General features: G+C 66.8%; 36 protein-coding genes and 1 pseudogene. 14 read left to right on the forward strand and 23 right to left on the reverse strand.

Annotation, left to right across the window (positions count from 1 at the left end):
• Positions 1 to 596: 596 nt before the first annotated feature.
• Positions 597 to 6,038 (reverse strand): polymorphic toxin-type HINT domain-containing protein, encoded by a 5,442-nt coding sequence (locus tag E1263_RS20240; RefSeq protein ID WP_165956690.1) that lies wholly within the window; start codon positions 6,036 to 6,038, stop codon positions 597 to 599.
• 196 nt (positions 6,039 to 6,234) lie between these two features.
• Here E1263_RS20240 and E1263_RS42795 point away from each other — a divergent pair, with 196 nt between their 5' ends.
• On the forward strand, positions 6,235 to 6,474 hold the full coding sequence (locus E1263_RS42795; RefSeq protein ID WP_165956691.1) for a hypothetical protein: 240 nt from the start codon (positions 6,235 to 6,237) through the stop codon (positions 6,472 to 6,474).
• Positions 6,475 to 7,421: 947 nt separating this feature from the next.
• On the opposite strand, the gene E1263_RS20245 is transcribed toward E1263_RS42795, so the two are convergent.
• The 4 genes from E1263_RS20245 to E1263_RS20260 form a co-directional block, all read right to left on the reverse strand.
• Positions 7,422 to 8,852 (reverse strand): LamG domain-containing protein, encoded by a 1,431-nt coding sequence (locus E1263_RS20245; protein WP_165956692.1) that lies wholly within the window; start codon positions 8,850 to 8,852, stop codon positions 7,422 to 7,424.
• A gap of 152 nt (positions 8,853 to 9,004) precedes the next feature.
• The gene (locus tag E1263_RS20250; RefSeq protein WP_132169630.1) at positions 9,005 to 10,876 is read right to left on the reverse strand and encodes a DNRLRE domain-containing protein; all 1,872 of its coding nucleotides are present in this window, start codon (positions 10,874 to 10,876) and stop codon (positions 9,005 to 9,007) included.
• A 329-nt stretch (positions 10,877 to 11,205) separates the two neighbouring features.
• Positions 11,206 to 11,784 carry a hypothetical protein gene (locus tag E1263_RS20255; protein WP_132169632.1) on the reverse strand — a complete coding sequence of 193 codons (579 nt, stop codon included), beginning with the start codon at positions 11,782 to 11,784 and terminating at the stop codon, positions 11,206 to 11,208.
• A 20-nt stretch (positions 11,785 to 11,804) separates the two neighbouring features.
• The gene (locus tag E1263_RS20260; RefSeq protein WP_165956693.1) at positions 11,805 to 13,586 is read right to left on the reverse strand and encodes a LamG domain-containing protein; all 1,782 of its coding nucleotides are present in this window, start codon (positions 13,584 to 13,586) and stop codon (positions 11,805 to 11,807) included.
• 128 nt (positions 13,587 to 13,714) lie between these two features.
• On the opposite strand from E1263_RS20260, the gene E1263_RS20265 reads away from it, so the two are divergent.
• Positions 13,715 to 14,212, forward strand: coding sequence for a ribonuclease FAU-1 family protein (locus E1263_RS20265; RefSeq protein ID WP_132169636.1), 498 nt, complete (start codon positions 13,715 to 13,717; stop codon positions 14,210 to 14,212).
• Here E1263_RS20265 and E1263_RS20270 read toward each other — a convergent pair.
• On the reverse strand, positions 14,191 to 15,717 hold the full coding sequence (locus tag E1263_RS20270; RefSeq protein ID WP_132169638.1) for a CocE/NonD family hydrolase: 1,527 nt from the start codon (positions 15,715 to 15,717) through the stop codon (positions 14,191 to 14,193). The two genes, E1263_RS20265 and E1263_RS20270, sit on opposite strands and share 22 nt — an antisense overlap.
• Before the next feature lie 116 nt (positions 15,718 to 15,833).
• Between E1263_RS20270 and E1263_RS20275 the strand changes: the two genes are divergently transcribed.
• Complete coding sequence (locus E1263_RS20275; protein ID WP_132169640.1) at positions 15,834 to 17,741, forward strand: Na+/H+ antiporter; 1,908 nt, start codon at positions 15,834 to 15,836, stop codon at positions 17,739 to 17,741.
• Positions 17,741 to 18,151, forward strand: a complete 411-nt coding sequence (locus E1263_RS20280; protein ID WP_132169642.1) for an HIT family protein — start codon at positions 17,741 to 17,743, stop codon at positions 18,149 to 18,151. Before E1263_RS20275 ends, E1263_RS20280 begins: the two co-directional genes overlap by 1 nt.
• Here the strand turns inward: E1263_RS20280 and E1263_RS20285 are convergent.
• Positions 18,148 to 19,773 (reverse strand): alkaline phosphatase D family protein, encoded by a 1,626-nt coding sequence (locus E1263_RS20285; protein ID WP_132169644.1) that lies wholly within the window; start codon positions 19,771 to 19,773, stop codon positions 18,148 to 18,150. The two genes, E1263_RS20280 and E1263_RS20285, sit on opposite strands and share 4 nt — an antisense overlap.
• A gap of 473 nt (positions 19,774 to 20,246) precedes the next feature.
• On the opposite strand from E1263_RS20285, the gene E1263_RS20290 reads away from it, so the two are divergent.
• The gene (locus tag E1263_RS20290; protein WP_132169646.1) at positions 20,247 to 23,141 is read left to right on the forward strand and encodes a S8 family serine peptidase; all 2,895 of its coding nucleotides are present in this window, start codon (positions 20,247 to 20,249) and stop codon (positions 23,139 to 23,141) included.
• Here E1263_RS20290 and E1263_RS20295 read toward each other — a convergent pair.
• Together E1263_RS20295 and E1263_RS20300 are read right to left on the reverse strand one after the other, a co-directional pair.
• Positions 23,138 to 23,584, reverse strand: coding sequence for a HEAT repeat domain-containing protein (locus tag E1263_RS20295; RefSeq protein ID WP_132169648.1), 447 nt, complete (start codon positions 23,582 to 23,584; stop codon positions 23,138 to 23,140). The two genes, E1263_RS20290 and E1263_RS20295, sit on opposite strands and share 4 nt — an antisense overlap.
• Positions 23,585 to 23,596: 12 nt before the next feature.
• On the reverse strand, positions 23,597 to 24,628 hold the full coding sequence (locus tag E1263_RS20300; RefSeq protein WP_165956694.1) for an aminoglycoside phosphotransferase/kinase family protein: 1,032 nt from the start codon (positions 24,626 to 24,628) through the stop codon (positions 23,597 to 23,599).
• Between the two features lie 98 nt (positions 24,629 to 24,726).
• Between E1263_RS20300 and E1263_RS20305 the strand changes: the two genes are divergently transcribed.
• On the forward strand, positions 24,727 to 25,293 hold the full coding sequence (locus E1263_RS20305) for an RNA polymerase sigma factor (RefSeq protein ID WP_132169652.1): 567 nt from the start codon (positions 24,727 to 24,729) through the stop codon (positions 25,291 to 25,293).
• The gene (locus E1263_RS20310) at positions 25,290 to 26,363 is read left to right on the forward strand and encodes a hypothetical protein (protein ID WP_132169654.1); all 1,074 of its coding nucleotides are present in this window, start codon (positions 25,290 to 25,292) and stop codon (positions 26,361 to 26,363) included. The genes E1263_RS20305 and E1263_RS20310 overlap by 4 nt, the downstream gene beginning before the upstream one ends.
• 55 nt (positions 26,364 to 26,418) lie before the next feature.
• On the opposite strand, the gene acnA is transcribed toward E1263_RS20310, so the two are convergent.
• The 5 genes from acnA to E1263_RS20335 form a co-directional block, all read right to left on the reverse strand.
• Complete coding sequence (gene acnA, locus E1263_RS20315; RefSeq protein WP_132169656.1) at positions 26,419 to 29,193, reverse strand: aconitate hydratase AcnA; 2,775 nt, start codon at positions 29,191 to 29,193, stop codon at positions 26,419 to 26,421.
• Between the two features lie 148 nt (positions 29,194 to 29,341).
• A complete protein-coding gene (locus E1263_RS20320) occupies positions 29,342 to 30,274 on the reverse strand; it encodes an LLM class F420-dependent oxidoreductase (RefSeq protein ID WP_132169658.1) in 933 nt (310 codons plus the stop codon).
• A gap of 9 nt (positions 30,275 to 30,283) precedes the next feature.
• Positions 30,284 to 33,991: a hypothetical protein gene (locus tag E1263_RS44065; protein WP_132169660.1), complete on the reverse strand. Its 3,708-nt coding sequence runs from the start codon at positions 33,989 to 33,991 to the stop codon at positions 30,284 to 30,286.
• Positions 33,992 to 34,056: 65 nt separating this feature from the next.
• Positions 34,057 to 35,238, reverse strand: coding sequence for a class I SAM-dependent RNA methyltransferase (locus E1263_RS20330; protein ID WP_132169662.1), 1,182 nt, complete (start codon positions 35,236 to 35,238; stop codon positions 34,057 to 34,059).
• Entirely contained in the window at positions 35,235 to 37,265 is a 2,031-nt protein-coding gene (locus E1263_RS20335) for an APC family permease (RefSeq protein WP_132169664.1), read from the reverse strand. The genes E1263_RS20330 and E1263_RS20335 overlap by 4 nt, the downstream gene beginning before the upstream one ends.
• A gap of 93 nt (positions 37,266 to 37,358) precedes the next feature.
• Between E1263_RS20335 and E1263_RS20340 the strand changes: the two genes are divergently transcribed.
• Both E1263_RS20340 and E1263_RS20345 read left to right on the forward strand, forming a co-directional pair.
• On the forward strand, positions 37,359 to 38,021 hold the full coding sequence (locus E1263_RS20340) for a potassium channel family protein (protein WP_132169666.1): 663 nt from the start codon (positions 37,359 to 37,361) through the stop codon (positions 38,019 to 38,021).
• On the forward strand, positions 38,021 to 38,722 hold the full coding sequence (locus E1263_RS20345) for a potassium channel family protein (RefSeq protein WP_132169668.1): 702 nt from the start codon (positions 38,021 to 38,023) through the stop codon (positions 38,720 to 38,722). Before E1263_RS20340 ends, E1263_RS20345 begins: the two co-directional genes overlap by 1 nt.
• A gap of 35 nt (positions 38,723 to 38,757) precedes the next feature.
• On the opposite strand, the gene E1263_RS20350 is transcribed toward E1263_RS20345, so the two are convergent.
• From E1263_RS20350 to dut, 4 genes are all read right to left on the reverse strand, one after another.
• Positions 38,758 to 39,480, reverse strand: coding sequence for a DUF3159 domain-containing protein (locus E1263_RS20350; RefSeq protein WP_132169670.1), 723 nt, complete (start codon positions 39,478 to 39,480; stop codon positions 38,758 to 38,760).
• Positions 39,473 to 39,862: an OB-fold nucleic acid binding domain-containing protein gene (locus E1263_RS20355; protein ID WP_132169673.1), complete on the reverse strand. Its 390-nt coding sequence runs from the start codon at positions 39,860 to 39,862 to the stop codon at positions 39,473 to 39,475. Before E1263_RS20355 ends, E1263_RS20350 begins: the two co-directional genes overlap by 8 nt.
• A gap of 19 nt (positions 39,863 to 39,881) precedes the next feature.
• Entirely contained in the window at positions 39,882 to 40,526 is a 645-nt protein-coding gene (locus tag E1263_RS20360) for a DUF3710 domain-containing protein (protein WP_132169675.1), read from the reverse strand.
• A gap of 78 nt (positions 40,527 to 40,604) precedes the next feature.
• Entirely contained in the window at positions 40,605 to 41,057 is a 453-nt protein-coding gene (dut, locus tag E1263_RS20365) for a dUTP diphosphatase (protein WP_132169677.1), read from the reverse strand.
• 52 nt (positions 41,058 to 41,109) lie between these two features.
• Between dut and E1263_RS20370 the strand changes: the two genes are divergently transcribed.
• Positions 41,110 to 41,565, forward strand: coding sequence for a DUF3093 domain-containing protein (locus tag E1263_RS20370; protein ID WP_238161347.1), 456 nt, complete (start codon positions 41,110 to 41,112; stop codon positions 41,563 to 41,565).
• Between the two features lie 31 nt (positions 41,566 to 41,596).
• Entirely contained in the window at positions 41,597 to 41,911 is a 315-nt protein-coding gene (locus tag E1263_RS20375) for a DUF4235 domain-containing protein (protein WP_132169681.1), read from the forward strand.
• 93 nt (positions 41,912 to 42,004) lie between these two features.
• Here E1263_RS20375 and E1263_RS20380 read toward each other — a convergent pair whose 3' ends face one another.
• The 3 genes from E1263_RS20380 to E1263_RS20390 form a co-directional block, all read right to left on the reverse strand.
• Complete coding sequence (locus tag E1263_RS20380) at positions 42,005 to 42,304, reverse strand: DUF4193 domain-containing protein (protein ID WP_132169683.1); 300 nt, start codon at positions 42,302 to 42,304, stop codon at positions 42,005 to 42,007.
• Positions 42,305 to 42,600: 296 nt separating this feature from the next.
• Entirely contained in the window at positions 42,601 to 43,392 is a 792-nt protein-coding gene (locus tag E1263_RS20385) for an inositol monophosphatase family protein (protein WP_132169685.1), read from the reverse strand.
• Positions 43,389 to 44,468 carry a ferrochelatase gene (locus E1263_RS20390; protein WP_132169687.1) on the reverse strand — a complete coding sequence of 360 codons (1,080 nt, stop codon included), beginning with the start codon at positions 44,466 to 44,468 and terminating at the stop codon, positions 43,389 to 43,391. The genes E1263_RS20385 and E1263_RS20390 overlap by 4 nt, the downstream gene beginning before the upstream one ends.
• A 93-nt stretch (positions 44,469 to 44,561) precedes the next feature.
• Here E1263_RS20390 and E1263_RS20395 point away from each other — a divergent pair, with 93 nt between their 5' ends.
• Positions 44,562 to 45,761 carry an MFS transporter gene (locus E1263_RS20395; protein ID WP_132169689.1) on the forward strand — a complete coding sequence of 400 codons (1,200 nt, stop codon included), beginning with the start codon at positions 44,562 to 44,564 and terminating at the stop codon, positions 45,759 to 45,761.
• A gap of 41 nt (positions 45,762 to 45,802) precedes the next feature.
• Positions 45,803 to 46,678 (forward strand): MerR family transcriptional regulator, encoded by an 876-nt coding sequence (locus tag E1263_RS20400; RefSeq protein ID WP_132169691.1) that lies wholly within the window; start codon positions 45,803 to 45,805, stop codon positions 46,676 to 46,678.
• On the opposite strand, the gene E1263_RS20405 is transcribed toward E1263_RS20400, so the two are convergent.
• Complete coding sequence (locus E1263_RS20405) at positions 46,675 to 47,280, reverse strand: trimeric intracellular cation channel family protein (RefSeq protein WP_238161348.1); 606 nt, start codon at positions 47,278 to 47,280, stop codon at positions 46,675 to 46,677. The two genes, E1263_RS20400 and E1263_RS20405, sit on opposite strands and share 4 nt — an antisense overlap.
• A 70-nt stretch (positions 47,281 to 47,350) precedes the next feature.
• Positions 47,351 to 47,806, reverse strand: coding sequence for a hypothetical protein (locus E1263_RS20410; protein WP_132169693.1), 456 nt, complete (start codon positions 47,804 to 47,806; stop codon positions 47,351 to 47,353).
• A 165-nt stretch (positions 47,807 to 47,971) separates the two neighbouring features.
• Between E1263_RS20410 and E1263_RS20415 the strand changes: the two are divergent.
• A pseudogene (locus tag E1263_RS20415) lies at positions 47,972 to 48,337 on the forward strand (aminoglycoside phosphotransferase); the annotation flags it as partial.

A 48,337-nucleotide genomic window follows, 5' to 3' on the forward strand; every position in this document is an offset into this window, starting at 1 on the left:
GTACCCCAAGGACCCGGAACCCGCCCACCCGACGCGCCAGTCAGGCCCAACTCACACACAAACCGTCAAAACCGCCCAAACAAGACATCGGAAGACGCGCCGGGACCCCATTAAAAAGTAGCGCTTTTCATTACAACGACTCAGACAACTGGTCGAGATCCCTACGTACGGGTCCAGAAATTGGAATGCGTGACCACCACCATCCACGTATCTCAGATTCATCGCCACTGAGCCCGATAACGACGCGGTCCTTATCTTCTTCTGTATATGAAAGAAATTTTGAATCTACCTCACTGAGTGCAATTAGAAAATTCTTCGCCTCACCCTCAGGGACCAACTCAAGTCCCCGGGCGACGAAATCCCGAAGGAAGTCGGCAGCAACCAAGTCATGCGCACCCCAGACAGACCTGTCCGAATCGGGAAGTTCGAACTCCTTCTCGATCCGAGTCACATGCTCGTACCATCCAAGCAGTAGCGTGACCAGATCCAACATTTGCGCTGGCGCGACGCTGACAACAGTTCGCCCAAGGCGGTCCGCTTCAGCCGCGCCCAGGTGGCGACATAACCAATTACGCGATTCAACGTGTGACATTACCTCATCTTTCCGGGTAGTAGGCTGTCGATTTCCATGGCTTATCCCAGTTGACAATGACACGAACGCCACCATGGTCAAATCGAGATGAATTCTGCCCTGGCAACTGATGCGGTCCAGCTTGCCTCAACGTGGTCTCCACCTGCGCCGGCGAAGGCCTTCCCATTGCCGGGTTTCCCCCACCCGTGTGCCCGTGCACAAATTGAGTGATCTCATCCAAGGAATAGTCGCTATCGTGGAAGATTTGCCCGCCAAGCTGATCACCATTCGTACCGCCATGCGGAACCTTGCAATTCGGTCCCGTGTTGTGGACGAGTACCGGCGCGGTTCCTGCCAGCACATGATACGTGTGGATATCGGCTACCGTCAGGTTATAGGCGGGCGCCCGATGAGCCGTTCTCGCCACGAGCCCGGCGACCAGGACAGCGCGCCCGGTGACGCTGAGGAGCTTTTCGCCGGACGATAGTTCGTCGGCGCGTTCGTAGCGGCCATCGGTTACTGACCAGAAGGGGTGGTCTTCGGTTGTGGTGACCTTGCCGCCGGCGACCACAAGGTCTGTCAGGGTGTCGTCGTGTACCCACACCTGCAGGACTGTCTTGCCTGCTTGTTCGCCCGATTCGGGGTCGGTCGCGAGGACTTTGTCTCCAGGTCTGATCTGCTCGATGGGTTTGCGGGTTCCATCGGCCATTAGGACTGCGGTTGCGCCTGCAAAGCTACATCCAACTCCTCTGAATTTGGCCCACGCGGACGTGAACTTGGCTCCGAGACCAGTACCTCCGTGACCGGCTGTATTTCTAGCGGCTGCGGCAAGGGTGGAGGCTAGCTTGCCGCCACCCTTGGTGCCGACTAAGGCTTCACTGAGCATAAAGGAGACTCGACCGGTTGCTCTGGACTTTTCACCTGCCGCCCAGTCTTGTTTGACCGGGTCCACCATGGCATCCCAGAGAGACTTGGGGTCACGCACGACCGTTTTCACGATGTTGACCTGTGCGGAGCAGTCGAGCAGCGCGTAGCACTGGAAGCTCATCTGGCTGCTTGCAACAAAGCCTTTTACCGTGTCGAGGCCCTGTGCGCCCATGCCTGCCTGGTAGTCGAGGAAGGCGTTCTTGCCGCGGTCGAGGTTGTGGGCAACCTTGCCGACGAAGCCACGGAAGCCGGTAGCGTGGTGGTTGTCGTTGCCACCGCCTCCGTTGCTGCCGCCGTTGTCGCCGCCGCTATCACCGTCGTTGGTACCACCATCATCGTCGGGCTCGGTGGTGGTAGGGGCAGGGCCGGTGGGGCACGGACCTGAGCAGCTGGTGCCGCCGCCTGTTTCCTCGCGTTCCTGAAGGCCAGTGGGGTCGGACACCGTCGCAGGATTGTTGGACCCATACGTGTAGCCGAGCATTTGGTGCGGATCGGTTGTATCCATCAAGGCGTCGACGCTGATGAAGCGGCCGATACCGGGGTCGTACTCGCGGGCGCCGATGTGGGTCAGGCCGGTGAGTTTGTCTTCGGGTTTGCCCAGGAATCCATGCTCGTTGGGCCACGTGACTGGTTCGGGGCCGCGGCGTACTCCGAAAGGGTTGGTGTAGCGCTTGGTGACGGCCAAGGTCTTGGAGTCGACCGCGACGCTGGAGGTGCCGTGGTGATCGGGAACGAGCCACTTGAGGTCGGTCGCACTCGATCGGACGGCGACCACCTGATTGTTGATCGAGTACTCGCGCTTCGATGTGACCGTCTTCGTGGCCTTGTCGAGAGTCAACTCCAAAGAGCCGACATAGAGGATCGTTTCACTCGGGCTCTTACGCAGGACGAGTCCGCCGTCGGCGTCGTAGATGTACGAAGTGTCGCCTGCCACGTTCTCGAGCTTCTGCAGCTTGTTCTCGGCGTTCCATGTCAATGCCTGAACGCCGCTGTCCGGGTCTGGCCGCTGTGTAGTGTTTCCACCCGCGTCATAGGCATAGCTAGCGATCGGTCGCGGCGCCGCACCGGTCGTGGTGATGGACTTCAGCGAATGCGGCTGCGCCGTGTTGTAGGCATAGGTCGCCGTCGTGTTGCCTGCAGAAGTGTGGTCGGTCTCGGTCTGCCGGAGACCGTTGGGAGTGAAGGTCCACGACTGCCAGTACGGCGCTGGTCCACCAAGCCCGGCGACGGACGGCGCTGCGGCGCAATCCGCGTTCCTGGGCGACCAGGCCTCGGTCAACCGGGCGTGGCCGTCGTACTTGTAGCACTGGGCGTCGCCGTCGACCTTGTTGTCGTCCTTCAACAGATTGCCGGCCTGGTCGTAGGCGTAGTGATGATTGGAGAACGTCGCGACATCGCCCGACTCACTCGACAGAAGCCGGCGTGTCCCTTGCTCGAACTCGTTGAGGATGTCCATGTTCTCCGCAGTGCCGAGCTCATAGCGTTGCGGGTCACCGAGATCGGTGTACTGGACTTCGTTCGTATAGGTCGCGTCGCCACTCTTCATCGAGATCGGCTGCCCGAGCTCGTTGTACGTGTAGTACAGCTTCTCGTTGCTCAGCGTGCCGCGGCCAGGGACAGCCGTGAAGTCGATCGTCTCCGCATCGGGCCGGTAACCGGTCGCCGTCGTGTAGGTCCCGGCGAGTTCCTTCCCTTCGGACTCCGGGATGACCAGGTGGGTCTCCTTCGGCTTGTAGAGCTGGTTCCGATCGACGATCCGGGACCTGTACACCGGACCTGCCTTGCCTACCGTGTATCGACTGCTCTGATAGAGCTGGCCGAGATTGCCGGACAGGTCGTAGTCCCAGCTCAGTCGCAGGTTCGCGTCTGTCTTCGCCCCCTCGTGAACGCTGACCTTACGATCGAGATTGTCGTAGCTGGTGATGAGCTTCTTCTGGTTTGCATTGGTCAGCGCGATGAGCCGGTCAGCGTTGTCGTACTCGTAGGCGGTCGTACCGGAATCAGGGTCGGTCGAGCTGATCTTGCGGCCGACAAGGTCATAGTCATAGGTCCAGGTCGCTCCTGCGGTGGTGAACTTCGCGACCTTGCCGCTCGTGTCGTAGGTGTACTTGCTCGCAATGTAGTCCGCTGTCACCGCCGAGCCGTTGTACTCACGCCGCTCGATCACGCGACCGCGTGAGTCCTTGATCTCCGATGTGGCCGGAGCCCCCTTTGGCGGCAGGGTCGTAACGATGTCGCCGCCGTAGATGGTTCGCGTCGACCACTGGGGAACGGCTGCCGATGCATAGGTGGATTCCGTCGGGCGCCCGGCACCGTCATAGGTCAGCAGGGTCTGATTCGGAACTGCGGTGTCGAGAACAACAGCGAGGTTGCCCGAGGGCGCGGCAGAGTTCCAGAGGTCGTTGTTGTGCAAGACCGGCAGACCACGAGTGTTGTACTTCGTTTCGCTGATCAGGCGGCCGCCGTTGGGAGCGACCGATTGCACCTGCCGGCTGCGCAGGAGTGAATCGTAGATGGCGTAGCCGGACAGATAGCCGTCGGCGGAGGTATTCAGGTCGTCAGTGCGCACGTACGACGGAGCCGTTGCTGACAGGTTGTACGCGTAGCGCATATTGGGAAGCTTGTTCTCAGCCTTGGGCTGGTTCGGCAGCCAAACGGCCGTCAGCCGCCCAAGCGCGTCGTACTCCAGGTCAGTGATCTTCTTGTTCGGATCTGTCTCTTGAGCCTTACTGCCCCATTCCGGGCGGTAGGTGGTCTTGGTCTCGAGTTTGGGGCTGTTGGGATTGGCCGGATTGATCGGCGGCGACCAAGTCGTCGTCTCCTGCAGAGGACCGCTACCGGCCGGCACGTAAGCCGTCCGGGAAGTGCGTTCCAAGGAGTCAGTTACCGCAGTCGGCCTGCCAAGGGCGTCATACGTCGTTGTGGCAATGGTCTGGTAGCTCGGTGCCCCGCCCGAGGTGTAGCCGGTCGCCCGCTCAACCGTGCGTAGCTCACCCTTGGTCGGAGCTTGACCGAATGAACCCTCGTCGTAAATTTTTCGCAGGTCCGAGATGAATCTGCTCTGTGGCGGGTTGGCGGACTCCTCGTCACAGCGGCCCTTCGAGACCACGGCCCGCGAAACCAGGTTTCGCAGTCCGGTCGTCGCGTTCTTTGCGTAGGAGGTGACGGTGCAGAACGGGTCAGACTTGCCCGGCTCGCCGAGGTCCTCGGACGTGGCTGGGAGACCGGTGTCGGTGTCGTACGTCGTCGTTGCCTTGTTCAGCAGAACCGGACGGCCGCCGTCACGGGGTATCCGAGCTGTCACGGTGGACGGCTTGACGAGGTTCGCGCGCCTGATGATTCTCTTCGCGACCGGGACAGTGGTCGGGTCGACCGTCTGTTCTGCGGTCTCGTGGACCCAGTAGTCGGTCACTGAGCCGGAGATCTGGGTGTTGCTGTCGATGGCCGCATAGGTGATCGCCTCCCGGACGAGGCCCGCAAGCTCTGGCGCGTCGACCGCCGAGCCTTCTTGGGTGTCGGGAATCGACACCGACTTGCGATCGCCGTTGGCATTTGACCAGTCGCCATTCATCCCGCGGAAGTATGAAGTCACTGTTCTCGACTTCGGGCCTTCGGCCGCCGGGTCTCCAGAGCTGGTCGTGACAGTCCGGAAGCCGCGCCATTCGGACCAGGTACGTTCCTTCGGGGGAACCAATGGGTTCTCCGAGTAGTGCCACGCACCGCCACCGCCGTAGGTGTAGTTGGTCACGACCGGATCGGCGCCTCCGGTCACGTCGTTGACCCTGATCTGGGTGACGACATTCCGGTGGAACCAGTCGTCCATCTCCGCCGACTGCGGCGGTTGCCAGCGCACGGGATAACAGCGCAACGCATTGCTGGCCGCAGATGCCGGCATCTTGCCTGGATCGGAGTTGGTCTTGGCGCGGCACTCCGGCTGCGCGTAATTCACGGTGATCTGAGCACCTGTCTCGGTCCAGATCGTACCGACCCGGAGTTTCCGGAGCGGTGAGATGCCGTCGTTGACCGAGTCGACCCGGTTCGAGAGGCCGAACTCCTTGAACGTAACGGTTAAGGGGGACGCAGCGGCTCCCTGAGCTCGTCCCGTATGGGTTACCGATTTCAACCACAGGGCGCTGCCCGACACCTCGTCGCCGGAAGCCAGGAAGTCTTGGGTCAACTTCCAGTGATCGACGTCATGCGTGAAGACCCCCGTCAGCACCTTGGTGGTGACCTCCTCAAGTCGACGACGCGAGAAGAACGACGGTCCCACCTTTGTGCAGGTTGCACCGGCAGCACAGATCTGGTCGAAGGGCACGTCCGGCCAGCGATGCTTCGTGGCACTCGTCAATGACGCACAGTCCTGCAGGCACCGCTCCTGGGTGCCGAACACAACCTGCATCGGCGCGTTCGAGGACATGGAATCTTTGTGCTGGCCGTACAGAATCTTCGTCGGATACCCACCCCGCACATACGGCTTCGAAGCCTTCGTGTCACCGTTCTTTGCGTAGTAGTTGATCTCTTTGTCGTACCACAGCGTCATCGTGTTGCCGTGTGTGTCCTCGACGTAGTCCAGATTCCAGCGCCAGGCCTGGTTGTCGCAGAATGAACTGGCGAAGCCCGCTGCGGAGTTGCATGGTTCGCCGCTACCGTTCCCTGCAACCGGAACCGTCCAGACCGAGTTGGTCGCCGGGACGTCCTTTCCCGGCAGAACGTCGTCACGGCCGAAGTGGTACTTGGTGCCGTCGGCGGTGGTGACCACCCACGACTCGTTGTCGTTGTCGCCGTTGCCGGTCGGATTGACGACCTTGTCGATCCTCGATCCGTCGTCGTTCTTGAGCCGCCAGCCGTTGGCGCCCTTGACCAGTTCACCGCCCTGGCCGTTGAGCGCAAGGGTCGCGTTCTCGTACTTCCAGCAGAAGTCGTACTTACCCGCCTGGCCATCGTCGTTGCACGACACGTACTTGCGTTCGATGTAGGACTGACTCAGATCGAATCCTTCACCGATCCAGGACGGCTGGCTGTTCGATGCCGCGGTACGGCCGTCGACGGACTGCGCCGAATAGTCGATCGAGAGGCTCGGAGCAGGGCCGGCCGGAGCCGGCGGGACACGCAGCGGGTAGTTCCAGGTGAAGTCACCACTGTTCCGTCCAGCCGACCACGACGCGGAAGGCGACAGGGCGGTCGCCCCATAGTCGCCGCTGCTCGATTCGGACGCCGCGGTCACGGCCATTACTCGCTCGTCGGCTCCGAGCGAGACCGGCGCGCTGAGCGTCTTCTGCTGTTGGTGGTTGACCGAGCCGGTGACGGGACTCGGAGTCGAACACCCAGCTTTTGCCGGTGTCGTCAGAACACATCTGGGGAGTGATACCAGCTGAAGTCGCGATGCCCAGTCACCGCCGCCGGCCTGCGCGAAAGCCGAGTAGTCGACCGTCAACTCGGCCTGCGATTCCCCCGATCGCCCATCCGCACGGGCAACGGTGAGCAGAAACCCGGAGACGTCTGCGGCGTCCGCCTTCGAACGGTCGAGGACCTTAAGGCGCGCAGCGCCGGGCGCGAGAGCGCCAACCTTTGCCCGATCGGCCCGAGCACTCAAACGAACCGCGCCAGTGGACCCGGGCGCCTTCAGAACGCCCGAGGCTCCAGACAGTTGGACAGTACGATCGCTTGCCTCGGGCCAGGTTGGCGGCTGTGGAGCCGGACCGGCGCGCATCGCCGATGCTCGCTCGTCCTCGGACTTCTTAGCCGCAGCCGTGTCCATCGGGTGGACCTTTGCGTCCTTCCGATCCGCCAGCGCAGGCGGCGCGGAACCTTGTGTATCGGCTCGCGCGCTGGTGTCCTGGGCCGTCAGCACCGTTGTTAGCAGCGCGGCCGCCGAGACCACGAAGACAACACCTCTGAGTCGTTTCGACATCTCGATCTCCTATCAGCCGGCCGGCGTCGAGCAGCCGTTGCCGCTGAGCTCGGGGAATTCTCTGCAGACTGCGCTGTCGGTCAGCGGTCCGACGTACATCCGAAGTTCGTCGATGAGACCTGCGAATTCGGTTGCAGCGGCACGCCCCTTGCCGACAACCGTGTTGCCCAGGCGGTAGGGCGACGTGTGGTCCCGATCTCCGTCGGCTTTCACCTGGTTGTTCGCAGTGAGGGTGATCCGGCCCAGCCGATCCTGGTTCGCCCAACCTGGTCGGTTCGCGTCGTACGTTGCGACGAGAAGCTGCCACTCGGTCGACACGACCTCATGGAGGGCCTTGGCGGTTGCCGGTGGATCTTCACCTGCTCCGTCGGCACGCGCCCGGGTGAACTTCCACTCTCCTTGGAAGCCGTCGTCACCCGGATCCCATTCCAGCCGCCAGGCATCCCGGTCGACGCCTGCCTGACGTGCGATCACCGCGGGCTTCGACGGATCGGAGAGCTTGACCCAGACGGCAACCGAGAATGTCGTCCCAGCGTCAACAAGAGGGCGCGGCAGCGAAAGCGCCTCGCCGGGCGCACCGCTGAATCGAAGTACTCGTCCGCGATCATCGTCTTCGACGAACGCCGTGGATTGATCGCTGCTCGCACCAAATCCGGACATCACCATGTTGGCGCCGTAGACCGACTCTTCGGTACGCCACACCTGATCTGCGCCTTGGGAGGCGCCGTCGAGCCGCCAACGGGCAGCCTGACTGACGACGGCCGCTGAGTCTGCTTGAACGTTCGTCAGACTCATGACAGCCGCGTCGCTCATCGCCCGGTTCCAGATCTGGACCCGGTCGATCGAACCGGGGAACCGGTTCTTGAAGACGTCGTTGTACTGCCCTCTGCCGACGCTGATCGGTCCCGCTGCCTTCCAGGCCTTGTCGGCCGGAAAGGCGACGTCGCCCTGCGACTGAAGGCGCCCATTGACGTAAAGCTGTATCCGGTCGGTCGCCCTGTCGTAGACGCCCGTCAGATGCGTCCACGCGCCGAGGACCGCCGGCTCTTCGGATGAAGCCTTCACAATCGCCGGGTTCATCGCGTCTGTGGCCATCCGTTGGAACACCCATTGTTTGGCCGTAGCCGAATAAGTGAGTTGGAAAGCACTTGCGACATTGCCCGCCGCACTGACGACAACCGCATCAGCAGGTGTCCACAGACGGACCCAGGCCGACACGGTGAAGCTCTTCGATGTGTCGACCGTCGTTGTCGGTGTCTCGGCATAGTCGTTCACACCATCGAGGCGGATGGAATTTCCATCGCGGCCTGCGTCGTCGAACGCCCCGCCACCGGACACGGTCAGCGGGTGAGCAGGAGTCGCCTTATCGGCAGCTGTCGTCCCGGTGCCGTCATCGAACGACCAGTCGCTCACCGGCGGGGCAGCGCTCTGAACGTTGATCACGAACGACGCCGGCTTGCCGACGTGTCCCGCTGGGTCATAGCTGACGACGGTCAGCCGGTTCCTGTTGCCCTGTGGCGGAATCAGAACCTTCGTCGGTATGCGTCCGCTGACTGAACGATGGGCTTCACCGTCAAACCAATATTCATGGCGGACTACATCCGGTGCTTCCCTTCGAAGGTGAAGCTGACGCCCTCGCCAAACGGGGCCACCTCTTCGCAGGTGGACGGGGCATTGTGGCAGTTCGGCACATCGCGAGTGCCGTACTTTGCCGTGACAACCGGCGGCGGTGGAGCGTCTCTGTCGACTTTGAAGAAGCACGGCCCTCGGTATTCGGAGACAAGAGTCTCGCCACCAGGAATCGGATAGACCGTTCGGGCTCGATAGTGATAGGTCGCGCCGTCGAGAAAGATCTTTGCTGCGTCCGTGTTCGGGATCGAGATTTTCTGGACCGTACCCGGCAGGTCGGGGCCAAGCCTCCTGGACCAGTGCAGGCGCCCGGTACTCGAAAAAATCTCGAGGTCGGATTGGAGTCGAGCGTTGGGCTCGTTGACGCGGCCTTGCAGGATGGGCTCGACCGCGAACTGGATATTGAAGGATCCGACGTTCACCGGGTCGGCAGCGGTGTCGCAACCCGTCGCGGGATCGGTGAGACCCAGCTGGCGGGGAACGTCTGGCGGCGTCACGTAGGAAATGCGAAGGACACTGTCGGACTTGAATTGCTTCCAGGCAAGGCCGTCTTTTTCATCGGTGGCACGGAGCCGGAAGGTCGCGGTCCCGTAGCCGTTCGCGGCAGTATCGGCGATCGCAGGTGTCACGTCGAACTCCACGTACCCATCCGGACAGGCTGAGCTGTAACCCTTGGCGAAGCTCTGGCTTCCGGCCTCCATCTGCACACCAGGCTGGTTGTTCCAGGTCGTGCGCGTCGTGATGGTAGTTGTGCGGCTGACAGTGACCGACTTCTTCTCGCAACTGGCGGAGTGTGTCTCGTAGGTCTTCATGACCGCTTCGGTAATCTTCTTGCCACGGAACTGAGCCGTGTCGTACTGGAAGAACGAGCGGACGATCTTGTGCTGCTCGTAGGACTCGTAACCGACACCAAGACTGTGGCTGGTATTGAAGAACGAGGTGGTCGGGTAGAGCTCCCAGGCAGCTGCCCAGGCAGTGCGTCCGACAGGCTTCGTCTCCGGATCCAGGACGACGGGGTAGACAGTCGAGGAGGCCTTGAGCAGTTCGGCGTTGGGGATCATTGTCAGGCCGCTCTCGTCTCCGCGCAGCTCCATCTCGGAGGCGTGAGCACCTGCAGGCCCGTCCTCCACCAGCTGAGCTGACTTACGCGGTACGACGGCCTTTCCTTGCGGACTGGACTTCGCGGAATCCCACATGACCGCGTCCCCCGCCGTCAGAACCAGCCGTCCGTCAGCAGCGACGTAGGCCGGGCCTTCGGGGCGGTTCGTCCGCAGTGACAGACCTTCGGTCTCGACCGGGAAATGAATCGACTTCAGAGCGGGGTCGGAACCCGCCTCGCGGGTCTTCACGACCAGGTTGTAGCTGAAACCTTCAGACGTTGCGTCCAGGACGAGGTCCACGCCTTGCAGAACCTCGGCGTACGTTGCGGTCGAGCCGTTGAGGGTCGGCCGCGGGAGGGTCCAGGGCGAGTTCAGCGTCCAGGTTCCATCCGGGACGCCCGTCGTCCCGATCCGGCCCGCGCCACCGCCGGAGAGTGAAATCTCGGATGCTGCAGCCTTTGGGCCGACCGTCCCATCGGAACGGAACTCCAGTGTGGTGTCGATCGTATGCCAAGCACCGTCGCGCTTGACCCGAACCGGACCGTTCGACGTCTCCGCAGTGAAGGAACCGTTCGCGTTAGCGAACGTCTGCGAGGTCTCCGTGGTGAGATTGGCGATCTCGACCGGCGACCCGCTCGTGGCAGCGAACTTGGCGGCTTCTGCGCTGTCTCGCCCGACCTTCGAGACTGGTGGAGGTGGGGCCGCAGCAGCCGGGAGGGCGTGCAGACCTGTGGCCAAGACGGCCAATGCTGTTAGTACGGCTGCTGAAGCTCTGGCGCCACTTAGGCGCGCCAAAGCAGCACGAGATCCCCGCGTCACGTTCCCCACCCCACTGTTGTTCGTTTTCCCGAGATTGCTAACTCTGGGTCTTTCTGGCGGTCACCACCAGCGACAACCCATACAAACGACCCATACAAATGCGGTTCGCTGAAGGTGTTGGGTTGCACGCGTGGCTGTGTGGTTCCCTCCCCAGGGCGGCAGCGAGTCATCCTGCCGCCCGGAGACGGAACGTGTCCATCAAATTGCACTAAGTTGCAGAACCCGGGGCCGTGCGGTGAGTGGTCGGGCTATTCGTCTGGGGAGTGCGAGTCCAGCCAAGATGCTGCTTGGATAAGGAGTTGTGGGCGGGACCTTTTCAGGTAGCTGGTGCTGAGTTCGGCTTGTGGCGTGCCGAGGGCTCGGGCCAGGGCTGCGAGCGCTACCCGTTGGTCGACTTCGCCGCCAAGCGCCTTGGTGCAGGCGTTGAAGACGGACTGGAACAGGGTGCGGTCGCGGTTGTGTCGTAGGTACTCGCCAGCAGCCGATAGGGCTACCTGCTGTACGTCCCCGTCGGTGTCCCAATCGACGCCTGCGACGAATCGGCGGAGGTCGCTGAGGTATTGGTCAGACTTGCCCCAGAACGTGCATAGCGTTTGTAGCGCGAGCCGAGCCAGCATTGGGTCTTCTTGGCAGTCGAGGAAGGAGGCGACGAGCGATTCGTGTCTCGTCGCCCCTGTTCTGCCGACGACATACAGCAAGCGGTACGTCGACTCCCCCGGCGCCTCGCTCTTCAGCCGTTGAACGACCTCGTCGACATCAGCCGTTGACAAGCTTCCGTCTTTGGCACGGGCAACGAGTTGCTGAACAGGCAAGGCACTCGGGTTCATCGGAATCAGGCTCTCATCATCTAGCGCCCGCAGCGGTCTGGGTCGGGGTAGTCGGCGCAGAGCTTGGTGGGTGAGAGTTCGCCTACGTAGAGGCGGAGGTCGTCTAGGCGGCCGGCGAAGGGGGCGCCGGTAGAGCCGGGTTTGCCTAGGACGGTGGAGCCGTCGCGGCGGGCTGCGGTGAGGTAGGCGTTGTCCAGGGGGAAGCCATCCAGGGAGACTCGGATCTCGCCTACCGGGTCGCCTAGGGCGTTGGTGCCTTGGGCGGTGTATTCGCCGGTAAGGAGGTGCCAGTCGCCTGGTGGGGTTGATTCGCGGTCGGCGGCGCCGATGGCGATGGCTTCGGTGGTGCCGTTGCCGTTTGCTCGGCTGAAGGACCAGCGGGTGGAGTATTCGTCGCCGGGGTCGTAGGAGAGACGCCAGGTGTCTTTGGTGGTGGTGCCTTGGCGAACGATTGTGGCCGGCTTGGTCGGGTCTGCGAGCTTGACCCAGACTGCGACGGCGAAGCTGGTGCTGGCGTCGACTGTTGGGCGGCTGAGGCTCACGTTTTCGCGGGTGGCGCCGGTGAGTTCGAGGACCTTGCCGTGGTCCGGGTCGTCGACGAAGGCCTGGGACTGATCGGAGCCGCGGAAGCCGGAGACGGTCAGGTCTGCGGCGCGGATTCGGTCCGGCGAACGCCAGACCTGGTCACTGCCGCGCAGGGCTGTGTCGAGGGGCCAGTACGACGCCTCGCCGGTCGCGACCCGGTCGTTGACGCGCGGGTTCTGCAGGGCGAAGAGCTCCTCTGGCTGCAGTACGCGCTGCCAGATCTGCAGGTGGTCGAGAGATCCTGCGAAGTTGCCGCCGGTCACGCCGCCCAGGAGGCCGCGCCCGACGGTCAGGGCGCCGGTTGCCTTCCAGGCGTTGGCGGCCGGGGATGCGGTCTCCTGCTGGAGCCGGCCGTTGACGAACAGCTTCAGCGTTCCAGAGGGGGCGTCGTACGTCGCAAACAGGTGTGACCACGTGCCGTTGACGGGTGCTTCTTTCGACGAAGCCTTGTAGAGCGTCGGGTTGGGAACGTCGGCTGCCGAGCGCGCGAAGACCCAGCGCTTGCTCGCCGGGTCGTAGCCAAGACCGGCGGCGCTGCTCTTCGTACCGTTGACGGCGGCTACCACCCCGAGCTTGGTCGCACTCGTGGGGCGCACCCATGCGGAGATCGAGAAGCTCTGCGAGGTGTCGACCACGGACTCGGTCGCCGAGGCGTAATCGTCGGCGCCGTCGAGCACCAATGCACCGTTGATGCGTCCGGTCGACTCGAAGGCGGCGCCGGACAAGGTCAGCGGGTGAGCGAGCCCTGGGCCGTCGACTGCCGTCGTACCGCTGCCGTCGTCGAATGTCCAGGAGCCGACCGGGCCGGGCCGCGGGGCGATGTTCAGCACGAAACGCGTGTCATCGCTGAACTGGCCGATCGAGTTGATGCTCTGCACGTTGAGCGTCGTGAAGCCGGAGTCCGGAGCCTCCAGGTCGATCGTCACCGTCGATCCGTCGGCCGAGCCGCGGTTCCCGCTGCCCGTCCACCGGTACGTGTAGCTGGCGACATCGGGCGAGGCCGGCTTGAAGGTAAAGGTGATCTTCTCGCCTAGGCGGGCGACCTTCGCGCAGGTCGTCTGGGTCTCGCAGTTCGTGAGTGGAGTGCCTTGGTACGTCGCTGTGACGTCGGGCGGAGCTGGACGATCAGTCATTGCTGCTGTTGCTGTGGGCAACGCAGCGGCGACCAGCGCCAGCGCGGCAACGAATGGCACGAGCAGGCGGCGTGCGTGTTTCATGTGGTCCCTCCCCAGGGCGGATTCAAACCAACGGGCCATCTTGCCGCCGCGGGGCGGAGGGCGTCTATGAAATTGCACTTAGTTGCAGAGGGGCAGGGCTGGACACTTCGTCGCGATAGGTTTCGGGCATGGGTCCTGACGTACGGGTGGTTTATCGGAAGTTCGACGAGAGCCTGCACTGGCACTCATGGCTGGAGTTTCTGGGGGAGGACGAGTACGGCGTTTGGTTGGGTGGGCGCGTGGGGGCTGTGTCGCAGCGGGGTGAGGGACTCAAGCTGACGGCCGAAGAGGCGCATGTGCAGTTGTTCCCCCGCGACAAGTGGTTCACGGCGATCTTCAATGATGCGCCGCGGATGACGGAGATCTACTGCGATATCACTACGCCGGTGGAGTTCTCCGAGGATCGCGTGACGATGATCGATCTGGATCTGGACGTCATCAAGCGGCGCGACGGGACCGTGCTCGTGGACGACGAGGACGAGTTCGCGGAGCACCAGGTGAAGTACGGGTATCCGGCCGACATCATCAAGCAGGCGCAGGCTTCTTGTGACTGGCTGGTGCAGGCGGTGGCGAACGACGAGCCGTTCACCACCGTCTACAAGACCTACTTGGATATGGTCCGGTAGCTGACCGTCGTGTTCTTGAGGAGCAGGGCGCCGGGCAGCGGGGCGCGTTGGCCGGCGTACATGTCGGCGATCGGCGAGACCGTCAGGTAGAGGTTCTGCCCGGCTGGTACGTCGACGGCGATCGCAGGCAGTTCGATCGTACGGCGGACTCCGTGGGCTGCTCGTTTTTCGCGGAGCGGCAGGGTGTTGTTCTGGATGACGCGGGCGGTGAGCGGGCTGGTGCCGACGCTGAGGGCCAGGTACGCCGGGGTGCGCGGGACGATCGTGTAGACGTTCGCGGAGACGCGCGGCGTACCGGCGACGGTGAGCGGGCCGGCGGCGATCTTGACGTTGACGGGGATGCCCACGCCGGTCGGGGTGGCGATCTTCCCCAAAGAACGAGTGGTGTTGGCAGCGAGGGTTCGTTGCGTGAGGCAACGGCCGTTGGCGGTGGACAGGTGGTACTGCCCGAAGCCGGTGAGTCCGGTGGATTGACCCAACAGCTGAAGACGCAGGAACCGCAGAGCGAGGTCGGCGAAGTTCGGGGAGCCCAGGGCGATCGAGCAGGGGTCGCCGGAGGTCCCGTACCCAGGCGGTACGACGGCCGGTAGCGCGTGCCCGCCGTTGTGGCCAACGAGCATCGACAAAGAACGGGCCCGCGGGGTGAGGGTGCGGTCGAAGTTCGAGAGCCCCTCGTTGAGGTTGAAGAGGTTGTCCGTGATGCCCTGCTGGAACAGCACAGGGATGTCCAACCGGCGGCCCTGGGCGACGTGCCAGGCGGGTCCATTGTGAGCGAAGAACTTGGTGAGCTCGCGGCCGGCCTTGCCGGGCGGCCAGGCGCCGGTGGCGATCAGGGTCGCCCAGGACTTGCCGATGGCGGGCGGCAGGTTCTTGCCGCCGCTGGCGAAGAGGATGCCCAGCCAGATGGTCCGTGCGGCTTCGGAGGGGGCGAGGGAGCGCTTGAGATCCCACCAGGTGATCTCGGGGGCGAGCGCGTCGAAGCGGGTCCGCCCGAAGTCGCGGATCTCCGTGAAGGCACCGGCGAGCTGGTAGCCACCGCCGTACGAGCCGCCGATGGCGCCGATCAGCGGGTCGCCGGGTCGTTGCTTGGTCACCCAGTTCAGCGAGGCGACGAAGTCGATCAGCTTGATGACGTCCTGGCCCTCGTAGTCCGGGTTCATGACATGGGCGACGCCGCCGCTCTCACCGAAGCTGCGCTGGTCGAAGCTCAGGATGCCGAAGCCGGCGTCGAGGTGCGCCCGGAACTGCCGGATGTCCGTGGTCCGCGAACCGCCCCAGCCGTGGCTGCTGAACAGCAGCGGCACGGTGTGGCCAGAAGACGCCACCGCAGGCTTGAAGAGCGTGTAGCAAATCTTCACCGGCGCAGAAGTACCTGGCTCGGGGACCGACGCAACACAGCCGGTGGTCACGGTGTCCTCAGCAGGAGCCGCGGCGGCAGCGGGCGCGGGGACAAGCACCGCGCCAAAGAACAAGAGGGCGGAGGCAACGGAGACGGTACGACGCATGTGCTCACTCCCCGTGATGGGCGAATCTCGCTCCGCACACGCTAGACGACGGTGGCCAAGCTCGCCAGCGTTAGTCTCGGCACACTTCGCCGTGGCGAGCTGAGAGACTATCCACCGTGCATATCGCGATCGAGATCGTTGCCCTCGTCGCCGTGGTGGCGGGCGGGGCCGCGCTGGCTCGGCGGATCGGGTTGTCGGCTCCCCTGCTGCTTGTAGTGATCGGCGTCGCCGCGTCCTATCTGCCGTTCGTCCCCCGCGTCGAACTGGAACCCGAAGTCGTCCTGGTCGGGTTCCTGCCCCCGCTGCTGTACTCCGCGGCGATCAAGACCAGCCTGGTCGACTTCACCAAGCACCGGCGATCGATCGGCCTGCTGTCGGTCGGCCTGGTCGCGTTCACTGCGGTCGGGGTCGGCCTGGTCACCTGGTGGCTGCTCAACCTGGTCGCCGGGTCCCAGGGCTACGAACCGCTCCCCCTGTGGGCCGCGTTCGCGATCGGCGCCGTCATCGCGCCCCCGGACGCGGTCGCCGCGACGGCGATCGCGAAGAAGGTGGGACTCCCCCGGCGGGTCGTCACGATCCTCGAGGGCGAGAGCCTCGTCAACGACGCGACCGCCCTGGTCATTCTCCGTACGGCGATCGGCGCGGCGCTCGTCGTACCGACCGTGCTCCATGTCGGCCTCGACTTCCTTCGCGCGGCCGGTGGCGGGATCGTGGTCGGCCTGGTCGTGGCGATCGTGCTGGCCAAGATCCGCAAGCGGTTCACCGACCCGGTGCTCGACACCACACTCAGTTTGACCGCGCCGTTCATCGCGTACGTCGCGGCCGAGAACCACACGATCCACGCGTCCGGCGTACTGGCCGTGGTCGTCTGCGGCCTGATCCTCGGCCACAAGGCCCCGATCATCCAGTCGGCGAAGTCGCGGATCTCGGAGCGGACCAACTGGCGCACCTTCCAGTTCCTGCTGGAGAACACTGTCTTCCTGCTGATCGGTCTGCAGACCCGGTGGATCCTCGACGACCTCGCCGAGAGCCCGCTCCCGGGCTGGCTGATTGCTCTCACGACGGTCGCGGTCTTCCTGGCCACCATCCTGCTCCGCCCGATCTGGGTCATCCCGACGACCTACCTGTCGCGTCGCATCCTCGGCCGGTCCCGCCCCGGCCCGGTCTCCTTCGGCGCCTTGGTCGTCGTCTGCTGGGCCGGAATGCGCGGCGTGGTCACGCTGGCCGCCGTCTTCACCCTGCCCGAGGACACACCCCACCGCGAGGTGCTGGTCTTCATCGCGCTCGCAGTCACCGGTGGCACGCTCCTGCTCAACGGCTCCACACTCCCCTGGCTGGTACGGCGTCTGCAGCTGCCAGGACCGGACCCCGCAGAGGACGCGCTGCAGGAGGCCGCCGTACTGCAGGGTGCGCATCGGGCCGCGATCGAGAAGCTGGATGAGCTCGCCACGCCTAACGACCCCGAGGCCGTGCTTGCGCTTTTGCGTCAGCGCGGCGAGTCCCGCGCGCTGGCTGCATGGGAGCGGTTGGGGCGTCCGGAGTCGGAGTACGAGACGCCGAGTGAGGCCTATCGACGACTGCGGATGGCCATGCTGAACGCCGAGCGCTCGCACATCCTCAAGGTTCGCGATGCCGGTCTGGTTGCCGATGAGGTCCTTCAGCGGGCCCAGTCGGTGCTCGACATCGAGGAATCGATCCTGGACCGCGAGGACGACGACGATGTCGGCGGCCAGTCCGATGACCTCCGTCCGCCGGCCTCGGCGGGTGGCGGCTGCGATCACCTCGTCCAGGCCCCGTCCGTAGTGGCGCCGAACACGCCCGACGGCTGCGAGGAGTGCCTGGCCGAAGGCGGCAGCTGGGTGCACCTGCGGCTCTGCCTGGGCTGCGGCCACGTCGGGTGCTGCGACTCGTCGGAGGCCAAGCACGCGAGCAAGCACTACGACGAGACCAAGCACCCCGTGATGCGGAGCTTCGAGCCGGGCGAGAACTGGCGCTGGTGCTTCCAGGACGAGGTGCTCGGCTGATGGCGGACTGTCTGTTCTGCGCCATCATCGCCGGTACGACGCCTGCGCACATCGTCCTGGAGACGCCGGAGGTGGTCGGCTTCCTCGACATCCGCCCGGTGTTCAAGGGGCACACGCTGATCGTGCCGCGCGAGCACGTGCCGACCATGGTCGAGCTGTCCGATGAGCTGACGGTCCCACTCTTCGGTACGGCGCGCTCGGTCGCAGCAGCCGTCCGTACGGCGTATGACGCGCAGGGCTCGTTCGTTGCCGTCAACAACGTGGTGTCGCAGTCCGTCCCCCACCTCCACGTGCATGTCGTGCCGCGGACGAAGGGGGACGGACTACGCGGATTCTTCTGGCCGCGCACGAAGTACGCCGACGACGCGGAGGCCGCCGAGTACGCCGCCAAGCTGCGAGCTGTGCTCTAGGGGCGAACTGTCTCCCAGGCGACTGTGTCGTCGACCGAGAACGCACGGGCGGCTGGCGCCGGCGGGGTCTCGCCGGTCAGGTGCAGACCGGGCTTGCGGTCCTCGATCGTGAACTGGGCGCGCGTGAACGCCTCCGCGTCGTGGTCACGGACCGTCCGCAGGGTGCGGAAGTCGGCGACCATCGACTCACGGGTGATCGTCGTGTTCACGTAGCCCCGAAGGTTGTTCTGGAACCGCAGGTGCGGATTCCACTTCAGCCACGGGTGCGCCGTCGTACCGGAATCGCTGCCGTCACCGCCGGTCGTGATCGACGAGCACACCAGCTCCGATCCGACCGCCGGTGCAGACGGGTCGTCGTAGTTGAGCTTCAGATCCGACGCCCAGTGCGCGTGGACGTCGCCAGTCAGTACGACGGCATTGCGCACCCGCGCGTCCACCCAGCCGCGGGTGATCCGGTCGCGGGAGGCGACGTACCCGTCCCAGGAGTCCATCGAGGTCACCTTCAGCGGGCCCGCGTTGTTGTCGCGCTGCGCGAAGAACACCTGCTGCCCGAGGATGTCCCAGCGCGCCTCGGACCGGCGGAAGCCGTCGATCAGCCACTTCTCCTGCCGCTCCCCCGTGATCGACCGCTTCGGGTCGACCGCCGCCGGGCAGTCCTTGTAGCCGTCGCCGCAGCCCTGGTCGTCGCGGTACTGCCGGGTGTCGAGCATGTGGAACGTTGCCAGCTCACCCCACTTCACCCGCCGGTACAGCTGCATGTCGATCCCGCGCGGCTTCGACGACGCTCTCAGCGGCATGTTCTCGTAGTACGCCTGGAAGGCCGCTGCCCGCCGTTCGAGGAACCCTTCCTCCGGCTTCTCCGGTGTCTCGTCGGCCCAGTTGTTGTCGAGTTCGTGGTCGTCCCAGACGACCAGCCACGGCGCTACCGCGTGCGCGGCCTGCAGGTCCGGGTCCGCCTTGTACTGCGCGTGCCGCTGCCGGTACGACGCCAGGTCCGTCGTCTCGGGTCCGTCGTGATCACGCACGTTGCCGCCGGGCGCGACGTACGTGTTCTTCGTGTACTCGTACTGGTAGTCGCCCAGGTGCAGCACCAGATCCGGCCGGTCCTCGGCCAGCCGCCGGTACGCCGTGAAGTAGCCGTGCTCGAACTGCGAACAGGACACGAACGCCATGGCGAGCTCACGCGGCGTGGTCCCGCGGGCCGGCGCGGTCAGCGTGCGGCCTGCGGGCGTGAGGTGACCCTCGCTACGGAACCGGTAGTAGTACTCGCGCCCCGGGTGCAGCCCGGAGACGGTGACGTGGACGGCGTGCGCATGCTCTGGTCGCGCCACCGCGACACCGGCCCGCACGACGTGGTGGAAGCGCTGGTCGGTGGCTACCTGCCACTGCACGGCGTACGCGCGGTTTGGCATCCCGCCGAGACCATCGGGTGCGGTCGGATCGACGGCGAGGCGGGTCCAGAGCACAAACCCGTCCGGCCACGGGTCGCCGCTGGCGATCCCGAGGGTGAACGGGTTTTGCCGGACCGGCGTCGCCGCCGCAGTGGCCGGAGTTGTGAGGCCGGCGACCACCGCGCTGGACGCCAGACCGGCTATCAGGACTGATCTTCGCGAAGTCTCCATGCGCCGAACGCTTCCCACCGTGGGAAGCCTGCGGTTGGACAGGACTTTAAGACTGGCTGAAGACGGGCTCCGAGGATGTGGTGCAAAGGGGGTCGTGATGCGGTGGATGCTGCTTGCTACAGGACTGGTACTGGTTACGTCCTGTACGACGGGGACAGGCAGCCCACCGTCATCGGCGCCCTCGGAGCTGCGCGTGATCGTCACCCTGGCCGGTGCCTTCCGGCCTGAGGGTGATCTGGGGGATCAGGCGCGCGCCGCACAGCGCAAGGCGATCAGTACGGCGCAGGACGCCGTACTGGCGGAGGTTCCGCACGCCCGGGTGATCCGGCGCTACGACGCCGTCCCGCAGTTGGCCCTGGGGTCGACGCGGCCGGTCTCGAGCGGCTGCGGCAGTCACCGCGGGTCGCCGCTGTGCAGGAGGACACCGCCCAGCAGTCCGGCTGAGGCGTCACCACATCCATGGGGGAATCACGATGCATGTCCGAAGACTGTTCGTTGCCCTGGCCTTGGCCGGGTTGGCAGCGGGCATCACGCAAGTGCCGGCTCACGCGGAGTCAGGCGAGACGACTCGCGTGATCGTGCAGGTCGATCACATCAGCGACAAGCAGCAGGTGCTCGACAATATCGATCAGGGCAACGCCGAGCAGAACCGCACGTACCGGTCGTTCCCGTTGCTCGCGCTCGATGCCGACAAGGCAGCGCTGGCCGAGCTCGCGGCCGATCCGAACGTGGTCTCGATCCAGCCCGACAAGGTCGGTTCGCCGTCGCTGGCCGAGAGCATCCCGTTCATCCACGCCGACCGCGTTCAGCAGCTCGGCTTCACCGGCGCCGGTCAGACGGTCGCGATCCTGGACACCGGGATCGACCGCGACCACCCGTTCTTCGGCAGCCGGATCGTCTCCGAGGCCTGCTACTCCAGCACCGACGGCAGCGCCAACGAGGTCTCACTGTGCCCGAACGGCACAGCCAGTCAGACCGGCGCCGGATCAGCCGATGCCGAGACTGCCCAGTGCCTCAACGGTACGGCGAACATCTGCCGCCACGGCACGCATGTCGCCGGGATCGCAGCCGGTGCCGGAACCGGCGTGACCGGTGCCCCTGGCAACGGGGTCGCACCGGGCGCGAACATCATCGCGATCCAGATCTACCACCGCAGCAACGTCGGCTGTGACGGCAATGCACCCTGCGCACAGTTCTACTACTCGGACTTCATCGCGGGCATGCAGCGCATCTACGACCTCCGCAACGACTTCACGATCGCCTCGGCGAACCTCAGCGGCGGTGACGACAGCAATCACACCACGACCTGTGACGGCAGCTCGACGAAGGCCTCGATCGACCTGCTGCTCTCGGCCGGGATCACCACCACCATCTCCGCCGGCAACGAGTCGCACCCGAACGGCGTCGGTGAACCGGGATGCGTGTCCACCGCCGTCACAGTCGGCGCGATCGATGCCGATGCCAGTGGCAACGAAGTCGACAGCCCCGCCAGCTACTCGAACCGTGGTCCGCTGCTCGACGTCTTCGCACCCGGTACGTCGATCCGCGCCTCGGTCCCGGATGACGCCTGGGCGAATCTCAGCGGCACGTCGATGGCGGCTCCGCATGTCGCCGGGGCGATCGCTGGTCTGCGGCACGCGTATCCCAACGCGACTGCGGCGACGCTGCTCGGCTATCTGCGGGACACGGGCGTCGACATCACCTACGCGACCAGCCCGACCACGAACGCAACCACGCCGCGGATCGACCTGCTCGCGGCGCTGCAGCAGGGCAACAACCCGCCGACCATCGGCGCCGACAACGGGACGGTGACGGTCAACGAGGGCACGACTGCGAACAACGCAGGTGGCTTCAGCGATCCCGAGGGCAAGACCGTGGCGCTGACCGCTTCCAGCGGCAACGTGACCAACGTCGGCGGGGGTCGGTGGGCTTGGAGTTCGACGACGAGTGATGGCCCGACGCAGAGTCGCGACGTGACGATCACTGCGACCGACGACAAGGGTGAGACGGCGACGACGACGTTCCATCTGACCGTCAACAACGTTGCCCCGAGCATCGGTATCGCTCCGGGACAGCCGGGCACGGTTGCCGAGGGCACGTCGTACGGGGTGCAGGCGACGTACACGGATCCGGGCTCGCTCGATACGCACTCGGCCAAGATCGAGTGGGGCGATGGAACGACGACCACCCCGGCGGCAGCCGCGGGTCAGGTCAACGGTAGCCATGTGTATGCGGACAACGGCAACTACACCGTCAAGGTCACCGTGACCGACGATGACGGTGGCACCAGCTCGGCGTCGTTCCCAGTTGCCGTCAGCAACGTGGCGCCGGCCGTGACGATCGACCCGGCGCAGGTGAAGACCATCACCGAGGGCTCGACCCTCAACGCGAAGGCGTCGTTCGTCGATCCAGGCTCGGCCGACACGCACACGGCGAGCATCGACTGGGGTTTCGGCGCTCCGACGACTGGTTCATTGCTGATGACAACCGTCACCGGAAGCCGCGCATACGGCGACAACGGCTCGTTCACCGTTGGGGTGAAGGTGACCGACGACGACGGTGGCACCGGTACGGCGACCTTCCCGGTGACCGTGACCAACGTGGCACCGACCGCGGTGATCGACGAATCCGGCGCGACGGTGGTGAACGGCGTACCGACGTTCATCGCGCACAGTGGGCAGCCGGTCAGCTTCAAGGGCCGGTCGACCGATCCAGGCAGTGACGACCTGGCCTTGAGCTGGAGCTTCGGCGCGACGACCAACTACCTGGTCAACCCGCCGGGGACCGACCCGGCGAGCAGCCCGAGTCTGCAGCCGCGCGATGTGACGGATGCGAAGCCGCACACGTTCGGATCGGCGTGCAACTACGACGTGGGCTTCACTGCGCGGGACGACGACGGTGGTTCGAGTGCGGACTCGGCCAAGGTCGTTGTGCAGGGCAACGCGCATCTGACCAGGATCGCGCCGCTGTGGTTCCTGCAGACCCGTGCCGGGCTGCGGATCCCGCCGGTCGATCTGCCGGTCAGCACGGTCAACTGCTACCTGCAGGTGGCGCAGCACATGAGCCCGGTCTTGTCCGAGGCGCGTGACGTCTCGACGATGGCCAAGGCGAACGCCGTACTCAACATCCAGCTGCTGAACCCGAAGGCCGAGTTCGACCGGCAGGCGCTCACCGCCTGGCTGAACTTCGCCGACGGTTCGTTCGACCTCGGCAGCCGGGTCGACACCAACCTGGACCTGCGGCTGGACAGCACGTTCGGCGCCGTCATGGCCCAGGCCGAGGCGATCCGCCTCAACCCGGCGTCGACCAGCAACCAGATCCGGCAGCAGACCCTGCTGCTGGAGAAGCTCAACACGCTGGGCTTCTAGCGGTCGAGCCGGTCCAAGGCGCGCTCGGCCGCGGCGCGGACCCGGGGTACCTCGTCGTCTACCAAGGCGACGAGGTACTCCACCAGGTCGCTCAGTTCGTGTTTGGCGATGACTCGGGCGACGTGTTCGCGGACGCGCCAGGCCGGGTCATCGGCGGCCGCGGCCAGCGCCTCGGCCGCGTCGTCGCGCCAGGCGTAGAGAAGAACTCGGGCGGCCCAGACGCGGATCCAGTAGTAGTTCACCGGATCGACGGGTGCTGCCCAGCCACCGGGGTTCGCAGAGCCGGTGAGTGCGACCAGCTTCGGCAGGTCCGCGCCGTACGCGTCCTCCCCCGGTATCTCGCCGGTAAGGAACGCGACTGCCCAGTCGACAACCGTGTCCTCGCCGTGCGCGGCGCAAGCGGCCGCCACTACCTCCCGCGGATGCGCCCGGACTGTCGCCATGGGCTCAGTAAATCAGGCCAACAGCCGGGCCCAGTCGTCCAGTTCCCGCAGGATTCGCGGCAGGTGCTCGGCGGAGTCAAAGAGCGAACGGGTGCAGAACGCGACCTGCTCCGCGCTTTCATCGCGGTGCCCCAGGGCCACCCACAAACACCAGGCGGTGAAGCTGAGATGCCCGATGAGCAGGCCCCCGAACGCGGTCGCGTCGGCGGGGCCGGCCGGGCCCCCGGCGTCGCGGTAGGACCCGATCAGGGCGCGGATGATCCGGGGGTCACCGCCTGCGATGCTCCGCTCGTCGGGGGCGGCCAGGCGGACCGCGTTGCTCGCCGCGTCCCACCACGCGACGTCGGCGGTCGCCGACTCCCAGTCGATCAGCACCAGTCCGCTCGGAGTGGCGAGAATGTTGGCCGGGGCCGCGTCCCCGTGAGTCATCGTCAGCGCCGGGCGGTTCCGCAGCGCCTCGGCGACCAGGTCGGCTGAGTCCTCCACCACCCCGAGCACGGCATGGGCGGCGCGGGCCAGCGCGGGGTCGGCCTTACTTTCAGCCTCGCGCACCCAGCCGCGCCACTCGTCCAACGGGAAGACCGACGACGCATCGGCGTCCTCGTCGACCGCCACGTCCAGCTGAGCGATCCGGGCCAGCACGCCGCCTAGCCAGGTAGCCAGCTCTTCGTCGGGGACGCGCGCTTCCCGCAGATCGCGGCCCTCGACCCACTCGGTCACCCGGGCGAGCTCGCCGTCAGAGTCCGGCGGCGCATACCAGAAACCCACACTCGGCTCAGGCGGTTGGACGGGCTGCGCCATCGGGATGCCGGCCGCTGCGGCCGCGCTCTCCAGCCGGTGCACAGTCCAGGCCTTCCCGCGCTGCCACGTGGAGAGGTCGAGGCGGCCCGCCGAGCCGAGGCGGTCGTGCTTGACGACCCAACGCCCGTTCGTCGTCGACACGACTCGGGTGACGGCGGGGCGGTCGCCGTTGGCCAGCGGGCGGTCCTCCAGGACGGACCCGAGTCCGAACGCGTCGGCGACCTGTACGGCGTTGAGCGGCATCCGGGGAGTGTGCCACGCACTGTGCTCGGGGAGCGATGCAATTTCGGCGTGCAGTTTTGACCTGAGACGCCGCGCATACTGCCGGACATGGACCAGGTATGACCTCGTCGCCCAGCCCACCCGAGGATGCTTTCCGGGAGCTCTTCGCGCAGAACTTCCGGGAGCTGCTCGGTTATGCGCTCCGCCGTTGCGGCTCCCCCGATGACGCCGCCGACGTCGTGGCCGACACCATGCTGGTCGCATGGCGCCGGTTCGACCAGGTGCCGACCGACGGTACGGCACGACTCTGGCTGTACGGCGTCGCTCGCCGCGTGCTCGCGAATCATCGGCGCGGGGCCCAGCGCCGCGACCGGCTCGGCGAACGACTGCGCGTGGAACTGCAGGACGTCGTACCGGATCATGCCGGCGACGTCGAGGCCAACGCGGTGGTCATGGCAGCGATGGCGGGACTGAGTGAAACCGACCGGGAGCTCATCATGCTGACCACGTGGGAGAACCTGAACCCGCAGGAGGCAGCCGTGGTGCTCGACGTACCGGCCCGGGTGGTGCGGACGCGGCTGCATCGGGCGCGCGGGCGGCTGCGGAATCTCCTCGGAGACGCCTACGGCGATCGCGGACATGAACGGGAAGAACGAACCCTGCGACCAGTTCAGGAGAAGCGATGAACGACCGCGAACTCGACCGGCTGATCGCGCGGGCCAACCCGTACGGCGACGACACGGTCCGGCAGTTGCCGACCGGCGGCGCCGAGTCCGATCTGCTGGAGGACATCTTGACCACCACCGAACCCGCCACCCGGCTGCACCCGGGCCGGCGCCGCCGACTCACCATCGGCGTTGCCGCTGCGGTCAGCATTGCCGCTGCTGTCGCGGTCGTCGGAGCCGTGCTCCCGAAGGACAGTCCGGTCGCGCCGTTCGTCGCGCCGCAGTCGGCGTACGCCGCAGAGGTCCGGGCGATCGCCGAGGCCAACGAGCGGATCCTGATCAACGACCCGGCCTGGAAGATCACCGTGGTCGACGAGTTCACCAAGGACCGCGGCGAGATGAAGTTCGCCAACGGTGACGAGACCTTCCAGATCACCTGGTATCCGGCCAAGGACTACAAGCTGATCCACAAGGACCGCGTCGACGCGAGCTCCAAGCACGAGCCGGCGCAGGTGCTCGGTCAGCAGGGCACGTTCTTCCTGGCCAAGGGCAGCACCTCGGACTTCTCGGTGCTGCTGCCGCCGAAGGGTGCACCGTTCGTCGAGCTCCGCACCTACGCCGGCACCCAGGAGGCGTTCCAGGCGTTGCTGACCAAGCTGAAGCAGGTCGATGTCGAGACCTGGCTGAACGCGATGCCGGAGACCGTCGTACGGCCGGAGAAGGTCCGCGCAGCGGTGGACGAGATGCTCACCGAGGTCACCGTCCCGAAGGGCTTCAAGACAGCACCGTTGTACAAGGCAACGGTCATCGAGCGTTACCAGCTCGGCGCCCGGGTCACCGGCGCGGCGTCCTGCGCCTGGCTCGATCAGTGGACCGCGGCGCGGAAGTCCGGTGACAAAGCCAAGGCTGCTGAGGCCGTGACGGCCATGCAAGGCAGCAAGTCATGGAAGATCCTGAAGGAGATGGATGCCGCGGGCGACTACCCCGAGAGCATCTGGAACTACGCCGACGAGATCGCCGGCAAGAAGGCCCCGGAGTCCAAGTCCGGTATCCCGGCCGACGGCTACCAGGACGGCCTCGGCTGCCGCTGAACGTGGAGAAGGGCCGACCGGATTACAGCCCGGTCGGCCCTTCTGTTTGTCTGGATCAGTTGGCGATCAGGGACCGCAGCACGTACTGCAGGATGCCGCCGTTGCGGTAGTAGTCCGCCTCACCAGGCGTGTCGATGCGGACGACCGCGTCGAACTCCTTGACCGAGCCGTCGGTCCCGGTCACGGTGACGTGAACGGTGCTCGGGATCGTGCCGTCGTTCAGCACGGTGACGCCGCTGAAGTCGAAGGTCTCCTCGCCGGTCAGGCCGAGCGACTCCGCGCTCTCGCCCTCCGGGTACTGCAGCGGGAGGACGCCCATGCCGATCAGGTTCGACCGGTGGATGCGCTCGAACGACTCCGTGATCACGGCGCGGACGCCGAGGAGCGCCGTACCCTTGGCGGCCCAGTCGCGCGACGAGCCCGAGCCGTACTCCTTGCCGGCCAGGATGACCAGCGGCGTACCGGCTTCGATGTAGGACTCCGAAGCCTCGTAGATGCTCGTTACCGGGGCGTCGTCCTTGGTGAAGTCGCGGGTGAAGCCGCCCTCGGTGCCCGGTGCGATCTGGTTGCGCAGCCGGATGTTGGCGAAGGTGCCCCGGATCATCACCTCGTGGTTGCCACGACGCGAGCCGTACGAGTTGTAGTCCTTGCGGTCGACACCGTGCTCGGCCAGGTACTTGCCGGCGGGACCGTCGGCCTTGATCGAACCGGCCGGGGAGATGTGGTCGGTGGTGACCGAGTCGCCCAGCTTGGCCAGCACGCGGGCGCCGGCGATGTCGGTGACCGGCGACGGCTCCTTGGCCATGCCGTCGAAGTACGGAGGCTTGCGCACGTACGTCGAGTCGGCATCCCAGTCGAAGACCTTGCCCTCGGGCGTCGGCAGCGACTGCCAGCGCTCGTCACCGGCGAAGACGTCGGCGTAGTCCTTGGTGAACATCTCGCGGTTGATCGACGTCGAGATGACCTTGTCGACATCCTCGGCGGCCGGCCAGATGTCCTTCAGGAACACGTCGTTGCCGTCCGTGTCCTGACCCAGCGCGTCGGTCTCGAAGTCGAAGTCCATCGTGCCGGCCAGCGCGTACGCGATCACCAGCGGCGGCGACGCCAGGTAGTTCATCTTCACGTCCGGGTTGATCCGGCCCTCGAAGTTCCGGTTGCCGGACAGCACCGAGACGACGGCGAGATCGGCCGCCTGGACGCCGGCCGATACCTCCTCGGGCAGCGGGCCCGAGTTACCGATACAGGTCGTGCAGCCGTAACCGACCAGGTGGAAGCCGAGCTTCTCCAGGTACGGCGTGACGCCGGCCTTCTCGTAGTAGTCGGTGACGACCTTCGAGCCCGGGGCCAGTGACGTCTTGACCCACGGCTTGCTGGTCAGGCCCTTGTCGACCGCGTTCTTCGCAAGCAGCGCCGCGGCGAGCATGACGGAGGGGTTCGACGTGTTGGTGCAGGAGGTGATGCTCGCGATCACGACGTGGCCGTGGTCGAGCTCGGTCTCCTGACCGTTCAGCGTGATCTTGGTCTTCTTGGTCGGCCGGTCGGCCTTCTGCGGCGCGGTGTGCGGGTTGTCGTCGACGTGACCGTGCCCGTTCGGTGCGTCGCTGGCCGGGAAGCTCCCGGTCTCCGACGGGTCGACGTCGAGCTCCTCGGTCGCGTAGTCGCCGAGCACGCCGCGGAACGACTCCTTGGCCTTGCTCAGCTCGATCCGGTCCTGCGGACGCTTCGGGCCGGCGATCGACGGCACGACGGTCGACAGGTCCAGCTCGAGGTACTCGGAGAACCGCGGCTCGATCGCCGGGTTGTGCCAGAGACCCTGCTCCTTGGCGTACGCCTCGACCAGCGCGACCTCCTGGTCACCGCGGCCGGTCAGCCGCAGGTAGTCCAGCGTGATGTCGTCGATCGGGAACATCGCGGCCGTGGAGCCGAACTCCGGGCTCATGTTGCCGATGGTCGCGCGGTTGGCCAGCGGAACCGCGCCGACACCCTCGCCGTAGAACTCGACGAACTTGCCGACGACGCCGTGCTTGCGCAGCATCTGGGTGATCGTCAGGACGACGTCCGTCGCGGTCACGCCGGTCGGCACTGCGCCGGAGAGCTTGAAGCCGACGACCCGCGGGATCAGCATGCTGACCGGCTGGCCGAGCATCGCGGCCTCGGCCTCGATACCACCGACGCCCCAGCCCAGCACACCAAGGCCGTTGACCATGGTGGTGTGGCTGTCGGTACCGACACAGGTGTCCGGGTAGGCCTGACCGTTGCGGACCATGACCGTGCGGGCCAGGTGCTCGATGTTGACCTGGTGCACGATGCCGGTGCCCGGCGGGACGACCTTGAACTCGTCGAACGCGGTCTGGCCCCAGCGCAGGAACTGGTAGCGCTCACGGTTGCGCTGGTACTCCAGCTCGACGTTGCGCTCGAAGGCGTCCTGCCGGCCGAAGACGTCGATGACGACCGAGTGGTCGATGACCAGCTCGGCCGGCGCCAGCGGGTTGATCTTGGTCGGGTCACCCCCGAGCTCGACCACCGCCTCGCGCATGGTGGCCAGGTCGACCACACACGGCACACCGGTGAAGTCCTGCATGATCACTCGGGCCGGGGTGAACTGGATCTCCGTGTCCGGAGCCGCGTTCTGGTCCCAGCTGCCGAGCTTGCGGATGTGGTCGGCGGTGATGTTCGCGCCGTCCTCGGTCCGCAGCAGGTTCTCCAGCAGCACCTTGAGGGAGTAGGGCAGCGTCTCCGCCCCCTCGATACCCGCCAACCTGAAGATCTCGTACGACTGTCCGTTGACCTCGAGTGCCCCCTGGGCACCGAAGCTGTCGACGCTCGCCATCAACCTGCTCCTCTATCCGGTCCAGTTCCGCTGGGGCCCATCCTCCCGGGCCCCCGGCCCGGCCACGAGGTCAGGTAAACCTAACTTCATGGCGGGGAAGTCTCTCGACATCAAGATACATGACGTCGAGCCACTTTTCGAGTTCGAGCTAGGAGACCTGCGGCAGTACGTCCGACGCGATCAGGTCGAGGTGGTCGAGGTCGTTCAGGTCCATGATCTGCAGGTAGTAGTGGCTGCAGCCGGCCTCGGCGAAACGACCGAGCTGGTCGACGACCTGGTCCGGGGTTCCGCCGACACCATGGGCCTTCAGCTCGTCCAGCGTCCAGCCGACCGCCTCGGCACGACGCTTGACCTCGGCGTCGTCCTTGCCGACAACCACGCGGTGCGCGGCGGACAGAATCAGCGAGTCTGTGGCGCGACCGATCGCCGTACAGGCTGCTTGGGCGCGGTCGAAGAGGACCTTGGTGTCCTCGACGGTCTTGAAGCCGGCGTTGAACTCGGTCGCGTACTTGGCGGTGAGCTCCGGGGTGCGCTTCTTGCCGGCGCCACCGATGATGATCGGCGGGTGCGGCTGCTGGATCGGCTTCGGGAGGGCCGGGGAGTCGCTGAGCTGGTACTGCTTGCCGTCGAACGCGTACTTCTCCCCCACCGGCGTGTCCCACAGCCCGGTGATCACCTCGAGCTGCTCCTCCAGCAGGTCGAACCGGCCCGGCGTGTCCGGGAAATCCAGCCCGTACGCCGCGTGCTCCGCCTCGAACCAGCCCGCGCCGAGCCCAAGCTCCGCCCGGCCGCCGCTCATCTGGTCGACCTGGGCGACGGTGATCGCGAGGACGCCGGGGTGCCGGAAGGTGACCGGGCTGACGAGGGTGCCGAGCTTGATCCGGCTGGTCTCACGGGCCAGTCCGGCGAGCGTGATCCAAGCATCGGTCGGGCCCGGCAGGCCGTCCCCATCGCCCATCACGAGGTAGTGGTCGGAACGGAAGAACGCGTCGAAACCGTTCTCCTCGGTCTTGCGCGCGACGGCGAGAATCTCGTCGTACGACGCGCCCTGCTGGGGCTCGGTGAAGATCCTGAGAAGCATGGGAGAACGCTATCTCGCGTTCGTATACAACTTCTCCACATACGACGGTTGCCACTGCGGGTCGCGCGCGGTCAGGCGTCGAGCCAAGTTGCCGATGTCGAGGCGCTCCTCGACCGGGGTGTCCCACCACTCGGGAACCTGGTCGTACCAACGGTCGATCCGCAACGTGCGGCCGGCCGCGTCGAGTCTCGCGAAGAGCCAGCCGCCCTGCTCTTGGGCCTCGGTCAGCCAGAGGTCGCCGAGGAGTCCGCTGAGCTTGTCGGCGGCGAATTCCTCGCTGTCGACGTTCGGCGGCTCGAGGTCGAACCGGTACGACGGGTTCTGGGGGTCGAGGACCTGCACCTGAATCGTGAAACCGGAGGGCACAATCGCGGTTCGCGCTCGGCACCAGGCGTGCAGGGCGGCGAAGGCCGCGGAATCCTTGGGCCGCGGGCGGCGGCGTTCAGGCTCGGCCCGCATGGCCTCTTCGAGCGACCCCGGCACCAGCTCCACGCCAGGGCTATCGGAGCCGACGAGGCCGAGGCCCGGGATGGACATCCCGGTTAGCGGCACCTGGGGGGTCTGTTCGGGTTCATCGAACACGGCCGGGATCACGCCGGTTGGCTCGTCAGAGTCCTCGGGCCATTCCTCGGCACGCGGCGCTTCGGCGTAGTGGGCGCGGTCGTCCTGTTCGTTGTGCGCCACTGCCTCGGCGTAGTGGGGTTGTTCTTCTGGTTCGTTCTGCTCAGCCTGCGCGCTCTCGGCCGGCTGGGACTGCGCTGCCGACTGAGCGTCGTCGTACTGAGCGCGGTCGTCCTGGTCGCCGTGGGCGGCCTGCTGAGCTTCGCGGGGAGCCTCGGCGTACTGAGCGTGTCCGTCGGGCTCGGGCTGGGCGTGCTGTTGCGTCGATGCCTCAGCGCGGTCCTCGTCGCGCGTGAGGGCATCCGAGGCCCCGGTGGGCTGCCACTGGTGCTCGAACGGCTCAGCTTCAGCCACGCTCGCATCGACCGCAGCAAACACACCGGTCGGCTCGTCATCCCCCAACTCAGGCGAGCTCGCGGGAGCAGGCTCCGCATCCGCCCAAGGGGACGGATCCCCCGGAGCCGGCGTCGGATCCGGCTCGGGCGCCGGCTCAGGCTCAGGCGACACCGGCTCGGGTTCAGGCTCTGGGGCAGGCTCCGGCTCCGGAGTCGGAGTCGGTTCAGGACCCGGGTACGGCGAGGGCCGCGGATCGGGCTCGGGGCTCGGGTACGGGGTCGGCCGCGGGTCCGGCTCGGGCCCAGGGAACGGCGTCGGCTCCGGCGACGGAGTCGGCTCGGGGCTCGGGAACGGCGAGGGCCGCGGGTCCGGCTCGGGCCCAGGGAACGGCGTCGGCTCCGGCGACGGAGTCGGCTCGGGAGTCGGGTACGGCGTCGGCCGCGGGTCCGGCTCAGGGCCCGGGAACGGTGTCGGCTGGGGGCCCGGTGTCGGGTCTGGGGTTGGTGAGGGATACGGATCCGGGGACGGGTGTGGCGTGGGCGCCGGATGCGGATCCGTGGGCTGCGGCCAGGGCGCTGGGTTGGGCTGGGGCCAGGGTTGCGACTGGGACTGAGGGTCAACCTGAGCTTCAGGGTGCTGCTCGGTCGAGGCTTCGAGGATCGCAGGGATCTCAGCCGTCTCATCGTCGAGCAAGTCGTCCTGCGCAGCACCCGGAGCGAACGGGCTTCCGGCAATGGGCTCTGCGGCCGGTGCGAACGGGGGCGCGAACGGGCTCGTGGAGGACTCAGCCTGGTTCGGCGCGAACGGGCTACCGGATTGCTGCGGCTCGAAGGGAGCGCCGACTTGCTGTGGTTCCGGGGAGCTTGCCGGCGGCTCGGTGGGGGTCGGGGCGCTCGGCTGGGCGAAGGGCGACGGGCCGGAGAAGGAATCAGCTACGGCGGCGATCTCGGCGGTCGGAGCGTCGTCGTCGTCCTCGGCGAAGGCCGGACTGGACTCAACGCTCGCGTGATCGAGAGCTGAGGTGCCGGAGTACTCGTCAGCCGCCGGAGACTCGTCGCGGGCAGCAGCCGCCGCGTGCTGATCCGCGGGAGCAGATGCCTGCTGACTCGCGGGAGCGGGTGCTGGCTGGTTGGTGTCGGCTGGCGGGGACTCGACCCACTCACCGTTGACCCAGCCAGGCCCGTCCCACGTCCCGTCCGCCCGCGCCGGAGCAGATGCGGCCTGCTCGGGTGGTGCGAACGGCGAATAGGCGGCAGTCGCCTCCGGGTCCGCCGGGGCGAACGGCGAGTACGCAGCCGCGATCGGATCGGCAGCAATCGGTGCGCGCTCAGCGGTCGCATCCGGGTCGACACGCGGACGCTCGGCCGTCGCATCATCATCGGACGGCGCGAACGGGGAGTGCGCCGCAGTCGCCTCCGGATCCGCCGGAGCGAACGGCGAGTACGCAGCCGTCGCGTTCGGGTCGACACGCGGGCTCTCAGCGGTGGCGTCGTCGAAGGGGATTGGCTCGGACCAGGCGGGTTGTTCCGCGGTCTCGAAGTCTTGGTCGGGAGTTGTGGCGGCGGGGGCGTCGGCGAAAAGGCTGGCGTAGAAGTCGTCGCCTTCGTGGCGGCCGTCGCCTACGCGTGGGGGCTCGGAGGAGGGCAGCCGGTTGTACGGGAGGCCGTTGTCAGGGACATCAGCCGGCACGTAGGAGCCGGGAGCCGGAGCAGCGGGCTGAGCGACCGGTGCGGCGGCGGGCTCATCCGGCTTGCGGCGGCGGAGCCAGCCCTGCTTCTTGCCGACGACGCCATAGTCCTCGTACGGCGCCTCCTCGCGACCGAAGGGCACCTGCTCGTACGACGCCGGTTGGCCGGTCTGGATCGGCGTACCGCCGGTGTCCGTGGCGATCGGCTGGCCGGTGAACGGGCTGATTCCGGGCGGGACGACAAAGGATTCCTCGTCGTCGGCCCCCGGGCGGCCCTCGCGTACTCCAGTCACGTCAGGCTCAACGACCGAACCACCACCCGCGTCAGGCGCAACCGGAAAATTTTCCGGGACCGCAACCTGCGGAGCCGGTACGGCGACCACTGGCGGCGTGTAAACCGGCACTCCAGCCGGCGGAGTGTCGTCGTCCTCAACCGGCGCGCCCGGGGTGAACACCCGAGCCGCACCCACCCCAGCAGCGATATCCGGCTGGGCCGGCGACCGCGGATTGATGTTGAACGGCGCGAAGAACGCCGCCAGCGCCTCAGCCGTGATCGCACCGCCGGTCCGGATCAGCGCAACGCCGTACGGGAGTAGTTCGTCGAGCCCACCGAGGTAGTCGGCCCACTCGGCGACCCACTCGATCATTTCGCGGGCGGAGTCCTCCTCGGAGGTGATCCAGCCGCCGATCTGCAGGAACCCGTCGGACACCGGCTCCCACGGGTCGCCCTGGTAGCCAGCGCGCGCCCAGGTCCCGTTGAAGGCTCCGTAGACGAACCCCAGCTCCCCCGCCGCGAGGCGCTGCCGCACCTCAGGCTGGCCAATCCACTCCGGCGAGCCGGCGAGCAGATCGGACCCAGCGGTCTGACTGTGCTGCGTCTGGTAGCCGAACAGGACCGCCCGGCCGTCACCCAGCCGCTGCAGGCGCAGGATGGAGCCGGTCTCGTCCTGGTGGTAGTACCCGTCGACGTCCGCATACCACCGGCGGTCGAAACCGGTGGCGTGGGACACGGCGGCCAGCGCGCTCCAGCGAGCGCGCAACTCCTCCGGGTCGTCGAGGTCAACGAGCGGCATTCAGGTCTCCAGCGCATTGGAATCCAGAGCCTCGAACGCTACCCCGAGACGGAAAGACCCACCACTCAGCTGTCCACAGGCTGCAAAACGGCCACGCATTCGATGTGGTGTGTCATCCCGAACAGGTCGAACGCCCGCAGTGATGCGATCCCGTAGCCGAGCCGCGCGAACGTCTTCAGGTCCCGCGCCAACGCGGCCGGGTCGCACGCCACATACGCGATCCGACGCGGCGTGAGCGCAGCAATCCGCCGTACGACGTCCTTGCCGGCACCTGTCCGGGGCGGATCCAGCACGACCAGGTCGACGTGCTCGAGCCCCTTACCGACCGCGATGTTGAGGATTCGGTCCACGTCGCCTGCCTCGAGCGTCACGCCCGGCAGGTCGTGCAGGTTGCGGCGAGCGTTCTTCACCGCGTCCTTGTCGCCCTCCACCGCGAGCACGCTGCACCCAGCCTCCGCCAGGAAGGCCGCAAACAGCCCCACGCCGGAGTACAGGTCCAGAGCCGTCTCACCGGCCGCAGGCACCAGTCCGCTCAGCACAGCGTCCACCAGGGTCTCCGGAGCGGCCGGATGCACCTGCCAGAACCCACCGGCCTCCACCCGGAACCGCCGGTTCCGCACGACCTCCACAACACGCCCAGCAGGCGCAGAGTCCGTGACCACCGCAGTCTTGCCCTCAGAGGACACAACGGCCTGCACCGACGCCACATCCGGCCAGCGCTGCGACAGCACGTCCGGAGTCCCCGGGTGGGCGATCAGGCAGTTGTCGATCTGAATCAGGTCATGGGACCGGTGCGCACGCATCCCCGGTCGGCCGTCCACAACGGCGTACCGCTGTCGGGTCCGCCAGCCGAGCCCCTCATCCCCTGGCGACTCCATCACCACGGTCCGCTCGATCCCACCGATCCGCCGCAGCGTGTCCGAGACCACGGTGGCCTTCAGCCGACGCTGCTCGACGATGTTGGCGTGCTGGAAGTCGCAGCCACCACACAGCCCAGGCCCGGCGTACGGGCACGGTGGCTCGATCCGCTGCGGTGACGGCGTCAGCACCTGTACGGCGTCCGCCCGCAGGTACTTGGCGGTCTGCTCGGTCACCCGGGCATGCACCAGCTCGCCAGGAAGCGCATGCCGAACGAAGACGACCTGACCCTCGTACCGGGCCACACAGTGGCCACCGTGCGCCACCGGTCCTACTTCGAGCTCGACTACTGACCCGACGATGTTCTCGGGTGCGTTCTCGGCTGTCACCGATCTCCTGACGACTTGCGGGCTCCCCGACGTACCTGTCCGGCCACCCGTTCTTCCCGGTCCTGCCGCTCCTCCGCCACCTGCGACGAGATCAGCTGGTACGGAACGGATGTCACCATCACACCAGGTGTGAACAAGAGCCGGCCCTTGAGGCGCAGTGCGCTCTGGTTGTGCAGCACGTGTTCCCACCAGCGTCCGACCACGTATTCGGGGATGTAGACCATCACCACGTCGCGCGGCGACTGCCGCCGGATGTCCCGCACGTACTGCAGGATCGGCCGGGTGATCTCCCGGTACGGCGATGCCAGTCGCTTCAGCGGGATCGGAATCCCCATCCGGTCCCACTCGGCCTGCAGTACGTCGGACTCCTCGCGGTCGACGTCCACCGTGACCGCCTCGACGGTGTACGGCCGGGACGCCTTGGCGAAGGCCAGTGCGCGCAGAGTCGGCTTATGCAGCTTGGAGACCAGCACGATCGCGTGCACCCGGGACGGGAGCATCAGCGTCTCGTCACTGTCCACAGCCGTCTGCCGACCGACCGTGTCGTAGTGCCGGCGGATGCCCTTCATCATCAGGAACAGCACCGCCATCGCGATGATCGCGATGTAGGCACCGTGAGTGAACTTGGTCAGCAGGACGATCACGAGCACGGTGGCGGTCAGCGTCAGGCCGACCGTGTTGATCACCCGGGACCGGACCATCTGCCCGCGCTTGGCGGAGTCCGTCTCGCTCTTCAGGTGCCGGGTCCAGTGCCGGATCATGCCGAACTGGCTGAGCGTGAAGCTGACGAACACCCCGACGATGTACAGCTGGATCAGCTTGGTGACCTGGGCGTCGAACGCGATGATCAGGCCGATCGCGGCCAGCGCCAGCAGGATGATGCCGTTGCTGTAGGCCAGCCGATCGCCGCGGGTGTGCAGCTGGCGCGGCAGGAAGCCGTCCTTGGCCAGGATCGAGCCGAGCACCGGGAAGCCGTTGAAGGCCGTGTTCGCGGCCAGCACGAGGATCAGCATGGTCGCGCCGATCACCAGGTAGAACCCGGGCGGGAAGTTCGAGAAGACCGAGTCGGCGATCTGGGCGATCACCGTCTTCTGCACGTAGCCGGTCCCGACCGGCTGGCCGTCGGGACCGAGCAGCTGCGTCGCCGGGTCCTCGGCGAACCGCAGCCGGATCTTGTCGGCCAGGAACAGGATGCTCATCAGCATCGTGACCGCGATCGTTCCGAGCAGCAGCAGCGTGGTCGCCGCGTTCTTGCTCTTCGGCTTCCGGAACGCCGGTACGCCGTTGCTGATCGCCTCGACGCCGGTCAGCGCCGCACATCCGGAGGAGAACGCCCTGGCCAGCAGGAAGACCGCAGCTAGCCCGTTGAAGACCTCATGCCCTGGTTCCGGCCGGACCTGGAAGTGCGAGCTCTCGGCCATCGGCAGGTCGCCGAAGGCGTACCGGATCACGCCCCAGAGCGCCATACCGATCACTGCGGCCATGAAGACGTACGTGGGGATGGCGAAGAAGGCACCGGATTCGCGGACGCCGCGCAGGTTCATCGCGGTCAGCAGCAGGACCAGCCCGACCCCGATCGGGACCTCGTGGCCGGCCAGGAACGGGAGCGCGGACTTCGCGTTCTGCACTCCCGACGAGATCGACACGGCCACGGTCAGCACGTAGTCGACCATCAGCGCACTGGCCACGGTCAGGCCGGCCGTCGGGCCGATGTTGACGGTGGCCACCTCGTAGTCGCCACCGCCGGACGGGTAGGCGTGCACGTTCTGCCGGTACGACGCGACCACGACGAGCATCACGAACGCGACCAGCAGGCCGATCTTCCAGGAGAAGCTGTAGGCGGCCAGACCGGCCAGCGAGAGGGTGAGGAAGATTTCGTCAGGTGCGTAGGCGACCGAGGACAGAGCGTCACTGGCGAACACCGGAAGGGCGAGCCGCTTGGGCAAAAGCGTCTCACCCAGCTGGGTGCTGCGCAGTTTGCGACCGAGCAGCAGCCGTTTTCCGATATCGCCGAGAGCGGGAGTCACACGGAGATGTTAGAGCTACCCCCGGTCTCCTGTAGCGTCTAACCCTGCCGAACCGACAGAGCGGCCCCTCGTGGGGCGGGGAGTGATCAGCGAGTGCACGTCGTCATCATGGGGTGCGGCCGCGTCGGGTCGACGCTGGCCAGAACCCTGGAGAAGCGTGGCCACACGGTCGCGATCATCGACCAGTCCGCGGACTCGTTCCGCCGCCTGAGCCCGAACTTCACCGGTCGCACGGTCGAAGGGATGGGTTTCGACCGCGAGGTGCTGATCGAGGCCGGGATCGAGGGCGCCGAGGCGTTCGCGGCGGTCTCGAACGGCGACAACTCGAACATCCTGGCCGCGCGTGTCGCCCGGGAGAACTTCGGGATCGGCAACGTCGTGGCCCGGATCTATGACCCGGGCCGGGCCGAGGTCTACCAGCGGCTCGGTATCCCCACGGTCGGCACGGTCCGCTGGACCGTCGACCAGATGATGCGCCGGCTGCTGCCCGAGGGCTCCGAGCCGGAGTGGCGCGACCCGTCGGCCACGGTCCGGCTCGCCGAGGTGCACGTGCACGCCGGCTGGGTCGGGCGGCTGGCCTTCGACATCGAGACGGCCACCGGGGCGCGGGTCGCGTTCCTGACCCGGCTCGGCGAGGGCGTGCTGCCCAAGGCCGACACGGTCATCCAGGAGGGCGACCTGGTCCACGTCGTGATGCTGGAGCGGGACGCCGCCGCGATCGAGTCCCAGCTCGGCACCAAGCCTGAGGAGCTGTGATGCGGGTAGCCATCGCGGGGGCCGGCCAGGTCGGCCGGTCGATCGCCAGCGAACTGCTGGACAACGGTCACGAGGTCCTGCTGATCGACAAGGACCCGCGGGCGATCAAGGCCGAGTCGGTGCCGCGCGCAGAGTGGCTGCTGGCCGATGCCTGCGAGCTGTCGTCGCTGGAGGAGGCTGCGTTGCAGCGCTGCCAGGTGGCGATCGCCAGTACCGGCGACGACAAGGTCAACCTGGTCGTCTCGCTGCTTGCCAAGACCGAGTTCGGCGTCCCGCGAACCGTGGCCCGGGTCAACCACCCGCGCAACGAGTGGATGTTCAACGAGGCCTGGGGTGTGGACGTCTCGGTCTCGACCCCGCGCATCATGTCCGCGCTGGTCGAGGAGGCTGTCTCGGTCGGTGACCTGGTCCGCCTCTTCACCTTCCGCCAGGGCGACGCCAACCTCGTGGAGCTCACCCTCCCCGAGGACTCCCCCATGATCGGCCGCCGGGTCGGCGACATCGACTGGCCGCTCGACACCGCCCTCGTGGTGATCCTGCGCGAGGGCCGGGTGCTGCGCCCGGAGCCGGACGGCACCCTGGAGCTGAACGACGAACTCCTGTTCGTCGCGGCGGACGAGACCGAGGAGCAGCTCGAAGACATGCTCTCCCCGCACCACCACCGCCGGAACAGCAACAGAAACAAGAACGACAACAGCTAACGGCCTGAGTTAGATATCAGGCCCGAAGGACCCGCTCAGCTTTCGCGAGCGGGTTCTTCTTTCTTGTCCTCGGCCGGCACCGGCGGGGGCGGCTGGGTGCCCTTCAGCAGGTGGGTGAAGTTCTCTTTGACCTCGTCCCACTTGTCCTCGGGCATCGAACCCCGCAGTACGGCGTACGCCGCCCAGAGCGTCAAGGCGTAGAACGGCAGACCGAGCGCGATCTTGGCGACACCAAGCGCACTCACGCTGTCGGTGAGGTAGAGCGGGACCATGACCGCGAGCCGGATCCCGACCTGCGCGGTGAACACCATCGTCACCCGGTTCAGCGCTCGGTAGAGCACCTCGTCCCGGCGCCATTCCAGCCAGGTCTGCGTGATGGCGCCGTACAGGAGACCGAACAGCGGGTACCGCGTGATCAGCGTGATCGCGTAGAGCACGAAGAAGCACGAGTTCAGGATGATGCCGGGCAGGAAGACGTCCTCGGCCTGACCGGTGCGGGACGCGGTGAAGGCCGAGATGCCGACGCCGACGAAACCACCGATCACGTTCGCGATCGGCTTCTTCTGGATCAGCCGGATCAGGCCGACCAGTCCGGCCGCCGAGAGCGCGACGATCAGCGCGAGCTTCAGGTCGTGGTCACTGAACGCGTAGACCACGGTGAACGCGATCCAGGGCAGGCCGATGTCGACCAGCATGCCGACCCAGCCGAGGACCTGCTTGGTGGTGCTCTTGGGCGGGGTGACCTCGGTGTCAGCCATGCGCGGCCGTCGGACGCAGCTCGTAGCGCGGGTTGAACATCACCCGGTCGCCGTCGACGACCCCGATCCGGCCCGAAGCGGTCAGCTCCGAGCCCGGGTGGATCCCCGCGATCTTGCGCCGGCCCAGCCAGACCAGTTTCACGGTGCCGGTGCCGTCGTACAACTCACCCTCCAAGGCCGGTACGCCGCCGCGCGGGCTGAACGTGATCGTCCGCAACGTGCCGTACAGCGTCACGACCTCGCGGTCGCGGCAGCCGGTGATCGACCGCGCGCCACAGTCGTGCGCGTAGTCGCGAAGGACCTCTGCATCCTGCTGGTCCCGGTCCCCGGCCAGCCCACGGAAGGCCCGCCGGAACAGGCCGGCGGGTTTGTCGCTACCCATAACGATGATTGTAGTCCGGCTACGCTTCTTCGGCCTCGCCGACGATGGGCTCCGCGCCCTCGGGCAGCCGCAGCGGCAGCGACTCACGCACAGCCATCGGCTCGTCACCGCGGACGACGATCACCTGACGCAGGGTCTCCTCCAGCGGCGGCGCGACCTCCGGGTCGACCGCGGCGCGGCCGAGGATGGTGGCGCGCAGCAGCCAGCGCGGTCCGTCGATACCGACGACACGCGAGGTCTGGCTGTAGATCTTGCCGTCCGGGTCCTCGACCGGAACGACCAGCACCAGCTCGGTGCCGAACGCGGTCTCGGTCTCGGTGGCGGTGCCGCCCATCCGGGTCGCCTCGCCGGCGATCTCCTCGCGGACCTCGTCCCAGATGCCGCTGCGCTTCGGCGCCGCGAAGGCGCGCAGCTCCAGCGCCGACTCCTCGACGACCAGCAGGATCGCCTGGACGACCCCGGACTCCTCGTCGACCTGCAGCCGCAGCTCCATGCCCGGCAGGCCGCTGATGACGAGCGCGCCGAGGTCGATCCGGTCCTCCGCCTCGAGCAGCTCCGGCTCCACCTCGGTCGAGTCGAACGGGCCCTCGGCGCGGGGACCGGCCGTCTCAGCGGCGGTCTCGGTCTCGAGCTCTTCGTTCTTGCCCTTACGGCGGAAAATCACGGTACTTGCCTACTTCCTGAGTCGTTTCCTGCAGCGGCGGTAGTCTTCCGCATTCGTGGTGTCACCCGTCGCACCTGATCAGCGTGTCACAGTGCCGAAGCCGCCGGTCGAGCCGTATCCACTCATCCCACGGTCGGATCCGGGCAGGGTGGTCACCTCGACGAACTTCGCCTTCTCCACCTGCTGAACGACCAGCTGCGCGATTCTGTCCCCGCGCTTCAGCGTCACTTCGGTGTGCGGATCCAGATTGATCAGGCAGACCTTGATCTCGCCGCGGTAGCCCGCATCCACGGTGCCCGGCGCGTTCACGATCGACACACCGTGTTTGGCCGCGAGTCCGGACCGCGGGTGCACGAGGGCGACGTACCCGTCCTGCAGGGCGATCGCGATGCCTGTGCCGACGATGCCGCGCTCGCCGGGTTTCAGGGTGATGTCGGAGACCGCCACCAGGTCCGCACCGGCATCGCCGGGATGTGCGTACGCCGGAATCGGCAGGTCAGGGTCGAGTCGCTGGATGAGAACCTCGGTCACGAGAGGCGACCCTACCGACGCTCTCCGATCGGCTGCATGCCAGGCTGGTCACGTGGGTGAATATCGCGAGCGACTGAGCGTGCCGGTGTCCTGGTGGATCATTTCCGCCGCCGCCATTGTGACCTTGTTCGGCATCACGGCGATCCCAGTTGGCCTGCTGGCCGGCGTGATCGTCGGTGCCGTCGCGCTACTGGTCCTGCTCGTCCTCCTCCTCCGGTACGGCGCCGCCCGCGTCGAGGTGGATGCCGAACACCTGCATGCCGGCCGAGCAGTCATCGAGCGAGCTCATCTGGGCGCTGCCGAGGCTCTGACCGGCGAGGCCGCGCGGAACGCGTTCGGCCGCGACTGTGACCCCAAGGCCTTCCTGCTGCTGCGCAGCTACGCGCCCGGCGCAGTCCGGGTCGCCATCACCGATCCGACCGACCCAGCGCCGTACTGGGTGCTCGCCACGCGCCACCCGGAGCGATTGGCAGCGGCTCTGAGCGGGCACAGCGTGACAAGATCCTGACTGTCAGGCAATTCGCTTAGGAGGGCATCTCGTGGTCGGAGCCAAGATCGGCTGGAGGCTGGTGCAGACCGCCTTCTCGCTCGCAGTAGGCATCGCCGCCAGCAAGGCGGTCAGTAGCGCCTGGAAGCTCGGCTCGGGCGGTAAGCCGCCGAAGAAGGGCCAGGGCAGCTACGCCGAGGTCGCCGCTTGGGCGGCCGCCAGTGCGGCGGTCACCGCCGTGGCGACAGTGTTCGCCGAGCGGCAGGCAGCGTCGTACTACCTGAAGTCCACCGGACATCCCCCGCCCGGCTGGGAACAGGACGCAACGGTCCGCAGCGGGCTCGTGAAGAGCCTCGGCAAGGACTGATTCGGCAGCGCTGTTTCAGACACGACAACGGGACCGTCCCCTCGCGGGGACAGTCCCGTTCGTGCCTTGTCGTGCGAAGAAGAGGGCGCTGGGTCAGGCTGCGCAGTCGCGGCAGACCAGTTGGCCCTTCTTCGTCTCTGCAAGCTGGCTGCGGTGGTGCACCAGGAAGCAGCTCGAACATGTGAACTCGTCGGCCTGGCGTGGCAGCACCCGCACTGCCAGCTCTTCGTGACTCAGGTCGGCACCGGGCAGCTCGAAACTCTCGGCCGCCTCCGCCTCGTCCTCGTCGACCTTGCCGGAGTTCTTGTCGTGACGGCGAGTCTTCAGTTCCTCGATCGACTCTTCGGAAGCGTCTTCGTCCGTCTTGCGCGGGGCGTCGTAATCAGTCGCCATGGTGTTCCCTGCCCTCTTCGTACCCGTGGTGTTGCCTTGCTGAGCCCTTGAACGGGTGGAGCGGCCGAGAAATTCCGCGCTGAGGTACAGCGCCGAACGTTTCGTCCCCCGAAACCCTTGACAGCCAGGCCGAGAGCGGCAACTTCCGCTCCCGAGGACGGGATTGTGCCCTATCGAAGGCACCTCGCGCGCACCGGGGTCCAAGTTGTGACCCGCGTGTCGCCGTTATTGTCAGGACCGAACAATTGAATGCTCATTACTGCGCAGTTTGAGCAGTAATGAACACTCAACTGCAATCAAGCGCGCAAGGGGTCTGCCTCGGCCAGCAGGTCGTGGAACGTGTCGAACAGCTCAGGCGCGGCCGCAATCGACATCTCCGGCGAGACCGGCTCCCCGTGCAGGCCGCCGACCCTCGCGCCGGCCTCGGAGGCGATCAGGGCGCCGGCGCCGTAGTCCCACGGGTTCAGACCGCGCTCGTAGACCGCGTCCAACCGGCCGCAGGCGACGTAGCAGAGGTCGATCGCGCCGACCCCGATCCGCCGGATGTCACGAATCTTCGCGATCAGGTGCGCGACCACCTCGGCCTGGACCTGGCGCCGTACCGGGTCGTAGCCGAAGCCGGTACCGACCAGGGCCTGCGGGAGCTCGGAGCAGTTCGACGCCTGGATCGGCTTGCCGTCGAGGAACGCGCCGCCACCGAGAGTCGCCGTGAAGACCTCACCCTTGGGCGCATCCACGACCACCCCGGCAACCGTCGTACCGTCGACCTCGACAGCGATGGAGACCGCGTACGTCGGGTGGTCGTAGAGGTAGTTGACCGTGCCGTCGATCGGGTCCACGACCCAGCGCACGCCGCTGGTGCCGACCACGTCGTCGCCCTCCTCGCCGAGGAACGAGTCGTCCGGCCGGGCCTGCAGGACCCGGGCCCGGATCAGCTCCTCGGACTCCCGGTCGACCGCGGTCACCACATCGGTGATCGTGCTCTTGGTGTCGGCGACCGTGATGGTCCCCCGGCGCCGCTCGACGATCAGCGCCGCAGCTTCCTCGGCGACCGTCACGGCGAGCTTCAAGAGGTCTTGGGGGTTCATACAGGTTCCTTCGCAAGGGTCGGTCGGCGCAGGGCCGGACAGCAGTCGGGGCGGCAGTTGTCCCAGGCCACGCCGAGCTTGCCGACGCAGGGCCGCGCCGGCTGCCCGCCGCGCTCGGCGGCGGCCCGCTCGACGACCAGGTCGCGCAGCATGGTGACGAATCGCTCATCGGTGCCGGGCGTCGCGGCCCGAGCCATCGGCAGCCCGAGCTTGTCCGCGGTCGCGGCGGCCTCGGTGTCGAGGTCGTAGATGACCTCCATGTGGTCGCTCACGAACCCGATCGGCACGACGGCCACCCCGGGGACCCCGTCGGCGGCCAGCGCCTCCAGGTGGTCGTTCACGTCCGGCTCAAGCCATGGCATCTGCGGCGGCCCGGAGCGCGAGCAGTAGACCAGGTCAGTACGCCGGGCCTGTCCAGTACGGCGCTCCAGCGCCGCATCGATCTCCGCAGCCACATCCAGGTGCCAGTCGACGTACCCGTTGCCGTTCGGACCGCTGGTGTCGTTCATCGCGTTCGGGATCGAGTGGGTGACGTACGCGACCGCACTGCCCTCAGGCAGCGTGCTCAGTGCGTCTGCCGTCGATTCGACGAACGAGCCGACGAAGCCCGGGTGGTTCGCGTAGTGGCGCAGCTTGTCCAGCCGCGGCGCGTTCGGGACCTGGCGAACGGCGTCTTCGAGGTTCTCGCGGTACTGCCGACAGCCCGAGTACGACGGGTAGGCGGCCGTGACGATCACCACGGCACGCTGGATGCCGTCGGCAGCCATCTCGCGCAGCGTGTCGGTCAGGTACGGCGCCCAGTTCCGGTTACCCCAGTAGATCGGGAGCTCGAGGCCGGCCTGTTCGAACGACTCCCGCAGCGCGGCCAGCAGCGCGCGATTCTGGTCGTTGATCGGACTCTTGCCGCCGAACGAGTAGTAGTGCTCGCCGACTTCCTTCAGCCGCTCGTCGGGGATCCCCCGGCCCCGGGTGACGTTCTGCAGGAACGGCAGCACGTCTTCGGGCTTCTCGGGTCCCCCGAAGGACAGCAGGAGGACGGCGTCGTACGGGGCAGCATCTGTGGTACCGACGGGCATGCCTCCAGTCTGGCAGCCGGACGGAAATGGTGGTGCGCGGGGCCGGGCGTCGATGTAAAGACTTAGTTCCTGGGGGGCTAAGGTGCAACTGCCATGCTTAAGCCTTACGTGTACCTGCTGCGTCGTCCGGGCGCCGGTGCTTTCTTCAGCGCCGCGCTGGTCGCGCGGATGCCGATCTCGATGACCGGGCTCGGCATCGTGATCCTGATCGCGCGCGAAAGCGGGTCGTACGGCCTGGCTGGTGCGGTCTCCGGTGTCGCCGTCATCGCAGGTGCGGTGACCGGGCCGATCCAAGGCCGCTTGGTCGACCGCTTCGGGCAGCGGCTGCTGCTGATCGTCGGCTCGCTGGTCTGCACAGTCGGCCTCGCCGCCTTGCTCATCGCGGTCAAGGCCGATGCGCCGACCTGGCTCCTGTACGTGTTGGCGTTCGTTGCCGGTGGCACCCGTCCGCAGGTCGGCTCGTTCGTCCGGGCCCGCTGGAACCACCTGCTCGGCCGCGGCCGAGCGCTCCAGACCGCGTTCGCGCTGGAAGCAGTCGGCGACGAGGTCGTCTTCATCGTCGGCCCGGTCCTGGTCACCCTGCTCGCCACCGAACTCAGCCCGTACGCCGGCCTGGCCGTGGCCGGCGTCCTCGGCGTGGCCGGCGGCTTGTGGCTCGCGTTCCTGCGCGACTCCGACCCGCCCGGCCGCGGTAAAGCGAACGGCCACGAGAAGGCGCCGATGCCCTGGGTGTCGATCGCGCTGCTGAGCCTGATCGGTCTGGGGCTCGGCGCGACACTCGGCGGGGCCGAGGTCATCACTGTCGCGTTCGCCACCGAAAAGGGTCAGGCGAGCATGGCGGGCGTCGTACTGGCCGTTTGGGCGTTCGGCAGTCTGCTGGCCGGTCTCTGGTACGGCTCGGTGCACTGGCGCGCCCCGGTCGAGCGGCGGCTGCTGATCGGGACCATCGTGCTCGCGATCACCCTGGCGCCACTCCCCTGGGTCGACAGCGTCTGGCTGCTCGGTGTCGTGCTCTTCGGCTGCGGCATGACGCTCGCCCCGACCATGGTCGCGGTCACCGCCTGCGTCGAGGAATGGGTCCCACCCGAACGCCTCACCGAGGCACTCACCTGGACCGTCACCGGAATCCTCCTCGGCGTAGCCCCAGGAAACGCCGCCGCCGGCCACGCAGTGGACCTCTGGGGCCCTTCCGACGCCTTCTGGGTCCCCTTTGCCGTCGGCATCGCCTGTGCCCTCATAGCCGCCGTCTCCATCGCCTTCGCCCGGCCGAAAACAACGTTCGCCCACAACTAGAATTTGCATCTCCTCCTAGGGGAGATGTGAGGGTTCCGGGCATGGACCACTCGATCGGTGAGTTAGCGCTCCGAGCCGGTGTCACGGTCAAAGCCGTGCGCTACTACTCGGACCTCGGCCTGCTCGATTCCTGGCGCACCACGTCCGGGCATCGCAGGTACGACGAGGATGCGCTGGATCGCCTCGAGCTGATCCGGCAGCTGCGGGCACTGGGCATCGACGTACCGACTGTCCGGGCCGTGCTGACCGGCCAACGCACCCTTTCCGAGGTGGCCACCGCACACGCCGAGGCGCTCGGGGTGCAGATCCGCACCCTGCAGGTCCGGCAGGCAGTGCTGCGCGTGGTCGCCCAACGACCCGAGGAGATCGATCAGATGTCTGACCTGACCCCGTCCGACGAGAGCCGTCGCGCGCTCATCACCGACTTCCTGGACGCCGTCATCGGCGACGACCCCGAGCTGCAAGGTGTCCGGCAGACACTGACGCCGGAGCTTCCCGACGACGCCACCGACCACCAGCTGTGTGCCTGGCTCGACCTGACCGTTCTCATGCAGGACGAAGCCTTCCGCGAGACCGTCCGGCAGATGGTGGCCGACTGGCGTACCGACGAGCTCCGGCCCGATGTCGTCTCGACGCTGCGCCAACGCGTCGCCCCTGCGCTCGCGGCCGCCCTCGACCCGGCCTCACCAGAGGCCCGGGTCCTGATCGCCGAGATCACCGCCGAGTATGCAGCCCGCGTCGGCCGGCCCGCTGATGATCAGCTACGGATCCGACTGAGCAAACTCCTCGGTACGGCGGGCGACCCGCGCTGGCACCGCTACCTGCGGCTGCTCGCGGCCGTGAACGGGTGGGACGACCCCGAGCCGCTGCAACCGATCTACGACTGGACCCGCGCAGCTCTGGAACATGTCGGCTAGTGGCTGCGGGGCAGAGGTGCGTTCCAGCCGCGGCGGATGGCGAGCAGGCGGATGGCGAAGCAGGTGAGCACTGCGACGTATGAGACCCAGATGGCGTCGTAGTCGAGTGCCGCAGCGACCACGACGATGGTGGCGCCGAGGAAGGCTGGCGTGGCGTAGATCTCACGCCGCAGTACGACGGGCACGCGACCGCTGAGCAGATCTCGGATGACGCCGCCGCCGATGCCGGAGATGGTGCCGAGCAGGGCGGCGGACAACGGCGACAAGCCGTACGCCATCGCCTTCTGCGCTCCGGTGACGCAGAACAGGCCAAGGCCGGCCGCGTCGAAGATGTTGACCAGCCGCTCGAGCCGCTCGATCCCGGGATGCAGGAAGAAGGTGATCAGCCCGGCGACGATCGGGACGACCAAGTAGCGCCAGTCCTTGAGGGCGGCCGGTGGCGTCGCACCGATCAGCACGTCGCGGATGAACCCACCCCCGAGCCCGGTCACCAACGCCAGCACCTGGATCCCGAACACGTCCAGCTGCTTTCGCACCCCGACCAGCGCTCCGGTGATCCCGAACACGAAGATGCCGACCAGGTCCAGTACGTGCAAAGCCACAGTCGCACGGTATTCCAGTTCCGCCGGCAGACCGCGCGGACACCCTGAGGCATCCGCGCGGCCGCTCCGATCAGCAGGGGCGAACCGTGAAGACCGGGCTCAGGTCTCTGACCTCGTGCGGCACCTGCCCCGCAGTCCCGAAGGAGTAGAGGTGGTTGCCACTCGCGCCGTACATGCTGACGAGTGCGCCACCGGTCTGGTTGTTCTTCAGCCCGCCCTGGCCGTACGCCTCCGACAGGCGGTACGTGGTGCACGCGTACATGTCGAAGACCCGCCAGTTGCCGCCCGGCTCGTTCCACACGGCCAGGCAGGCCCGGCCGGACCGGCAGTTGTAGTCGCCGAAGGCGTTACGCGCGACGAAGGTCGTGCGCTCCGGGGCCGGCGACATCCCCGGCGTCCCGGCCAGCACCGCGGCGGGCTGCGCGACAACCGCGGGAGCCTCCTTCGCCGCAGCCTGCAACGACCCACCGGCCAGCGCCATCCCCAGTGCCGCCAGCGTGATGCCGATCGTGCGTCCCTTGTGCATATCCCAACCTCTCCACAGCAGCTCGGTTCGAAATTCCGCTGCGATGGTAAAGGCTCGGAGTCCAACTCCGCGCGACCCTTCGATCTGGATCGAAACCTGTCCGGGTTGCCCATCGGTGGCGATAACCACGCGCGCCGCCGAGGACCGGCGTTCTATCGTCAGACCATGAGCGGCCCACCTGACGTCGACTACCGGGACACGTCCCTGCGCCCCGCCTGGGACGCGCTTCCGCCGGCCCTGCGCGCAGCACTGACAGTTGCCCTAGGCAATGAGATCGCGAGCGTCGGTCCGTCGGTCCGGTCCGGCTTCACCGGCGGCTTCGCGGCACCGGCCGAGCTCGTCGGCGGCCGTCGAATCTTCATCAAGGCCTCCGCCGACGACCTGCACTCGTACGACGCCTACCAGCGCGAAGCCGAGGTGGTCCCGCAGCTCCCGCCCGAGGCACACGCACCAGCCATTCTCGCCACGGTGCACCTCCCCGCGCCCACTGTGATCGGTGAACGAGATGAGCGTGCTGCCGCCCGCCCACCC

The organism is Kribbella antibiotica (genome assembly GCF_004349055.1).
In the GTDB taxonomy this organism is placed as follows: Bacteria; Actinomycetota; Actinomycetes; order Propionibacteriales; family Kribbellaceae; genus Kribbella; species Kribbella antibiotica.

Bases quoted from the DNA above. Each gene is read 5' to 3' on its own strand.
- E1263_RS20240 (WP_165956690.1), bottom strand. From the start codon at position 6,038: ATGACGCTGTGGTACGACAAAGAGATCAACTACTACGCAAAGAACGGT.
- E1263_RS20255 (WP_132169632.1), bottom strand. From the start codon at position 11,784: ATGAACCCGAGTGCCTTGCCTGTTCAGCAACTCGTTGCCCGTGCCAAA.
- E1263_RS20260 (WP_165956693.1), bottom strand. From the start codon at position 13,586: ATGAAACACGCACGCCGCCTGCTCGTGCCATTCGTTGCCGCGCTGGCG.
- E1263_RS20265 (WP_132169636.1), top strand. From the start codon at position 13,715: ATGGGTCCTGACGTACGGGTGGTTTATCGGAAGTTCGACGAGAGCCTG.
- E1263_RS20270 (WP_132169638.1), bottom strand. From the start codon at position 15,717: ATGCGTCGTACCGTCTCCGTTGCCTCCGCCCTCTTGTTCTTTGGCGCG.
- E1263_RS20280 (WP_132169642.1), top strand. From the start codon at position 17,741: ATGGCGGACTGTCTGTTCTGCGCCATCATCGCCGGTACGACGCCTGCG.
- E1263_RS20285 (WP_132169644.1), bottom strand. From the start codon at position 19,773: ATGGAGACTTCGCGAAGATCAGTCCTGATAGCCGGTCTGGCGTCCAGC.
- E1263_RS20290 (WP_132169646.1), top strand. From the start codon at position 20,247: ATGCATGTCCGAAGACTGTTCGTTGCCCTGGCCTTGGCCGGGTTGGCA.
- E1263_RS20295 (WP_132169648.1), bottom strand. From the start codon at position 23,584: ATGGCGACAGTCCGGGCGCATCCGCGGGAGGTAGTGGCGGCCGCTTGC.
- E1263_RS20300 (WP_165956694.1), bottom strand. From the start codon at position 24,628: ATGCCGCTCAACGCCGTACAGGTCGCCGACGCGTTCGGACTCGGGTCC.
- E1263_RS20305 (WP_132169652.1), top strand. From the start codon at position 24,727: ATGACCTCGTCGCCCAGCCCACCCGAGGATGCTTTCCGGGAGCTCTTC.
- E1263_RS20310 (WP_132169654.1), top strand. From the start codon at position 25,290: ATGAACGACCGCGAACTCGACCGGCTGATCGCGCGGGCCAACCCGTAC.
- acnA (WP_132169656.1), bottom strand. From the start codon at position 29,193: ATGGCGAGCGTCGACAGCTTCGGTGCCCAGGGGGCACTCGAGGTCAAC.
- E1263_RS20320 (WP_132169658.1), bottom strand. From the start codon at position 30,274: ATGCTTCTCAGGATCTTCACCGAGCCCCAGCAGGGCGCGTCGTACGAC.
- E1263_RS44065 (WP_132169660.1), bottom strand. From the start codon at position 33,991: ATGCCGCTCGTTGACCTCGACGACCCGGAGGAGTTGCGCGCTCGCTGG.
- E1263_RS20345 (WP_132169668.1), top strand. From the start codon at position 38,021: ATGCGGGTAGCCATCGCGGGGGCCGGCCAGGTCGGCCGGTCGATCGCC.
- E1263_RS20350 (WP_132169670.1), bottom strand. From the start codon at position 39,480: ATGGCTGACACCGAGGTCACCCCGCCCAAGAGCACCACCAAGCAGGTC.
- E1263_RS20355 (WP_132169673.1), bottom strand. From the start codon at position 39,862: ATGGGTAGCGACAAACCCGCCGGCCTGTTCCGGCGGGCCTTCCGTGGG.
- E1263_RS20380 (WP_132169683.1), bottom strand. From the start codon at position 42,304: ATGGCGACTGATTACGACGCCCCGCGCAAGACGGACGAAGACGCTTCC.
- E1263_RS20385 (WP_132169685.1), bottom strand. From the start codon at position 43,392: ATGAACCCCCAAGACCTCTTGAAGCTCGCCGTGACGGTCGCCGAGGAA.
- E1263_RS20390 (WP_132169687.1), bottom strand. From the start codon at position 44,468: ATGCCCGTCGGTACCACAGATGCTGCCCCGTACGACGCCGTCCTCCTG.
- E1263_RS20395 (WP_132169689.1), top strand. From the start codon at position 44,562: ATGCTTAAGCCTTACGTGTACCTGCTGCGTCGTCCGGGCGCCGGTGCT.
- E1263_RS20400 (WP_132169691.1), top strand. From the start codon at position 45,803: ATGGACCACTCGATCGGTGAGTTAGCGCTCCGAGCCGGTGTCACGGTC.
- E1263_RS20410 (WP_132169693.1), bottom strand. From the start codon at position 47,806: ATGCACAAGGGACGCACGATCGGCATCACGCTGGCGGCACTGGGGATG.